The 55,041-nt window shown below is 61.8% G+C and carries 57 protein-coding genes (2 of these 57 only partly in view); 16 read left to right on the plus strand and 41 right to left on the minus strand.

What is annotated here, in order from left to right:
* A protein-coding gene (gene dnaA / locus ACEN84_RS10740; protein WP_413711292.1) for a chromosomal replication initiator protein DnaA crosses the window boundary here: on the plus strand, window positions 1-418 show its 3' portion. The gene continues 1,139 nt to the left of window position 1, outside the view; only the last 418 of its 1,557 coding nucleotides appear in the window; its start codon lies beyond the left edge, outside the window; its stop codon occupies window positions 416-418.
* A gap of 101 nt (window positions 419-519) precedes the next feature.
* On the opposite strand, the gene fhuF is transcribed toward dnaA, so the two are convergent.
* Both fhuF and gcvA read right to left on the minus strand, forming a co-directional pair.
* Window positions 520-1,278: a siderophore-iron reductase FhuF gene (gene fhuF, locus ACEN84_RS10745; RefSeq protein WP_413710848.1), complete on the minus strand. Its 759-nt coding sequence runs from the start codon at window positions 1,276-1,278 to the stop codon at window positions 520-522.
* Window positions 1,279-1,471: 193 nt separating this feature from the next.
* Window positions 1,472-2,359, minus strand: coding sequence for a transcriptional regulator GcvA (gene gcvA / locus ACEN84_RS10750; RefSeq protein WP_413710849.1), 888 nt, complete (start codon window positions 2,357-2,359; stop codon window positions 1,472-1,474).
* 198 nt (window positions 2,360-2,557) lie between these two features.
* On the opposite strand from gcvA, the gene ACEN84_RS10755 reads away from it, so the two are divergent.
* Window positions 2,558-3,478 carry a DMT family transporter gene (locus ACEN84_RS10755; protein ID WP_413711293.1) on the plus strand — a complete coding sequence of 307 codons (921 nt, stop codon included), beginning with the start codon at window positions 2,558-2,560 and terminating at the stop codon, window positions 3,476-3,478.
* Between the two features lie 3 nt (window positions 3,479-3,481).
* On the opposite strand, the gene hemW is transcribed toward ACEN84_RS10755, so the two are convergent.
* Genes hemW through rph form a run of 4 tightly spaced genes read right to left on the minus strand, consistent with a single transcriptional unit; the run spans window position 3,482 to window position 6,480 of the window.
* The gene (gene hemW / locus ACEN84_RS10760) at window positions 3,482-4,684 is read right to left on the minus strand and encodes a radical SAM family heme chaperone HemW (RefSeq protein WP_130279217.1); all 1,203 of its coding nucleotides are present in this window, start codon (window positions 4,682-4,684) and stop codon (window positions 3,482-3,484) included.
* A 9-nt stretch (window positions 4,685-4,693) separates the two neighbouring features.
* A complete protein-coding gene (rdgB, locus tag ACEN84_RS10765; protein ID WP_413710850.1) occupies window positions 4,694-5,338 on the minus strand; it encodes an RdgB/HAM1 family non-canonical purine NTP pyrophosphatase in 645 nt (214 codons plus the stop codon).
* 9 nt (window positions 5,339-5,347) lie between these two features.
* Entirely contained in the window at window positions 5,348-5,764 is a 417-nt protein-coding gene (locus ACEN84_RS10770) for a VOC family protein (RefSeq protein ID WP_112713767.1), read from the minus strand.
* A complete protein-coding gene (rph, locus tag ACEN84_RS10775) occupies window positions 5,761-6,480 on the minus strand; it encodes a ribonuclease PH (protein WP_130279215.1) in 720 nt (239 codons plus the stop codon). The genes ACEN84_RS10770 and rph overlap by 4 nt, the downstream gene beginning before the upstream one ends.
* A 180-nt stretch (window positions 6,481-6,660) precedes the next feature.
* Between rph and hrcA the strand changes: the two genes are divergently transcribed.
* Together hrcA and grpE are read left to right on the plus strand one after the other, a co-directional pair.
* Window positions 6,661-7,752, plus strand: coding sequence for a heat-inducible transcriptional repressor HrcA (hrcA, locus tag ACEN84_RS10780; RefSeq protein ID WP_413710851.1), 1,092 nt, complete (start codon window positions 6,661-6,663; stop codon window positions 7,750-7,752).
* Between the two features lie 101 nt (window positions 7,753-7,853).
* Window positions 7,854-8,486 (plus strand): nucleotide exchange factor GrpE, encoded by a 633-nt coding sequence (grpE, locus tag ACEN84_RS10785; protein ID WP_112713761.1) that lies wholly within the window; start codon window positions 7,854-7,856, stop codon window positions 8,484-8,486.
* A 50-nt stretch (window positions 8,487-8,536) separates the two neighbouring features.
* On the opposite strand, the gene ACEN84_RS10790 is transcribed toward grpE, so the two are convergent.
* Window positions 8,537-9,481, minus strand: coding sequence for a nucleoside hydrolase (locus tag ACEN84_RS10790; protein ID WP_413710852.1), 945 nt, complete (start codon window positions 9,479-9,481; stop codon window positions 8,537-8,539).
* Between the two features lie 274 nt (window positions 9,482-9,755).
* Between ACEN84_RS10790 and ACEN84_RS10795 the strand changes: the two genes are divergently transcribed.
* Together ACEN84_RS10795 and ACEN84_RS10800 are read left to right on the plus strand one after the other, a co-directional pair.
* Window positions 9,756-10,181: an Hsp20 family protein gene (locus tag ACEN84_RS10795; RefSeq protein ID WP_112713757.1), complete on the plus strand. Its 426-nt coding sequence runs from the start codon at window positions 9,756-9,758 to the stop codon at window positions 10,179-10,181.
* A 48-nt stretch (window positions 10,182-10,229) separates the two neighbouring features.
* Window positions 10,230-10,487, plus strand: coding sequence for a DUF1150 family protein (locus ACEN84_RS10800; RefSeq protein ID WP_413710853.1), 258 nt, complete (start codon window positions 10,230-10,232; stop codon window positions 10,485-10,487).
* Between the two features lie 31 nt (window positions 10,488-10,518).
* Here the strand turns inward: ACEN84_RS10800 and trmB are convergent, their stop codons facing one another.
* From trmB to ACEN84_RS10885, 17 genes are all read right to left on the minus strand, one after another.
* Window positions 10,519-11,220 (minus strand): tRNA (guanosine(46)-N7)-methyltransferase TrmB, encoded by a 702-nt coding sequence (gene trmB / locus ACEN84_RS10805; RefSeq protein ID WP_130279211.1) that lies wholly within the window; start codon window positions 11,218-11,220, stop codon window positions 10,519-10,521.
* Window positions 11,217-12,470 (minus strand): methionine adenosyltransferase, encoded by a 1,254-nt coding sequence (metK, locus tag ACEN84_RS10810; RefSeq protein ID WP_112713751.1) that lies wholly within the window; start codon window positions 12,468-12,470, stop codon window positions 11,217-11,219. The genes trmB and metK overlap by 4 nt, the downstream gene beginning before the upstream one ends.
* A gap of 181 nt (window positions 12,471-12,651) precedes the next feature.
* A complete protein-coding gene (locus ACEN84_RS10815) occupies window positions 12,652-13,071 on the minus strand; it encodes a helix-turn-helix domain-containing protein (RefSeq protein ID WP_112713749.1) in 420 nt (139 codons plus the stop codon).
* Window positions 13,072-13,221: 150 nt separating this feature from the next.
* A complete protein-coding gene (lnt, locus tag ACEN84_RS10820) occupies window positions 13,222-14,823 on the minus strand; it encodes an apolipoprotein N-acyltransferase (protein ID WP_413710854.1) in 1,602 nt (533 codons plus the stop codon).
* A gap of 80 nt (window positions 14,824-14,903) precedes the next feature.
* Complete coding sequence (locus ACEN84_RS10825) at window positions 14,904-16,043, minus strand: hemolysin family protein (protein WP_413710855.1); 1,140 nt, start codon at window positions 16,041-16,043, stop codon at window positions 14,904-14,906.
* The gene (ybeY, locus tag ACEN84_RS10830; RefSeq protein ID WP_413710856.1) at window positions 16,040-16,555 is read right to left on the minus strand and encodes an rRNA maturation RNase YbeY; all 516 of its coding nucleotides are present in this window, start codon (window positions 16,553-16,555) and stop codon (window positions 16,040-16,042) included. Before ybeY ends, ACEN84_RS10825 begins: the two co-directional genes overlap by 4 nt.
* Window positions 16,555-17,607 (minus strand): PhoH family protein, encoded by a 1,053-nt coding sequence (locus ACEN84_RS10835; RefSeq protein ID WP_112713741.1) that lies wholly within the window; start codon window positions 17,605-17,607, stop codon window positions 16,555-16,557. Before ACEN84_RS10835 ends, ybeY begins: the two co-directional genes overlap by 1 nt.
* 23 nt (window positions 17,608-17,630) lie before the next feature.
* Window positions 17,631-19,046, minus strand: coding sequence for a tRNA (N6-isopentenyl adenosine(37)-C2)-methylthiotransferase MiaB (gene miaB / locus ACEN84_RS10840; RefSeq protein WP_413710857.1), 1,416 nt, complete (start codon window positions 19,044-19,046; stop codon window positions 17,631-17,633).
* Between the two features lie 49 nt (window positions 19,047-19,095).
* Window positions 19,096-19,890: a lysophospholipid acyltransferase family protein gene (locus tag ACEN84_RS10845; protein ID WP_413710858.1), complete on the minus strand. Its 795-nt coding sequence runs from the start codon at window positions 19,888-19,890 to the stop codon at window positions 19,096-19,098.
* Window positions 19,891-19,920: 30 nt separating this feature from the next.
* On the minus strand, window positions 19,921-20,349 hold the full coding sequence (locus ACEN84_RS10850) for a Fur family transcriptional regulator (protein ID WP_112713735.1): 429 nt from the start codon (window positions 20,347-20,349) through the stop codon (window positions 19,921-19,923).
* Between the two features lie 38 nt (window positions 20,350-20,387).
* Entirely contained in the window at window positions 20,388-20,888 is a 501-nt protein-coding gene (locus ACEN84_RS10855; RefSeq protein WP_246777525.1) for a GNAT family N-acetyltransferase, read from the minus strand.
* Window positions 20,885-21,544, minus strand: coding sequence for a tRNA (adenosine(37)-N6)-threonylcarbamoyltransferase complex dimerization subunit type 1 TsaB (gene tsaB, locus ACEN84_RS10860; protein ID WP_112713731.1), 660 nt, complete (start codon window positions 21,542-21,544; stop codon window positions 20,885-20,887). Before tsaB ends, ACEN84_RS10855 begins: the two co-directional genes overlap by 4 nt.
* A 99-nt stretch (window positions 21,545-21,643) precedes the next feature.
* Window positions 21,644-22,210: a NifU family protein gene (locus ACEN84_RS10865; protein ID WP_112713729.1), complete on the minus strand. Its 567-nt coding sequence runs from the start codon at window positions 22,208-22,210 to the stop codon at window positions 21,644-21,646.
* A gap of 113 nt (window positions 22,211-22,323) precedes the next feature.
* Window positions 22,324-22,815, minus strand: a complete 492-nt coding sequence (locus ACEN84_RS10870; RefSeq protein WP_112713727.1) for a universal stress protein — start codon at window positions 22,813-22,815, stop codon at window positions 22,324-22,326.
* A gap of 60 nt (window positions 22,816-22,875) precedes the next feature.
* Window positions 22,876-23,835, minus strand: coding sequence for a hypothetical protein (locus ACEN84_RS10875; RefSeq protein WP_413710859.1), 960 nt, complete (start codon window positions 23,833-23,835; stop codon window positions 22,876-22,878).
* Window positions 23,836-23,950: 115 nt separating this feature from the next.
* The gene (gene trpS, locus ACEN84_RS10880) at window positions 23,951-25,015 is read right to left on the minus strand and encodes a tryptophan--tRNA ligase (RefSeq protein WP_112713723.1); all 1,065 of its coding nucleotides are present in this window, start codon (window positions 25,013-25,015) and stop codon (window positions 23,951-23,953) included.
* 91 nt (window positions 25,016-25,106) lie between these two features.
* Complete coding sequence (locus ACEN84_RS10885; RefSeq protein ID WP_413710860.1) at window positions 25,107-25,508, minus strand: VOC family protein; 402 nt, start codon at window positions 25,506-25,508, stop codon at window positions 25,107-25,109.
* Between the two features lie 332 nt (window positions 25,509-25,840).
* Between ACEN84_RS10885 and ACEN84_RS10890 the strand changes: the two genes are divergently transcribed.
* A complete protein-coding gene (locus ACEN84_RS10890; RefSeq protein ID WP_413710861.1) occupies window positions 25,841-26,269 on the plus strand; it encodes a YcbK family protein in 429 nt (142 codons plus the stop codon).
* A 3-nt stretch (window positions 26,270-26,272) separates the two neighbouring features.
* Here ACEN84_RS10890 and murJ read toward each other — a convergent pair whose 3' ends face one another.
* From murJ to mutS, 4 genes are all read right to left on the minus strand, one after another.
* Window positions 26,273-27,853 (minus strand): murein biosynthesis integral membrane protein MurJ, encoded by a 1,581-nt coding sequence (murJ, locus tag ACEN84_RS10895; RefSeq protein WP_112713717.1) that lies wholly within the window; start codon window positions 27,851-27,853, stop codon window positions 26,273-26,275.
* Window positions 27,850-30,744, minus strand: a complete 2,895-nt coding sequence (locus ACEN84_RS10900; protein WP_130279200.1) for a [protein-PII] uridylyltransferase — start codon at window positions 30,742-30,744, stop codon at window positions 27,850-27,852. The genes murJ and ACEN84_RS10900 overlap by 4 nt, the downstream gene beginning before the upstream one ends.
* Before the next feature lie 127 nt (window positions 30,745-30,871).
* Window positions 30,872-31,144, minus strand: coding sequence for a hypothetical protein (locus ACEN84_RS10905; protein WP_112713713.1), 273 nt, complete (start codon window positions 31,142-31,144; stop codon window positions 30,872-30,874).
* Between the two features lie 10 nt (window positions 31,145-31,154).
* On the minus strand, window positions 31,155-33,869 hold the full coding sequence (gene mutS / locus ACEN84_RS10910; RefSeq protein ID WP_413710862.1) for a DNA mismatch repair protein MutS: 2,715 nt from the start codon (window positions 33,867-33,869) through the stop codon (window positions 31,155-31,157).
* Window positions 33,870-34,174: 305 nt separating this feature from the next.
* Between mutS and ACEN84_RS10915 the strand changes: the two genes are divergently transcribed.
* Window positions 34,175-36,460, plus strand: a complete 2,286-nt coding sequence (locus ACEN84_RS10915) for an NADP-dependent malic enzyme (protein ID WP_413710863.1) — start codon at window positions 34,175-34,177, stop codon at window positions 36,458-36,460.
* Between the two features lie 36 nt (window positions 36,461-36,496).
* Here ACEN84_RS10915 and ACEN84_RS10920 read toward each other — a convergent pair whose 3' ends face one another.
* The 7 genes from ACEN84_RS10920 to ACEN84_RS10950 form a co-directional block, all read right to left on the minus strand.
* On the minus strand, window positions 36,497-36,787 hold the full coding sequence (locus ACEN84_RS10920; RefSeq protein ID WP_413710864.1) for a type II toxin-antitoxin system RelE/ParE family toxin: 291 nt from the start codon (window positions 36,785-36,787) through the stop codon (window positions 36,497-36,499).
* Window positions 36,784-37,089, minus strand: coding sequence for a type II toxin-antitoxin system RelB/DinJ family antitoxin (locus tag ACEN84_RS10925; protein ID WP_413710865.1), 306 nt, complete (start codon window positions 37,087-37,089; stop codon window positions 36,784-36,786). The genes ACEN84_RS10920 and ACEN84_RS10925 overlap by 4 nt, the downstream gene beginning before the upstream one ends.
* Before the next feature lie 53 nt (window positions 37,090-37,142).
* Window positions 37,143-38,018 (minus strand): GNAT family N-acetyltransferase, encoded by an 876-nt coding sequence (locus ACEN84_RS10930; protein WP_112713703.1) that lies wholly within the window; start codon window positions 38,016-38,018, stop codon window positions 37,143-37,145.
* A gap of 104 nt (window positions 38,019-38,122) precedes the next feature.
* Window positions 38,123-40,369 (minus strand): hybrid sensor histidine kinase/response regulator, encoded by a 2,247-nt coding sequence (locus ACEN84_RS10935; RefSeq protein ID WP_413710866.1) that lies wholly within the window; start codon window positions 40,367-40,369, stop codon window positions 38,123-38,125.
* A gap of 55 nt (window positions 40,370-40,424) precedes the next feature.
* Window positions 40,425-40,928: a signal peptidase II gene (gene lspA / locus ACEN84_RS10940; protein ID WP_413710867.1), complete on the minus strand. Its 504-nt coding sequence runs from the start codon at window positions 40,926-40,928 to the stop codon at window positions 40,425-40,427.
* Window positions 40,925-41,782, minus strand: a complete 858-nt coding sequence (locus ACEN84_RS10945; protein ID WP_413710868.1) for a TrmH family RNA methyltransferase — start codon at window positions 41,780-41,782, stop codon at window positions 40,925-40,927. The genes lspA and ACEN84_RS10945 overlap by 4 nt, the downstream gene beginning before the upstream one ends.
* Window positions 41,779-42,876: a class I SAM-dependent methyltransferase gene (locus ACEN84_RS10950; protein ID WP_413710869.1), complete on the minus strand. Its 1,098-nt coding sequence runs from the start codon at window positions 42,874-42,876 to the stop codon at window positions 41,779-41,781. Before ACEN84_RS10950 ends, ACEN84_RS10945 begins: the two co-directional genes overlap by 4 nt.
* Window positions 42,877-42,992: 116 nt before the next feature.
* Between ACEN84_RS10950 and ACEN84_RS10955 the strand changes: the two genes are divergently transcribed.
* Together ACEN84_RS10955 and ACEN84_RS10960 are read left to right on the plus strand one after the other, a co-directional pair.
* A complete protein-coding gene (locus tag ACEN84_RS10955) occupies window positions 42,993-43,445 on the plus strand; it encodes an SRPBCC family protein (RefSeq protein WP_112713693.1) in 453 nt (150 codons plus the stop codon).
* Between the two features lie 44 nt (window positions 43,446-43,489).
* Window positions 43,490-43,936, plus strand: a complete 447-nt coding sequence (locus tag ACEN84_RS10960; protein ID WP_413710870.1) for an N-acetyltransferase family protein — start codon at window positions 43,490-43,492, stop codon at window positions 43,934-43,936.
* Here ACEN84_RS10960 and ACEN84_RS10965 read toward each other — a convergent pair.
* From ACEN84_RS10965 to sppA, 3 genes are all read right to left on the minus strand, one after another.
* The gene (locus ACEN84_RS10965) at window positions 43,928-44,260 is read right to left on the minus strand and encodes a LapA family protein (RefSeq protein ID WP_413710871.1); all 333 of its coding nucleotides are present in this window, start codon (window positions 44,258-44,260) and stop codon (window positions 43,928-43,930) included. The two genes, ACEN84_RS10960 and ACEN84_RS10965, sit on opposite strands and share 9 nt — an antisense overlap.
* 111 nt (window positions 44,261-44,371) lie before the next feature.
* On the minus strand, window positions 44,372-44,671 hold the full coding sequence (locus ACEN84_RS10970) for an integration host factor subunit beta (protein WP_018898213.1): 300 nt from the start codon (window positions 44,669-44,671) through the stop codon (window positions 44,372-44,374).
* Window positions 44,672-44,700: 29 nt separating this feature from the next.
* Entirely contained in the window at window positions 44,701-45,651 is a 951-nt protein-coding gene (gene sppA / locus ACEN84_RS10975; protein WP_413710872.1) for a signal peptide peptidase SppA, read from the minus strand.
* 217 nt (window positions 45,652-45,868) lie between these two features.
* On the opposite strand from sppA, the gene lptC reads away from it, so the two are divergent.
* From lptC to ptsN, 6 genes are all read left to right on the plus strand, one after another.
* Window positions 45,869-46,534 (plus strand): LPS export ABC transporter periplasmic protein LptC, encoded by a 666-nt coding sequence (lptC, locus tag ACEN84_RS10980; RefSeq protein WP_112713685.1) that lies wholly within the window; start codon window positions 45,869-45,871, stop codon window positions 46,532-46,534.
* A 15-nt stretch (window positions 46,535-46,549) separates the two neighbouring features.
* Window positions 46,550-47,164 (plus strand): LptA/OstA family protein, encoded by a 615-nt coding sequence (locus ACEN84_RS10985; RefSeq protein WP_112713683.1) that lies wholly within the window; start codon window positions 46,550-46,552, stop codon window positions 47,162-47,164.
* 36 nt (window positions 47,165-47,200) lie between these two features.
* A complete protein-coding gene (gene lptB / locus ACEN84_RS10990; RefSeq protein WP_112713681.1) occupies window positions 47,201-47,983 on the plus strand; it encodes an LPS export ABC transporter ATP-binding protein in 783 nt (260 codons plus the stop codon).
* A 157-nt stretch (window positions 47,984-48,140) separates the two neighbouring features.
* On the plus strand, window positions 48,141-49,676 hold the full coding sequence (rpoN, locus tag ACEN84_RS10995) for an RNA polymerase factor sigma-54 (RefSeq protein ID WP_413710873.1): 1,536 nt from the start codon (window positions 48,141-48,143) through the stop codon (window positions 49,674-49,676).
* A 216-nt stretch (window positions 49,677-49,892) separates the two neighbouring features.
* Window positions 49,893-50,468: a ribosome hibernation-promoting factor, HPF/YfiA family gene (gene hpf / locus ACEN84_RS11000; protein WP_112713677.1), complete on the plus strand. Its 576-nt coding sequence runs from the start codon at window positions 49,893-49,895 to the stop codon at window positions 50,466-50,468.
* 70 nt (window positions 50,469-50,538) lie between these two features.
* Window positions 50,539-51,003 carry a PTS IIA-like nitrogen regulatory protein PtsN gene (ptsN, locus tag ACEN84_RS11005; RefSeq protein ID WP_130279189.1) on the plus strand — a complete coding sequence of 155 codons (465 nt, stop codon included), beginning with the start codon at window positions 50,539-50,541 and terminating at the stop codon, window positions 51,001-51,003.
* A 73-nt stretch (window positions 51,004-51,076) separates the two neighbouring features.
* Here the strand turns inward: ptsN and ACEN84_RS11010 are convergent, their stop codons facing one another.
* The 3 genes from ACEN84_RS11010 to ACEN84_RS11020 all read right to left on the minus strand — a co-directional run.
* Entirely contained in the window at window positions 51,077-53,404 is a 2,328-nt protein-coding gene (locus ACEN84_RS11010; RefSeq protein WP_413710874.1) for a methyl-accepting chemotaxis protein, read from the minus strand.
* 229 nt (window positions 53,405-53,633) lie between these two features.
* Window positions 53,634-54,533, minus strand: coding sequence for a ribokinase (locus ACEN84_RS11015; protein WP_413710875.1), 900 nt, complete (start codon window positions 54,531-54,533; stop codon window positions 53,634-53,636).
* 46 nt (window positions 54,534-54,579) lie between these two features.
* Window positions 54,580-55,041, minus strand: the end of a protein-coding gene (locus tag ACEN84_RS11020) for a DNA recombination protein RmuC (RefSeq protein ID WP_413710876.1). The gene runs 765 nt beyond the window's last position; the window shows 462 of its 1,227 coding nt (coding positions 766-1,227); its start codon lies off the right edge, out of view; it ends in the stop codon at window positions 54,580-54,582.

Here is a 55,041-nt window from a genome sequence, read left to right on the forward strand (position 1 = left end):
CACGGCCAGCGGCCGCGAACTGGAAGGCGCATTCAACCAGCTGATCTTCCGCCGCTCCTTCGAGCCGAACCTGTCGATCGAGCGCGTGGATGAGCTTCTGGCCCATCTCGTCGGCTCCGGCGAGCCCCGCCGCGTTCGCATCGAGGACATCCAGCGCATCGTCGCGCGCCACTACAATGTCTCGCGTCAGGAGCTGGTCTCGAACCGCCGCACGCGCGTCATCGTCAAGCCGCGCCAGATCGCCATGTATCTCTCGAAGACGCTGACGCCGCGCTCCTTCCCGGAAATCGGCCGCCGCTTCGGCGGGCGCGACCACACCACCGTGTTGCACGCCGTGCGCAAGATCGAAGAGCTGATTTCCGAGGACACCAAGCTGTCCCACGAGATCGAGCTGCTGAAGCGCCTGATCAACGAATAGTGCGCCACTTGGTGCTGAAATCCACGGCCGGGAGCGATCCCGGCCGTTTTCTTTTATCGGTATTTTGGGGTGAAGATGGCGCTTGGGCCGCCGCCTAAGGCCTATTGCTTGCGCTTTTCCGGGAGCGCGCAGAACTTGCCGCAGCTCGGGATGCCGGGCAGCATGTAGCGCAGGCAGCAGAGCTTGCGGCGGGCGATATACTCGCCTTCGTCCTCGACCTGTTTAACACTGCCCGAAAACGGATTGACCCCGCCATTCGGCAGGCAGCCGCGCACGAATAGCGGCAAGTCGGACCGGCAGGGCTCGGCGCCATCCGCCTCGGTCAGGCGCAGCGCGTAGTCGATATAGACGGCCGCATTGTTCCAGCAGAGTTTTGCGGAAATGCCGTTCTGCTTCAGGAGGTCGACGGCCTTGAAGAGATGGGTCTCCAAGAGCGGATCCACGGCCTCGAAGGAGTCGGTAGAAGGATTGCGATCCTCCCATCCCGCATGCGGCACCCCGAAGGCCCGCGGTAGGCCATCCTCGCCGACAGCAATCGTCATTTCGTCGAAGGAAACCGGCAGCAACCGGCGGCGCAGCTGCCGGGCGATCAGATAAGGGATCGTCAGGCCGGAGAAATAGTAGAGCGACCACATGGAGACGACCGCGCGGCGGTCTGCGCCGCCCGAGGCGGCGGTATAGCGATCGATCGCCGCGTTGAAGCTGCCATCGGCAAAGAAGGTCCGTAACGGCGTCCCGTCATCAAGATCACTGGAGAGCATCAGCTTTTGAGCCCACCAGGAATGCTCGCCGGCAAACAGGGCCGCCAGCGGCTCTGGCTGCATGATGTCCTTGATGGAGCGTTCGAGCGTTTCGGTCATCGTCAAAGCGCCACTGCCTGCGGCCGGCCAAGGCGGGCAGCATCATTGCTCGGTTGAACGAGCGGGTATGGTCGAAGGCGCTGGTTTCTCATGGCACCGGTCGGCTCGAATATCGGCAGTCGCTAACCTGATAATCACGCCTGAACGGAAAAGGAAAGAAAAAGATGACTGCTGTAGTCATCTTTTTGGATCTTCACTCTTTCGACTCGCTGAGCAGCCAGCGGCGGAAAGCGGCGGCCGCCGGGCGTTCAAGCGAGGCGCCGGGATAGACGAGGTGGAAGGCGAGGCGGCTGGCGACGCCGAGGGGGAAGGGGGCCGCCACGGTGCCTTCCTTCAGCTCGCCCTCGACGAAGGAGCGGCGCATCAACGCGATGCCGAGACCGGCCTTCATTGCGTCATAGGCGCCGTTGCCATGCATAAAGATCGGACCGCGGGAGGCGTCGACGGTAGTGGCTGCCCCCGCGGCCTCCAGCCACAGCTGCCAGTCGTGCCTGTAGACGTCGTGGATCAGCGTGAAGGGCGCCAGTGCGGCAGGCGAGGGATGGTCGCCGAGCTCTGCTGCGAGCTTGGGGATGCAGACTGGCACCAGTTCGTCATCCACCAGCCGCTCGCTGACAAGCCCCTCATAACCGCCGAGCCCGTGGCGGATGGCAAGGTCAATACCGTCGCGCTGGAAATCCAGCACGCGATGCGAGGCGCTGATGCGCACGTCGATATCGGGATGCAGCACCTCGAACCTGCCGAGCCGTGGCACCAGCCAATAGGTGGCGAACCCAGCCGTGCAGGTCACGTTGAGGATCGCACCGCGGCTGCGCGCCGTGATCGCCGCCGTCGCTTCCCGCACCAGCTGGAAGGCGGCCCGCAGCGTCGTGAAGTAATCGGCACCCTCGACGGTCAAGGCTAGCGCCCGCGGCTTGCGCTCGAAAAGCTGAACGCCGAGTGCCGCCTCAAGATCGCGAATCTGCAGACTGACGGCGCCGGGCGTCACGTTCAGCTCCTTTGCCGCCAGCGTCATGCTGAGATGCCGTGCTGCCGCTTCGAAGGCACGAAGTGCGGAAAGGGAGGGCAGATAATCGCTCATGATTTAGCTCAGCTAAAGTGTTGCGCGAGAAAGACTCGTTTGATCCATCTTAATTAGCGAAATAATATCAGCATCAAGATGTATCGCAACACCGATCCAATGCCGGTTTGTTGCGAGAATAAATCGAACATTTCGCTGCGCAGGAAACGGGTGGCGGAGCCATGAGTGGTATCCTATGCAGACAGGATCGAACGGAGGATGACGATGCAGAAGCAGATGGATTTGGCCGAATGGGGCATGATGCTGGTGCTGTCGCTGCTGTGGGGCGGCTCCTTCCTGTTCAACGGCATCCTGGTCAAGGCGCTGCCGCCCTTCACGATCGTCACCGGCCGCGTGTTGCTGGCGGCGATTGCGCTCAATCTGATCGTCCGGGTGATGGGCCATGCCATGCCGCGCGACGGCAAGAGCTGGGTCGCCTTCTTCGGCATGGGCGTCCTGAACAACATGATCCCCTTCTGCCTGATCGTCTGGGGCCAGACGCATATCGCCAGCGGCCTCGCCTCGATCCTCAATGCCACGACCCCGCTTTTCGCGGTCGTCGTTGCCCATCTGCTGACCGCGGATGAGAAGATGACCGCCAACAGGCTGATCGGCGTCGTCGTCGGCTTTGCTGGTGTCGCCTATATGATCGGCTTCGATGCCCTGCACGATCTCGGCTCGAATGTGCTGGCGCAGCTTGCGGTGCTGGGAGCGGCGATTTCCTATTCCTTCGCCGGGATCTGGGGCCGCCGCTTCCGCGCCATGGGTATGCCGCCGCTGTTGCCGGCGGCAGGCCAGGTCACGGCGTCAACCATTCTGATGATTCCGATTGCGCTGATAGCCGACCAGCCCTGGACGCTTCCCATGCCCGGCATGGAAACCTGGCTCGCTCTCGCCGGTCTCGCCATCCTGTCGACGGCGGTCGCCTACGTGCTGTTCTTCCGCATTCTGGCAACGGCAGGCGCGACCAATCTGATGCTTGTCACCTTCCTGATCCCGGTCAGCGCCATCCTGCTCGGCGCGTTGGTGCTCGGCGAGCAGCTGCAGGCCAAGCATCTGATCGGCATGGCAATGATCGCCATCGGCCTTGCGGCAATCGATGGTCGGCTCATGTCGATCGGGCGGAAGCGGGCGGTCTGAAGCTCAGCAGGCGAGATCGGCAACGACGGAATCGAGGATCAGCATGCCCGCAGGCGTGCAGCGCAGCCTCGAATTGCCGATCCGCTCGATGAAGCCGTGTTCCAGTAAAAACTCTTCGCGCGCAGGATCGGGATCGCGGCCGGAAAGCTGCTGCCAGCGGGCGAGATCGACGCCTTCCTTGAGCCTCAAGCCCATCAACAGCAGTTCGTCCGACTGCTCCTCGTAGCCGAGCCGTTCCTCGTCGAGAATACCGTGCCCGTCGCGCTCGACCATCTCAAGCCAGGCTTCCGGCTTGCGCTCGGTCGCCGTCGCGATTTTCTCCGGACCGCGGCTGAGGCGGCCATGGGCGCCGGGGCCGATGCCTGCATAGTCGCCATAGCGCCAGTAGGTCAGGTTATGACGGCTCTCGGCGCCGGGGCGGGCATGGTTCGAAACTTCGTAGGCGGGCATGCCTTCGCGCGCCGTGATCTCCTGCGTCGCCTCGTAGAGGGCCGCAGACTGGTCACCATCCGGAACGATCAGTTTGCCGGCCTTGTGAAGGCCGAAGAAGGGCGTGCCTTCCTCGATCGTCAGCTGGTAGAGCGACAGGTGATCGACGGCGTAGGAGATAGCCTGCTTCAGCTCACGCTCCCACTCGTCGACGGTCTGGTCGGGACGGGCATAGATCAGATCGAACGACATGCGCGGAAAGATGTCGCGGGCAAGCTTGATCGCCTTCAGCGCATCCGCAACGTCGTGCAGGCGGCCAAGGAATTTCAGATCGCGATCATTCAGCGCCTGGACGCCGAGCGAGACGCGATTGACGCCGGCCACCCGGTAGCCGCGGAAGCGCTCGGCCTCGACGCTGGAAGGATTGGCCTCCATGGTGATTTCGATGCCGGCAGGCACGTGCCATTCCTTGGCAATGCCGTTCAGGATCGCATCGACGGTCTCCGGCTTCATCAGCGACGGCGTGCCGCCGCCGAGGAAGACGCTGGTGACGGTCTTCGGTCCGCTCAACTGCCGGATCGTCGCCATCTCCTTCAGGAAGGCCGCAACATAGCGCTCCTGATCGACAGGCTGGTGCCGGACATGGCTGTTGAAGTCACAATAGGGGCATTTCGCGGCGCAGAAGGGCCAGTGCACATAGACGCCGAAACCGGGCTCCCCCGTATCCGGCAGAAGCTTGGCATCACGCAGCGAAGTCAGGTTGTTCAAATCATCCACTGGCGGATCTTACGCTTCCAGGCAGGCTTCGACAAAGACTTTGAAGGCGCGCGCGCGATGCGACAGCGCCTGCTCGTCGCCGGGCTTCCAGCCGTGTTTCTGTTCGGCGCTCATCTCGCCGAATGTGGTGTCGTAGCCCTGCGGCTGGAATACCGGGTCATAGCCGAAACCCTGCGTGCCGCGCGGCGGCCAGACGACCGTGCCTCCCACTTCGCCGCGGAAGAGCTCCGTATGACCATCGGGCCAGGCCAGGCAGAGAACGCTGACGAAGCGGGCCGTGCGCTGCTCGGGTTTGGCGGCTCCAGCCTTTTCAAGGGCCTTCTCCACCTTCTCCATCGCCATCGCAAAGTCGCGCGTGCCATCGGCGGTCTCGGCCCAGTTGGCCGTATAGACGCCGGGATCGCCACCGAGCGCATCGATCACCAGACCGGAATCGTCAGAGAGTGCCGGCATGTTGGCGGCGCTCGCAGAGGCAAGCGCCTTGATCCTGGCGTTTTCTTCGAAGGTCGTGCCGGTTTCATCCGGTTCGATGAAATTGAGCTCGGCAGCCGACTTGGCGGTGAAGCCCAGGGGGCCGATCAGGTCCTGGATTTCGCGGATCTTGCCGGCATTATGGCTGGCGACGACGATCGTCTTGGTATCGAGTTTGCGCATTCCGTTTTCCTATTCGATGCCCCAGATCCGAGCTTCCGCGCATTCCAGGCTGTTGCCGGCAGGGTCGCGGAAGTAGATCGAGCGGCCGCCATTCGGCCAGTGAACTTCGGATTCGATGGCGATGCCGGCGGCCTGCAGCTTGGCAGCCATGGCGTCGATATTCGCAGCCGAGACCCGGAAGCAGGCATGCCCGGCTCCCTCGGTACCATGCGGCGGAACCTGCAGGGAATCGGCGGCCGGTGGCTTTACCGTCTCGTCCGGATTGAAGATCAGCAGCACGCCCGGGCCGCAGCGAAAGAAGACATGCCGGTTCGCCGCACGCGTGATCTTCGCAAGGCCGAGAACACCTTCATAGAAAGCCTCGGCTTTATCGAGATCCTTTGCGTAGAGCGCCGTTTCCAGCATGCCTTCCAGCATGTCGTTCACCCGGCGATCGCCTGCTTCTGCAGGTCCACGAGTTCGGCGATACCGTTCTTGGCAAGGCTCATCAGCGATGCGAATTCGGCTTCGGAGAAGGGTGTGCCTTCAGCCGTTCCCTGGATCTCGACGATGCCGCCAGCGCCAGTCATGACGAAGTTGGCGTCGGTCTCGGCCGAGGAATCTTCCAGGTAATCGAGATCGATGACCGGCTGGTTTGCGAAGATACCGCAGGAGATCGCGGCGACGTGATCCTTGAGGACGCGGTCGACCTTGATCATGTTGCGGCTTTCCATCCACTTCAGGCAGTCATAAAGCGCGATCCAGCCGCCGGTGATCGAGGCCGTGCGCGTGCCGCCATCCGCCTGGATGACATCGCAGTCGATGGTGATCTGACGTTCGCCGAGTGCGGTCAGATCGACGACGGCGCGCAGCGAGCGGCCGATCAGGCGCTGGATTTCCTGCGTGCGTCCGCCCTGCTTGCCTGCAGCCGCCTCACGCTTCATGCGCTCGCCGGTGGCGCGCGGCAGCATGCCGTATTCGGCGGTGACCCAGCCCTTGCCGGTGTTGCGCAGCCACGGCGGCGTCTTCTCTTCCAGGCTCGCGGTGCAGAGCACATGCGTGTCGCCAAACTTCACCAGACAGGAGCCCTCGGCGTGCTTGGAAAAGTTGCGCTCGAAGCTGACCTTGCGCATCTGGTCGGTTTTTCTGCCTGACGGCCGCATTCTCTGTCTCCTGCTGCATGAGGCCTCGTGGCCGCGGCGGCGGCAGGGCGTAGTCATGCGTGTTTCTGATGCTGCCCCGCTTCTACGATTGGCTGCGGCCATTTGCAAATTCCCTTTTGCCACGCCCGCGAGATTGACTATATTTTCCGGAGTTTCATCAGCGTGGGTGTTTTAGGATTCATGGCCTTCAGGTCGTCGCCGGTTTCGGATGCCATTGCTGCGCTGGATGAGCGTTCCAAGGAAATCTTCCGCAGGATCGTCGAGGGCTATCTCGACAATGGCGAGCCGCTCGGCTCGCGCAATCTGTCGCGCATCCTGCCGATGTCGCTCTCGCCGGCCTCCGTCCGCAATGTCATGAGCGATCTCGAAGAGCTCGGCCTCATCTATTCGCCGCATGTCAGCGCCGGGCGCCTGCCGACCCAGGTGGGCCTGCGGTTCTTCGTCGACGCCTTCATGCAGGTCGGTGATCTCTCTGCCGAGGACCGCGCCAGCATCGATCGCCAGGTGCGCGCCGAAAGCCGCGACAACCCGGTGGAATCGATGATGAACGAGGCGAGCCGGATGCTGTCGGGCATTTCGCGCGGCGCCGGGCTTGTCATTACCGCCAAGAGCGATCCCATCCTCAAGCATGTCGAGTTCATCCGCCTGGAGCCGACCAAGGCTCTGGCGGTGCTGGTCGGCGAGCATGACCAGGTCGAAAATCGCATCATCGAGCTGCCGGCGGGCGTGACCTCCTCGCAGCTGACGGAAGCTGCGAACTTCCTCAATGCCCACATGACCGGCCAGACGCTGCCGGAACTGCGCAAGCAACTCGACAAGCTGAAGATCGATGTTCGCCATGAGCTCGACGCTCTCTCGCAGGACCTTGTCGAGCGCGGCATTGCCGTCTGGTCCGGCAGCCCTGACGAGGGCAAGCCGGCGCAGCTCATCATCCGCGGCCGCGCAAACCTGCTGGAAGGGCTCGCCGGTGCCGACGATCTCGATCGCCTGCGCATGCTCTTCGACGATCTCGAGAAGAAGGACAGCCTGATCGAGCTTCTGAACCTCGCCGAGAGCGGACCGGGGGTGCGCATCTTCATCGGCTCGGAAAACAAGCTCTTCTCGCTTTCCGGCTCCTCGCTGATCGTCGCTCCCTACCGCGATGACGACGACCGGATCGTCGGCGCGGTCGGCGTCATCGGCCCGACGCGGCTCAACTATTCGCGCATCGTGCCGATGGTCGATTACACCGCGCAGCTGATTTCCCGCCTTTCGCGCGGCGGCGCCCTCTGAAAAGCCCGATTTTCCGCTTCTTTGTCACGCAGACTTGATTTTTTGCGGTCAAAGCTCGATATCGGGCGCATCCCGAAAGAACCCTTTACCCGGAGACCGTCATGACTGACGAAACGACGAAAAACGGACCTGAGGCTGCCGCGGCCGACGCTGCTGCGGACGCAGCCGCAAACGTCGAGAATGAAGCGGCCGCTGAGGCATCGTCCCAGCCGGATCCGATGGAACTCGTGAAGGCCGAAAATGCCGAGCTGCGCGACCGCTACCTGCGTCTCGCTGCAGAGATGGACAACCTGCGCCGTCGCACCGAGCGTGATGTGAAGGACGCCAAGTCCTACTCGGTCGCCTCCTTCGCGCGCGACATGCTGGCTGTATCCGACAACCTGCGCCGCGCACTGGACTCGATCCCGGCCGAAGCCAAGGCTGCGGGCGAAGCCGGCCTGACGACGCTGATCGAAGGCGTCGAGATGACCGAGCGCTCCATGCTCTCGACGCTCGAGCGCCATGGCGTTCGCCAGCTCGATCCCGTCGGCCAGAAGTTCGACCCGAATTTCCATCAGGCGATGTTCGAAATTCCGAACACGGAAGTCCCGAACAACACCGTCGTCCAGGTGGTGCAGGCAGGCTTCACGATCGGCGAGCGCGTTCTGCGCCCGGCCATGGTCGGTGTCGCCAAGGGCGGTCCGAAGCCCGAGGCGGAAGCTGCCAATTCCTATCTGGATCAGAAGGACGCATAATGAAAAGGGCCGCTGAGAAGCGGCCCTTTTCTTTTCCGGTCTGCCGCCGCTCAGATGCGGGCGAAGCGCTCGATCAGAAGATCGAAGAAACCGTCGGCATCGACGAAGCGCATCACCTGGGCATTGCGCTTGCGGTCGGTCACATGCCACCAGTCGACGACGGTCATGCCGACCGTCAGCTCCGACTTCACCTCGATCTCGACATTGCACTCGCGGCCCTTGAATAGCTCCGGCTTCAGGAGATAGGCGACAACCGTCGGGTCGTGCAGCGGGCCGCCGTCGGAACCGTATTTCTCGATGTCGAAGCGCTCGAAGAATTCAAGCATCTCGACCATTGCCTGGGCGGGCGCCGTGCCGAGGTCGGCCATGCGCTTGACGCGGTCCTTGCGGGTCAGCAGCTGATGGGTCACGTCGAGCGGCATCATCACGATCGGCACACCCGAACGGAAGACGATGTCGGCCGCTTCAGGGTCGACATAGATGTTGAATTCGGCAGCCGGCGTGATGTTGCCGCCTTCGAAGAAGCCACCGCCCATCATCACCAGTTCGCGGACGCGTGCGACGATATCTGGCGCCTTCTGGAAGGCGAGGCCGATGTTGGTCAGCGGCCCGAGCGTGCAGAGCGTCACGCTGCCTTCAGGCTCGCGGCGCAGCGTCTCGATGATGAAGTCGACGGAATGCTGCGGCTGCAGCGGCATAGTCGGCTCGGCCAGCGTCGGGCCGTCGAGGCCGGTCTTGCCATGCACGTGCTCGGCGGTGACCAGCTTGCGGGCGATCGGCTTGTCGGCGCCGGCAAAGACCTTGATGTCGGTGCGCTTGCAGAGCTCGCAGATGATGCGCGCGTTGCGGCTGGTATAGGACAGCGGCACGTTGCCGGCGACCGTGGTGATACCGAGCACTTCGAGCTCTTCCGGGCTGCCGAAGGCGAGCATGATTGCTGCGGCATCGTCCTGGCCGGGATCGGTATCGATGATGATCTTTCTGGGATTTGCCATGTACGTCGGTCCCTCCTCAGGTGCACGTCGTTTTGGCAGGCACCATTTGTTTATGATTGCGTCGCAAATCGGCGCAGCCCTTGCGGGTGACGATTTGATGCGAGCCTGCATGCGCTTTGTCAAGCAAGGACAAAGCCGGCGTTTACCCTAAAATTTCCGGGTCCTTGCCCGGCGGCCGCAAAACCTTGCGCGACCGCGCGCCAATTCCCATATTAGCAAGACCCGGATGCTAGCTTAGGTCCGGAAAGGTCGCTTGCATCAAGGACTTGAAAACATGAGCCGTATCACTCCCTTCGCCAGCCCGCTGCTCCTGGGCTTCGATGCCATGGAAAAGACGCTTGAGCGGATTTCCAAGGCGAGCGACGGTTATCCTCCCTACAATATCGAGCGTATTGCTGCCGATCACGGTCAGCCGGAGCGCCTGCGGATTACCCTTGCCGTCGCCGGTTTCGGCGAGGATGAGCTCGATGTCACGACGGAGGAAAACCAGCTTCTCATCCGCGGCCGGCAGGTCGAGCAGGGCGAGCGCGAATATCTCTATCGCGGCATCGCCGCGCGTCAGTTCCAGCGCACTTTCGTGCTTGCCGATGGCATGCAGGTTCTCGGCGCCGGCCTCAAGAACGGTCTTCTCTCCGTCGATCTAATTCGCCCGGAGCCCGCACGCATGGTCAAGAAAATTAACATTTCGGTCTCACAGTAGGACAACGGTTCGATTGCGCCGTTGGTCCCTTCTCTTGGAGGTACAGGAATGTTGATGAAAGAAGCGAATTCTCACCTGACCAAGTCCGAACTTGCCGGTATCGGCAACGGCGAGGTCGCCTATATCCGCAAAATGCGTACTGAAGAAGTATCGAGGTGCTTCCCCGAAGCGCCCGATATCGACCCTGGCGTCGACCTCTGGGCCCTTTTCGGCGCTGACGGCACGCCGATCCTGCTCACGGACAACCGCTCCAGCACCTTTTTCAAGGCCGCTGAAGACGAGCTCAAGACGGTAAGCCTGCACTAAACGTGCGGGCTTATGTCACTTGCCTGCTGGCTTAGATCTTCTTGAAAGTCAGATAGGCGGACGAACGGCCTTCGCGCCGTGCCTTGGCCTCGTAGCGTGTGCTCGGCCAGCCCTCGTAGGGCGTCAGCCAATCCGCAGCATTGCTCGCCAGCCAGTCGAAGCCGCCGTGGTCGCGGCATTTCAGCAGCGTCCAGTTCACATAGGTATCGATATCTGAAGCGAAGCAGAACAGTCCGCCGGGCTTCAGCACGCGATGGAAACGCTTGAGGTTCGTCTGCGAGACGAAGCGGCGCTTCCAGTGCTTCCGTTTGGGCCAGGGATCGGGATAGAGCAGGTCGATCTGGTCGAGGCAGCCATCGGGCAGCCAGTCGAGCAGCTGCGTCGCATCGTCGTTATAGACGCGGACGTTTCTGGCGCCCTTGTCCTCGACGCTGGCAAGCAGCTTCTGCATGGAATTGATGAAGGGCTCGACGCCGATAAAGCCGGTGGAGGGCAGTTCCTGGGCGCGGTGGATCAAATGCTCGCCGCCGCCGAAGCCGATCTCCAGCCGCAGCTTTTCGACCGGAACCGGCCAAAGGTCTTTCAGCGGCTCGGGGGGAGCCGCTGAAATATCGATGAGGAATGCCGGGAGCAGAGTACTCAGCTTTTCCGCTTGCTGTCCGCGTAGAGCCTTTCCCTTGCGGCGACCGAAGAAGGCTTCGGTCGCGCGGCCGCGGCGTTCCATATCCGTCATGCTGCGGCCTTGAGCTTGATGGCTTCCTTGAGGCCCTTCACGAGGTCGGTGCGCTCCCAGGAGAACGAGCCGTCACGCCCGGCCTTGCGGCCGAAGTGACCGTAAGCCGAGGTCTTTGCGTAGATCGGCTTGTTGAGGTCGAGGTGGCGGCGGATGCCCGTCGGCGACAGGTCCATGTTCTTGCGGATCGCGGCTTCGACCTGGTCTTCGGTCACGCCCTTGCCGGTCTGGTGCAGGTCGACATAGATCGACAGCGGCTGTGCGACGCCGATGGCGTAGGACAGCTGGATCGTGCAGCGGTCGGCGAGACCGGCGGCAACGACATTCTTGGCGAGGTAGCGGGCAGCGTAAGCAGCCGAACGGTCGACCTTGGTCGTGTCCTTGCCGGAGAATGCGCCGCCGCCATGCGGAGCCGCACCGCCGTAGGTGTCGACGATGATCTTGCGGCCGGTCAGGCCAGCGTCACCATCCGGACCGCCGATGACGAACTTGCCGGTCGGGTTGATGTACCACTTGCAATCGCTGGCGATCGGCAGGTCGCCGAGAGCTTCGCGGATATAGGGCTCGACGACGGCGCGAACCTTCTTCGAATCCCACTTCTCGTCGAGATGCTGGGTCGAAAGAACGATCGAGGTGACTTCTGCCGGCTTGCCGTCGACGTAGCGAACGGTCACCTGGCTCTTGGCGTCAGGGCCGAGCTTGGCAACGTCGCCGTCGCCCTTCTTGCGGGCGGTGGCGAGCAGCTGCAGGATCTTGTGCGAGTAGTAGATCGGCGCCGGCATGAGGTCCGGCGTTTCCTTGCAGGCGTAGCCGAACATGATGCCCTGGTCGCCGGCACCTTCGTCACCCTGCTGGTCGGCAGCGTTGTCGACGCCCTGGGCGATGTCTGCGGACTGCGAGTGCAGGAGAACGTCGATCTTCGCCTTCTTCCAGTGGAAGCCGTCCTGCTCGTAGCCGATGTCCTTGATGGCGCGGCGTGCGGCAGCCTTGAACTTCGACGGGTTGATGACGTCCTTGCCGTCCTTGTCCTTCTTCATCAGGCTCGGCGGCAGGCGTACTTCACCAGCGATCACGACGCGGTTCGTAGTGGCCAGCGTTTCGCAGGCAATGCGCACGCCCCAGGGGTTTACGCCGGTCTTTGCCGCTTCGCGGTAGACCAAATCCACGATCTCGTCCGAGATACGGTCACACACCTTGTCCGGGTGACCTTCGGCAACAGACTCACTGGTGAAGAGGTAATTAGCGCGCATTCCGGGATTCCCCTCAAAGAATAAAGTTCGACGAATTGGTACTCAGTTCACGCTCGAAAAACAAGCGCAGAAGGACATAAATATATCTTTATATCTACGGCTAAATGACAAATTTTGCCTTAAAAACGCGAAAAAGGCGGCCTTTCGACCGCCTTCTGTCATTGGACGCTATTGGGAGCGCTTAGTCGGAGTCGGCTTCGGCGGCCAGCGCCTTGACGAGCTCGACGACCTTGCGGCGTACCTTCGGGTCGGAAATCTTCACGAAGGCGCGGTTCAGCTGCAGGCCTTCGGAGGAGGAGAGGAAGTCGACGACGTAGTTGGAGCTGGAGGCTTCAGCCATGCCGCTCATTGCGCCGGCGTGCTCGCCGGGTGCATCTTCGAAGAAGAAGGAAACCGGGACGTTCAGGATGCTCGAGATGTTCTGCAGGCGGCTGGCGCCGACGCGGTTCGTGCCCTTCTCGTACTTCTGAATCTGCTGGAATGTAATGCCAAGGCTTTCGCCAAGTTTTTCCTGGCTCATGCCAAGCATAGTGCGGCGAAGACGAATGCGACTGCCAACATGGATGTCGATCGGGTTCGGCTTCTTCTTGTTCTCAATCATGGTCGTGCCCTAACAAAAGATATTTCAACGAGTGAAACCGGCATTCCCTGAACCCATCCGTAACGCCACGTTGCATGAAGCGTTAACCCACCCTCAAGCATACGTTAACAACGCCGATCTGAACTACTATGCAATTTTAGGGGTTTTCGGTCAATTCTGCTTGAAAATAAAACCCATGCGAGAAATCAGCGCAATCATAAACAGCAACGTTTCAGTCAACCAAAAGTAGGTTTGATGTGGATAGCCTGCTGTTGAATCAGCCTTAAAGCTCTCAAGAGTTGCATCTATGAAACCGCTCTCATTGAGGCTAAGTCCACTAATAATCTCTCCGCGTGAATTCACCAGCGCTGAAATGCCGCTGTTGGCGTCGCGAATCAGCGGTAATCCTGTCTCAACTGCGCGGATTCTTGCCTGCTGAAAGTGCTGATAAGGTCCAGGCGTAGATCCAAACCAAGCATCGTTAGTAATGTTGAGAATAGCGTTGGCCTGATTGATGCCGGCCATCTCTCCAGGGAAAATGATCTCGTAGCAGATCAGCGGATAGAGCGAGAGGCCGCTCGGGAGATTGAGCATCTCGCGGCTTGCGGCGGCGGTGAAGCCGCCCGGCATTTCCACGACGTTCTGGATGCCGAAATCATCGAGGAAATTCTCGAACGGCACATATTCGCCGAAGGGAACGAGATGCACCTTGTCGGATGCTGCAATGATCTGCCCGCGGCCATCGATGACGTAGATCGAGTTGTAATAGCGCGGTGCGTTACCGGGGCCGGTTTCCTCGATGCGAACGGCGCCGGCGATCAGGACCTGGTTGTCGTCAAGCGTATCGGCAATCCGCGTCAGCGCGTCCTGGTTATCCGTTAGAATGAAGGGGATAGAGGTTTCCGGCCAAACGATGATATCGGGCTTCTTGCCGCCATCCTTCGGCGCTTCCGCAGAGAGCTTGAGATGTTTCTCGAAGATCGCCGAGCGGTCGGCATCGCTGTCGAGCTTGGCCGCCTGGTCGATCATCGGCTGTACCAGGCGCACGACCGGCTGCTTGTCGGCAGGCGCAGCCTCAGGCTTCGGCAGGTAATAGAGAACGTAGGCGCCATAGCCGACATGCGCCGCAAAGAGCAGGGTGGCGAGCGTCACGCCGATCTTCGCGCCCTGGCGCGTGCCGAGAAGGGCAGGGGCAGCGAAGACGAAGACGGAGAGGGCGGTGATCCCCATGACGCCGAGGATGTGCACGGACTGCATCATCAGCGGAACCGGCATCATCCCGTAGCCGATGGCGTTCCAGGGAAAGCCGGTAAATGCCACGCTTCGCAGCCACTCGAACAGGCCGAAGCTTGCGGCCAGTGCGGCAATCCGCCCCAGTCCCTCCGACCAGAAGATCCGCGCGGCGGCCGCCGCCAGCCCGTAGAAAATCGCCAGCACCGCCGGCAGGCCGAGAATGGCAAGCGGCAGAGCCCAGGCAAAGGCGTCGGAATCGATCAGCAGCGCATGCCCCAGCCACCAAAGGCCGGCAACGAAATAGCCGAAGCCGAAAAGCCAGCCGGTGAGGAAGGCTGGCCAAAGACGGCCGATGAAGCTTGCCTCAGGTGAGGCAGCCGCCCCGTCGATCAGCCAGACAAGCAGCGTGAAGGAAACGAACATCGCGGCAAAGAAGCCGATTGGGGGGAGCGCTATAACGCCGATGGCGCCGGCCAGGATCGCCAGCAGTGCCCTTTTGAAACCCCAGACCAGGATAACCCTGTCCGCAAGCCGCTCCATGCGCAGTCCCCATCAAGCCGCGAATCAACCCGGCTCGCAGTCTTTCAAAAAAGCAGCTGTTTGTCGTGCTTTGCGGGCACTCAGTTTGCCGCAGAAGATTCCGCGGGCCTGTCGTCGCCCTGCTCCGAGCCACCAACGCCGTCACCATCCGCCTTGACGCGGCGGCGGATTGCCTGGCGCTTGCGGGTGATGCGCACGCGCTTGATGCGCCGCGGATCGGCATCGAGGATGTGAAACTCGAAATCCGGCAGTGCCTGAACCACTTCGCCGCGCACCGGGATGCGTCCGAGCGCCGAGAAGATCAGGCCGCCCAACGTATCGACCTCGTCCACCTGTTCGGCAATGTCGAAATCCGGACCGATCGCCGCGGCGATCTCCTCCAGCTCGACGCGGGCGTCGGCAACGAACATGTCTTCGGAGACGCGCTTGAACATTACTTCGTCGTCGTCATGCTCGTCGTCGATGTCGCCGACGACCATTTCGACGATGTCCTCATGCGAGGCGAGACCATCGGTGCCGCCATACTCGTCGATGACAAGCGCCATCTGCGTGCGGTTGACCTGCATGCGGCGCAGCAGGTCCGATGCCAGCATCGACGGGGGCACGAACAGGATCTTGCGGATGATGCCGGCCTCGGAGAGCGTCTTCTGCAGGTCGACGCGCGCCAGATCGAAATTCGGTTTGGCGGCGCGGCTCGGCTTCTGGATGTTTTCGGGCGCGATCTCGACCAGCGGCTCGGCAGCCTTGGTCTTGGCGCCGGCGCGGCGCTTGTTGCGCGCCTGCTTGGCGACGTAGGAGAGAAGGTCGCGGATATGGACCATGCCGCGCGGATCGTCGAGCGTATCGGCATAGACGGGCATGCGCGAGCGGCCGGACTCTTCGAAGAGGATCATCAGCTCGCCGATCGTGATCGTCTGGTCGACGGCCTCGATATCGGCGCGTGGCACCATGACGTCGGCAACGCGGACTTCGCGGAAGCGCAGGATGTTATGAAGCATCGCCCGCTCGTCGGGCGAAAAGGCGTCATCGCCGGTATCGCTGGTCATCAGCGCGTCGGCAATGTCTTCGCGCAGGCGCGAGCCTTGTTGTGGCCGGAGGATGCGGGCCGCGCGTGCCCAGAAAGATCGTCCGGAGTGTCTATTACTTCCGCCCTCGTCGGAGGAGGAAGATTGGTCGGCATCCTTGGTGTCTGCCGCGGGTTTTGCTGTAAAGTCGCTCATGGTTCCAATTTAAGGTCTTGACCCTCGTATGGGTCAGATAGGCCGAGATCCGCCAAAATGCGAGTCTCCAACCCCTCCATAATTTCGGCTTCTGCATTATTCATATGGTCGTAGCCGAACAGATGCAAGAAACCATGCACCATCAGATGCGTCAGATGGTTATCGAAGGGCTTTTCGAGCTCGGCAGCCTCCCGTTCGACCGTTTCCTTGGCGATGATGATATCCCCAAGCATCGGCCCCGGCATCTTGCCCGGCGTGATCGGATAGGCCGGGAAAGACAGGACATTGGTCGCCTTGTCCTTCTGGCGCCACTCGGCATTGATCGCCCGGATGGATTCGTCGTCGGTGAAGACCAGAGACAGCTCCGTCGCCATCTTCGGAAACTTCTGCTTGGCGTGCGTCTTCAGGTGACCGGCGGCCGTCTCCAGCACGCGTTCGGCCAGAGGCTGCAGCTCATCCTCGGAAGGCCAGCCGCCTTCCTCCACACTGATCTGAATATCGAGCAGGGTCATCAGTCCTGATTGACCGCGTCTTCTTCGCGCGCCGTATAGGTCGCGTCATAGGCGCGCACGATGCGGCCGACCAGCGGATGGCGCACGACGTCTGCATCCTTGAAGCGGACGGTCGAGATGCCCTCGACCTCATTCAGGAGACGTAGAGCCTCGACAAGGCCAGACTTGACGCCGCGCGGCAGGTCGATCTGGCTCGGGTCGCCGGTAATCATCATCCGCGAGTTCTCGCCGAGACGCGTCAGGAACATCTTCATCTGCATGGATGTCGTGTTCTGCGCTTCGTCGAGAATGATCGCGGCGTTGGAGAGCGTGCGGCCACGCATGAAGGCGAGCGGGGCGATTTCGATGACGCCGGCAGTGATCGCCCGCTCCACCTTGTCGCCTGGGATCATGTCGTAGAGCGCGTCATAGAGCGGACGCAGATAGGGGTCGACCTTTTCTTTCATGTCGCCGGGCAGGAAGCCGAGGCGTTCGCCGGCTTCGACGGCCGGGCGGGTCAGGATGATCTTCTCGACGGCGCCGCGCTCCAGAAGCTGGGCTGCCTGGGCGACTGCGAGATAGGTCTTGCCGGTACCAGCCGGGCCGACACCGAAGACGAGCTCGTTGCGCTCCAGCGCACGCATATAAGCGTCCTGCGTCGGCGTGCGGGCGATGATCGTCTTCTTGCGCGTCGAAATCTGCGCCATGGTCAGCTTGGCTTTCTTTTCCATCGTCGGCAGGCTCAGCTGGTCGTCGGCGGCAACGGCCATGCGGATCGCACCTTCGACGTCAGATCGTTCCACGCTGCCACCTTTCTGAAGCTTTTCATAGAGATAATCGAGCGTGCGCCGCGCCTGGTTGGTGGCGATCACGTCTCCGGTGATGACGACGGAATTGCCTCTGGCGCGGGCGTCGATATGAAGCCGCTCTTCAAGCAGCTTCAGGTTCTGATCGAACTGACCAAAAAGTTCGCTGGCGAACCGGTTGTTCTCGAACGTCAGGACAAAGTGATTGGCGTCGCTCGCAATGCGTGGGTGGCGCGGTGAAGAAGAAACCAATTCTTGTCCGTTCAAGCGGTCGAGCTCCTTGTTGAACCTCAGCCCTCTGCAAATTCGGCAAACAGGCTGTTGGTTCCGGTTCCGGTGATTCGCACTTTAATAATGTCACCGATTTGCGATGCTTTTGCATCAACATTCACAGACTGAAGCCAGGGAGAACGCCCAATAAGCTGTCCTTCCATGCGACCGGGCTTTTCGAGCAACAGATCAATCGTTTTACCGACGCAGGATTCGGCAAATTCCTGCTGCTGCTTCAAGAGAAGCGCCTGCAGGCGTTCGAGCCTTTCTGCCTTGATCTCTTCGGGCACCTGGTCCTTCAAGTCAGCGCCGGGCGTACCCGGACGTGTCGAATATTTGAACGAGAAAGCCTGCGCATAGCGCACTTCCTCGACAAGCTTGAGTGTATCCTCAAAATCGGCCTCTGTCTCCCCCGGGAATCCGACGATGAAGTCACCCGAAAGAGCTATATCGGGCCGCGCGGTACGGATACGCTCGATCAGTGCCAGATATTCGGCAGCCGTATGACGTCGGTTCATGGCTTTCAGGATGCGGTCCGATCCGGCCTGAACCGGCAGATGCAGATAGGGCATCAGCGCCCGCAGATCGCGATGCGCCTCGATCAGCCGGTCGTCCATGTCGCGCGGATGGCTGGTCGTGTAGCGCAGGCGCGCCAGGCCGGGAATGTCGGAAAGGCGGTAAAGAAGGTCGCCGAGGCTCCATTCCTCGCCGTTCGGGCCGACGCCATGCCAGGCATTGACGTTCTGGCCAAGCAGCGTGATCTCGCGCACGCCACCTTCGACGAGCTGCTGCGCCTCTTCGACGATCTGCGCCACAGAACGCGAGACCTCAGAGCCGCGGGTATAGGGCACCACACAGAAGGTGCAGAACTTGTCGCAGCCTTCCTGCACAGTCAGGAACGAAGTGACGCCGCGCGAGCGGATCTTCTTCGTTTCGGCGATCGGCAGATGTTCGAACTTGTCCTCGAGCGCATATTCCGTATCGACGATCCGCTGGCCTTCCTTGGCCTTGCGCAGCGCTTCCGGCAGACGGTGATAGGTCTGCGGACCAATGACGACATCGACGGCCGGCGCGCGGCGCAGGATCTCTTCTCCTTCGGCCTGGGCGACGCAACCGGCAACGCCGATCATCATCTCCTTGCCGGCGGCAGCCTTCTTCTTTTTCATTTCCCGCAGGCGGCCGAGGGCGGAATAGACCTTCTCAGCTGCCTTCTCACGGATATGACAGGTATTGAGCAGGACGAGGTCGGCCTCTTCCATATCCTCTGTCGGTTCATAGCCGTCGCGGGCCAGAGCGTCGCTCATGCGCGTCGAGTCATAAACGTTCATCTGGCAGCCATAGGTCTTGATGAAGACCTTGCGGCTGTTGCTGCCATCGCGGAGGCTCTCGCTCGGGAGCTGCTCCGGGGCCTGAAGAAGGGCGCTGTCTTGGGTCATGGCGGGCTATTTAGTGGTTTTTTGCCCGCTAGAAAATCGAAATCTTGTCTCAGGCGATGTCGCGGCCGCGCAGGCTGCTGTTCAGCATCGCGCGGATGCGCTGGGCGATCGTCGCGCTGACATCCTTGCGCTTCGAATCCGCACGGTAATCGACCGGCTCGCCGAAGCTCACTTCGGCATCGAGCGCCCCCATTCTGAGAACATCGAGGAGATGCGGCATTAGTTCGACATCACCCGGCCAGCCCGCCAGCGGGCGATGATAGCGGCCCATCGCGATGCCATGAACACCAGTATAGGCGATAGCAACAGGCTGGACGAAAACCGAGCCGTTCGGGGAGTGCGGCACGGCCATCGCGGCGGCGCCGAAGAGAGAGGACTTCACCTCGAGCAGGCGGTTGCCGTCGGAGGTCGTGCCTTCAGGAAAGAGCACGATGATCTCGCCATCGGCCATGCGCCCGGCGATCTCGTTCGCCTGGTTGCCGGTGTTGCGCTTTTCCTCGCGGACGATGAAGACGCTCTTCTGCAGCTTGGCGAGATGGCCGAATACCGGCCAGCTGCTGACTTCGATCTTGGCGATGAAGGCGACGTCGGCCACCGACGACATCACCATGATGTCCATCCAGGAGGCGTGGTTGACGCAGAGCATCAGCGGGCGGCGGGTTTCAAGGCTACCCTTGACCCTGACCCGGATCCCCAGAGCGTGGCAGGCGAACTTGTGCCAGAGACGCGGCAGCGTGCGGCGGAGCTTCCAGTTGAATTTGAGCGCCAGCAGCTGGAAAGGCATCAGCAGGATGCTCGCCAGCGCAATGACGACGGCGGCATAGATCATGCGCACCCACACCATCAGCGGAGGCCTTCTGCTGCGGTCATCGGATCAGCGTTCGTCTTTCTTCAGCGGGATGCCATAGAGCTCCAGCCGGTGATCGACCAGCTTGAAGCCATGCTCGCGGGCGATCCGTTCCTGCAGCGCCTCGATCTCCGGCGAGCGGAACTCGATGACGACGCCGTTCTTCAGGTCGATCAGGTGATCGTGATGCTCTTCCGGCACCGTCTCATAGCGCGAGCGGCCGTCGCGGAAGTCGTGACGGGCAATGATGCCGGCGTCCTCGAACAGCTTGACGGTGCGGTAAACCGTCGAGATCGAGATCTTGGCATCGACTTTCACGGAGCGGCGGTAGAGCTCTTCAACGTCGGGATGATCCGCAGATTCTTCGAGAATGCGGGCAATGACGCGGCGCTGCTCGGTCATCCGCATGCCGCGTTCGGCGCATAGCTCCTCAAGGGTCTTGGCTACGTCGGTCATTGGCGGCCTTCACAACAGATTCCAGTTCCGCAAGGGAACTAGCGAAGAACGCGCTTCATGACAAGCGCCGTGGAAACCGCACCCTTGTCGTCCTTGTAATAGCCGCGGCGCTCGCCGACCTTCTCGAAGCCGAGCTTGCGGTAGAGACCGAGCGCCGGTGCGTTGCCCGCATCGACTTCGAGGAACAGGCTTTCGCCGCCGCGCGCATGGGCTTCTCGCATCGCAGCCTGCATCAGCCGCCAGCCGAGACCGGAACGCGCGGCCTTGGCCTGCACGGCGACCGTCAGGATTTCGGCCTCTCCGGCAACCTGGCGGGCGAGCACAAAACCGGGCAGCGGCTTCTTGAGGAAGGCATTGGTCTGGCGCGCCACAAAGCCGAAGACGTTGTCCTGGCTGAGCAGGCTGTGAAATTCGCCATCGCCCCAAGGGCGGGCAAAGCGTTCGCCATGCAGCACGGCAACGGCGTGGCAGTCGTCGCCGTCCATGGGGACAATCTCGAATTCCGGCTTAAGCGTCAGATAGGCTTCCAGCATTGTCATACTCGCGCAATCGCAAACCCCGCCTGTGGCTTGGCGTCAGGTCCACGCAGATAAAGGGGCTTCGGCTTTCCGGAAGACGGGTCGGCGGCAGCGCCGAGGCGCGCCACGAACGAGATGGGGAAGGAATTGGCGTAGTCGCCAGTCAGTTCGGGGCGCAGCAGTGGTGCTGCGGAACCGGTGATCTCGCCATCGAAGGTCGAGGCGAAGGCTTGCGCTTCCTCGATGGTGACGGCGCGGGGATCGTCGAGAGGTTCGCCCTCGGCCGAAAAGCTCTGCAGATAGATTTCACCGCGCTTGGCATCCATCGCTGCGAGTACGGCGCGGCCGGGCGTTTTAACCCGCTGGGCTGCGGCCATGGTTTCGAGCGTGGTGATGCCAACGGTCGGGATATTCAGGGCGAGGGCAAAGCCGCGCGCTGCGGCAACACCGACGCGGATACCGGTAAACGAGCCTGGACCGATCGTGACGGCGATGCGTTCGACCATCGCGAGCTTCTTTCCCGCCTGCGCCAGCACGCGGTCGACGATGCCCATCAGATGTTCTGCATGCCCCTTTCCGATCATGTCCGATGCCTCCCCCAGCATCGTATCACTACCGCTGTCATAAACAGCGGCAGCGCAATCCACACCTGCCGTGTCGAGCGCCAGAACAATCATGCCATCAATTTCCGAATAAATTCTTCCGCGCGCAGAATAAATTCATCCGGCCGTGCTGCAATAGCCCGGCCGGGTGAATTCATGCGCAAATACTGTTGTTTAGGCCGCGACCACTTCCTGCACTTCGGGAACGAAGTGGCGAAGCAGGTTCTGAACACCATGCTTCAGCGTCGCGGTGGAGGAAGGGCAACCCGAGCAGGAGCCCTTCATGTTGAGATAGACCTTGCCGTCCTTGAAGCCACGGAAGGTGATGTCGCCGCCATCCTGCGCAACGGCCGGACGCACGCGGGTATCGAGCAGTTCCTTGATCGTCAGGACGATCGACTCGTCGCCGGCATCGAAGAACTCGTCGCCGGCATCGGCATCTTCGGAGAGAATGGAGGCGTCGCCCATGACCGGCTTTCCGGACATGAAGTGTTCCATGATCGAGCCGAGGATCGCCGGCTTCAGGTGCTGCCACTCGGCATTGTCCTTGGAGACGGAGATGAAATCATAGCCGAAATAGACGCCGGTTACGCCCGGGATTTCGAAGAGGCGCGCGGCGAGCGGCGAAGCCTGGGCTTCTTCCGCGCTGCGGAATTCGGCCGTGCCGTTCTCCATCACCACCTTGCCCGGCAGAAACTTCTGCGTGGCGGGGTTCGGGGTGGCTTCGGTCTGAATGAACATTTCGCTCTCCATGCGGGCCAAGCCGTCGCTCGGTGCCGTCTTTAGAATTCTTCAAAAGAAAATAGGCCGTTTGGACGCGCCATTCAAGAGATAATGACTCCAGAATTGCTGGTTTAGGCCAGCGCGTCCAACTCTTCGTTGGTCAATGTATCGGGCAGCACCGTTACCGGGATCGGAAAGGCCGCGCCCTTGCCGGCGACGGAGGATACGAGCGGTCCCGGTCCCTCTTTTGCAGAGCTCGCCGCAAGCACCAGGATCGCGATGTCCCGGTCTTCCTCGATTACCATGTTGATCTGCTCGGCAGCGCTGCCTTCGCGAATGACGATTTCCGGTTCGATACCGATCGTCTCGCGCACGACCTGCGCCGATTTGGCGACCACGGCTTCCGCCTCTTCGCGCGCCTCGGCACGCATGATCTCCTCGACCCCCAGCCACTGCTGGAAATCGCCTTCCGGGATCACATAAACGAGAACGAGGCCGCCATTCGAATTCTTGGCGCGCCGGCCGGCATAGTGGACGGCACGCTGGCATTCGGGTGTACCGTCAATGACCGCCATGAATTTGCGGCGATGACCTTCGAGACGTGAGAGTCGCTTTGATACCATGGCGCGGACTCTGACACCCTAACCCGAAAATTTGCAAGCCCCGGCCTGTGAACTCAATGTTCAGGGTCCCGTCACGTTGGGCAGCCAGTTCGGCGGGTCGTCGGCGTGAAGTGCCAGCACCGACCGCGAGGTGATCGCGAGCCGCGCCTGCTTCCAGGCCTCGATGCGAACAGGATGGTTGCTGGCGAGCGCCTCGTTCTTTTCATGGAAAAGCTTGGAAAGCACCGGTCCCAGCCGATGGCCGAATTTTCGGTCGAAATCCTCAGGCTGAGGTTTGAACGTCGCGACTTTCAGTCCCTCGGCGCTCGCGGTCTGCACATAGAGGCCGAGCAGGCGTTCGATCACGAATGGCCGCATTCCGGCGCCTCTGTCACGGGCATAATTGGCGACGCCGCGATAGGCGAGGCCTGCCGGACGGCCCATGCCGGCTTCCTGATCGAGGCCGTAGAGAACGGCTTCGCAATAGGAGAAGTAACCACGCCAGAAGCGCTCGTTGCCGCAGACGTAGTTGCACAGAAAGAACGTATCCTGCCCCTGCGGCTGAACGACAGGGTAGCCTTTGTTGCCGAGATACTCGCAGATCCTGTCCAGGCCGGTATGGCCGGTCGCTATGCCTTGCTCCCATACATTGATGTAGATCGCGGCATTCGCGAGCATGGGATTGTAGATATAGCAATCGAATCCGGCGTCCTTGGCCTTCGCTGCTTCCGATGCGAAATGCGAAAATGACGTCGCAGCCTTCAGCTCGAATTTGCTTGAGACCAGACCCCAGAACGCCTCCCGATCAAGACCGATAGCCTTGTGGTGGTCGTAGAGGGTGCGGAAAAGCTCGTACTCGCGGGTATTGGCATCCGTATTGAACGAGATGTCAAAGGCGATCGCGTCAGGATGGAGAGACGCCCGCTGGTCGCTGTTGAGGTAGGGCTGGTAGACCAGGCATCCGCTCTGCGACGCCTTTACGGCAACCGTCGCGGCATCGGGCAGATACGTAGCGGCCTGCATAGCGGCAAACGGGGTCATCGATATTCCCTATAGCATGTGATTGCTGGACTGCGGCTGCGGCACCGCAGCGGTCTGTCTCATACCATAGGCGGGAGAGCTTGAGCCGGGCTTGCAAAGCCCGGCTCGCTATCTGCTAGTAGAGGAAGCCGATGATGTCGCGGACGTCCTTCATCGTTGCCTCGGCGCGGGCGCGGGCGCGTTCGCCGCCATTGCGCAGGATCGCGTCGATATGGCTCGTATCGTCCATCAGGCGGCGCATTTCGGCCGTGATCGGCGAAAGCACCTGAACCGAGAGATCGATCAGCGCCGGCTTGAAGACGGAGAACTGCTGGCCGCCGAATTCGGCAAGAACCTGCGCCTTCGTCTTGTCAGCAAGCGCCGCATAGATGCCGACGAGATTGTCGGCTTCAGGGCGGCCCTTCAGGCCTTCGAGTTCGCTCGGCAAACCATCCGGATCGGTCTTGGCCTTGCGGATTTTCTTCGAGATCGCGTCCTCGTCGTCCATCAGGTTGATGCGCGACAGATCCGACGGATCGGACTTCGACATCTTCTTGGTACCGTCGCGTAGCGACATGACGCGCGGCGCCGGGCCATCGATCAGCGGCTCGACCATCGGGAAATAGGCGTGCACGGGCTCGTCGCCGACGGTGATGTCGGTGCCGTGACCGGCGCGCCGGATATGATCCTGATAATCGAGGTTAAACTTCATGGCGATGTCACGCGCCAGCTCGAGGTGCTGCTTCTGGTCGTCGCCGACAGGAACATGCGTGCCGCGATAGACGAGGATGTCGGCAGCCATCAGGCTCGGATAGGCGAGCAGACCGAGCGAGGCATTCTCGCGGTCCTTGCCGGCCTTGTCCTTGAACTGCGTCATGCGGTTCATCCAGCCGATGCGGGCGACGCAATTGAAGATCCAGGCGAGCTCGGCATGCTGCGGCACGGCCGACTGGTTGAAAACGATGTGCTTCTCGGGGTCGATGCCGGATGCGATGAACGCGGCGGCGATCGAGCGGATCTGGCCGCGAAGATCCTCATGCACCAGCTGTGCGGTGATCGAGTGCAGATCGACGACGCAATAGATGCAGTCATTGCCGTCCTGCAGCGCCACGAATTTGCGGATCGCGCCGAGGTAATTGCCGAGATGCAGATTGCCGGTCGGCTGAACGCCGGAGAAAACGAGCTTCTTGAATTCGCCCATGATGATGTCCTCGATTAGGCTGGTGGAGGGCCCCAGGGCTAGACGCCCATGTTGCTAACGGGCGCGCTTATGCACGCGCCAAGGGCGGCAATCAAGAGGCTGCGGGTGCGGCGTGTTGGATGAGGTCGAAGGTGTTGCCGTAAGGATCCGAAAACACCGCGACGGTGCCGTAAACCTCGTGCCGCGGCTCCTCCAGAAAGCGGACACCGGCGCTGGTCATTGCCGCGTGATCGCGCGCGAAATCATCGGTCTTCAGGAAGAAGCCGACGCGTCCGCCGGTCTGGTTGCCGATCGCAGCCTTCTGCCTGTCGTCCGCTGCCTGTGCCAGCAGGAACGCAGCGCCATCACCGTCATGCGGCTTCACCACCACCCATCGCTTGCCATCCGGCATTGCCTCGTCCTGCTGGCAGTCGAAGCCGAGCGCACCGCAGTAGAAAGCTTTGGCGCGATCGTAATCATCGACGACAAGCGTGACGAGAAACAGCGATTGCATCGGTCAGGGCTCCTGGTTCGAGGCATTTCAACGGGTTGAAGATCACTCTCTTAAACTTTTTTGAGCCGCCACACCGCATTTTTCGCGCGTCTTCCGCGATTTCGAACGGGCTATGCACGCCGCCTTCAACGCATTGATTCCGTTTTGGGTGTCGGGAGTATTTTATACTCACAAATAGCTATGTTGAAAACGGTGATATCCTATAAATGAGGGATTTTCACATTTTGAATTAGTAGAAAATTTCACAAAATGGTCACAATTCAAACCAACGTTCCTCCCGCCATCCGGCCGGGCAGCGCCCCTTCAGCCCGGCCCTTTGCGGAGGGACGTCGATGCATACCATTCTATCCCTGGCGCTCGCCGGCCTGTTCGCCGTGTCCTGTTGCCTCAGCGCCAATGCCCAGACAGCCAAGAAGCCATCCGTCAGACTGCTGAAGAACAGCGCCAATTCCGCCTATACGGTGCAGACCGTCAGCGTCCGTGTCGGCTGTTTCCCGCCGCGGCTGAGAGGAATTCTCGCGCATATCGCCGCCAAGACCGGGCGCCGGCCGATGGTGACATCGGGCTTCCGGCCGCATTCCGGCCGCTCGCACTCACAGCACCGGCATTGCAATGCCGCCGATATCCGAGTGCCCGGCGTTTCCGAGCGCGTGGTCATTGCCGCCGCTCAGAGTGCACCGGGTATTGGCGGTATCGGCCGCTATTGCAACGGTATCGTTCATGTCGACACCGGGCCGAAGCGGCGCTGGACCTATTGTTGAGCCTCAGCCTTCGGTCGAGGGTGCGGGCTTGCGGTTGAGGTTGCGGCGGATCATGCCGAGATCGGCGCCGCCGATCAGGAATGCTGTCGCGAAATAGACGATCATGGAAATGCCGATCAGCAGGCCGAGCGTGCCGACCTTGGTCGTCAGATGCGCGTCCGATGCGAGCGACGGCGCCCAGCGATGCTGCAGATAGATGATGACGGCACCCATGACGGCGGCCGAGACGACGAGCAGAGCGGCCCGCCGCGCCAGTGCCCATTCCCAGGCCAGATGCCCGCGGCGCAGCAGCGTCACGAAGAGCAGGACCGTGCTGATCCACCCCGCCGTCGCCTCGGCGACCGCGATGCCGGGGGCGCCGAGATAGGGGAACAGCGTCAGCGCCGTCGCGCAGTTGACGCCGACCGCGATCGCCGAGAAGCGCATCGGCGTCTTGGTGTCCTCGCGGGCGTAGAAGCCGGGCTGCAGCGCCTTGATCAGCACGAAAGCCGGGAGGCCGATGCCGTAGATCGCCAGGATGGAGCCGACGATCAGGGTGTTTTCCTGATGGAAAGCGCCGCGCTCGTAGAGCACGCGGATGATCTCGTCCGAGAGAATCCAGAGCGCGAAGGCAGCCGGGATCGTCAGGAACAGGACGAATTCGATCGAGCGGTTCTGCAGGTTGCCAGCCTCGCGCAGATTGCCGCCCTTCAGCGCCCGCGCCAGTTCCGGCAGCAGCACCACGCCAACGGCGACACCGACGACGCCGAGCGGAAGCTGGTAGATGCGGTCGGCATACTGAAGCGCCGCGATTGCGCCCTCGCGAGACGAGGCGATCGCCTGGCCGATCATCTGGTTGATCTGGGTGATGCCGCCGGTGACGGCTGCGGGCACCGCAAGGATCAGCAGCCGCTTGACGTTTGGCGTCATACGCGGGCGGCGAAGGCCTATGCTCATGCCGGCATGGATGACGCCGAGATAGACGACGGCGAGCTGCAGGATACCGGCCGCGAGAACGCCCCACGAGAGATACCAGGCCGTCTGCAGCGGCTCCGAGCCGGTATAGAGGGCGTAGAACAGCGCGCCGATCATCACGACGTTCAAGAAGACGGGCGCGACCGCGGCGGCAAAGAAGTGATGCAGCGAGTTCAGCATCCCACTCATCATCGCCGTCAGCGACATACACATCAGATAGGGGAACATCACGGCCGCCATGCGGACCGTGATCGAGAACTTGTCAGGATCGTCGGTAAAGCCGGGCGCGATGATGAAGCGTACCAGAAGCGGCATGCAGAGCTCCATCACGATGGTGATGAGCAGCAGTACCGAGAAGAGTACGCCGAAGACTTCTTCGGAGAAGCGCTTGGCGCCGTCGGTGCCGTTCGCCTCGATCTCCTTGGCAAACAGCGGCACGAAGGCGGCGTTGAACGCGCCTTCGGCAAACAGGCGCCGGAAGAGGTTCGGAAAGCGGAAGGCGGCGTAGAACACGTCGGCCATCGGGCCGGTACCGAGGGCTGCGGCCATCAGCGTTTCACGGGCAAAACCGAAGATGCGGCTGCCCAGCGTGGCGCCGCCGACGGTGGCAAATTTCTTGACGAGGCTCATGCGGGGGAACCGGCTTTCTTGTCGCTCGGCTGCGAAGAGCGTGCCGTGGCAGCGGGCGCGATGATGCCGGACGGCATGCGTTCGCGCAGCTCGTCCTCTTCACCGGCCATGACGGCCTTCAGCCGGGCGGTGATGTTGGAGCGCTTGCTGTCGCTGGTGATCTTCTGGCCGACGAGGTCGGTGACGTAGAAGGTGTCAATCACCTTCTCGCCGAAGGTGGTGATACGGGCGGATTGAATGTCGAGCGAGAGGTCGGACAGCACGGCGGTGATTTCCGACAGCAGACCGGCGCGGTCGAGGCACTCGACCTCGATGACGGTGAACTTGTTCGACAGGTTGTTGGTGATGTTGACCGACGGCGGGATGACGAAGGCCTTGCTCTTCTTGCGGTTCTTCGTCCGCGTGGCGATGACCTCGGGCAGCCGCTTGCGGCCGGAAAGCACGTCCTCGATCATCCGGCCGATCGTTGCGGCACGGCGAAGCTCGTCCTCGTCATTGGGAAATTCGCGGCTGACATGGATCGTGTCCAGCGCGCGTCCGTCCGAGGTCGTGAAGATCTGCGCATCGACGATGTTGGCACCCGCTGCCGCGCAGGCGCCGGCGATGACGGCGAGCAGGCGCGGATGGTCGGGCGAGAGCACGGTGATTTCGGTGATCGCATGGAAGCTGTCGGTCCGCACCGTCGTTGCCAGCGCCTGGCCGGCCTTGTCGGCCTGGCGGATGAAATGCGCGTGGCGCACTTGGTCTTCCAGCGGCACCGAGAGCAGATAGGGCTGGTAGTGCAGCTTCGTATAGGTCTTGCGGTCCTTCTGCGTCCATTCCGAGAGCGCGTTGAACAGCGCCTCGGCGGCAAAGCCGGCGCGTTCCTTGCGCGACACTTCCGAGAAGCCACCTGCGAGCAGAAGCTCGGTTTCGTAATAAAGCGTGCGCAGCAGCTGGCCCTTCCAGCCGTTCCAGACACCCGGGCCGACGGCGCGGATATCGCAGATGGTCAGGATCAGCAGCATTTTCAGCCGGTCGAGCGACTGCACGCGATCGGCAAAATCGGTGATCGTCTTGCGGTCGGTCAGGTCGCGGGTTTGCGCGACCATAGACATCGTCAGATGCTCCTCGATCAGCCAGACGACCATCTCCGTCTGCTTCTGCGACAGGCCGAAGCGGGCGCAGAGCTTGCGGGCGACGCGGGCACCGGCGATCGAGTGATCTTCCTGGCGGCCCTTGGCAATGTCGTGCAGCAGCACCGCGACATAGAGCGAGTCGCGATCCTCGATATGCGGCATCAACTTGTTGGAGAGCGGATGCAGCTCTTCCGCCTTGCCCTTGTCGATCTCCGAGAGCACGTCGACGCTGCGGATCAGATGCTCGTCCACCGTATAGTGGTGGTACATGTTGAACTGCATCATCGCGACGATCTTGCCGAATTCGGGAATGAAGCGTCCGAGCACGCCGGCCTCGTTCATCCGCCGCAGGATCAGGGCGGGGTCGCGATGCGAGGTGAGGATGGACAGGAAGAGGCGGTTTGCTTCCTCGTTGTCGCGCAGGTCATTGTCGATCAGCCCGAGCGAGCGGCTGACGCGCTTCAAGGCATCCGGGTGGAACTCAAGCCCGTTCAGATCGGCGACATGAAAGAGCCGGATTATGGCAACCGGGTCGCGCTTGAAGACATCGGGGTCGGCCAGCGTGATACGGCCGCGATCCTCCACGAACTCGACGCTGCCGGCGATCTTGCGGGTGCGGTGGGTAAAGCGGCTGAGCACGCCTGTCAGGCCCGGGATCGACTTCGCCTGCTGGTCCTCAAGCGCCGCGCAGAGAATGCGCGTCAGGTCGCCGACGTCCTTTGCGACGAGGAAGTAGTGTTTCATGAACCGCTCGACGGCCGATAGGCCGGGGCGGGCGTGGTAGCCGAGCGCCTCGGCGATCTCGCGCTGGATGTCGAAGGAAAGCCGCTCTTCCGCCTTGTTGGTCAGGAAATGCATGTGGCAACGCACCGCCCAGAGGAAATCCTCGGCGCGCATCAGCAGCCGGTATTCCTGCTTGGAAAGAACCCCGAGCTTGATCAGCTCGGCAGGATCGCGGACGTGATAATAATATTTCGAGATCCAGAAGAGCGTGTGCAGGTCGCGCAGGCCGCCTTTGCCTTCCTTGACGTTCGGCTCGACCAGATAGCGCGTGTCGCCCGCCTTGCGGTGGCGCTCGTCGCGTTCGGCAAGCTTGGCGGCGATGAATTCCGGGCCGGTGCCGGTGACGATTTCCTTGTCAAAGCGGGCTTCGAGATCGGTTTCCAATGACTGCAAGCCGCAGATATAGCGCATCTCGAGGATCGCCGTGCGGATCGTCATGTCGGACTTCGACAGCGCGATGCATTCCTCGACGGTGCGCGTCGCATGGCCGACCTTGAAGCCCATGTCCCACAGGATGTAGAGCATGAACTCGACGGCCTTGTGCGTCTCCTCACCGGGCTTCGGCAGGAAGAGGAACAGCAGGTCGATATCCGAACCCGGCGCCAGCGTGTCGCGCCCGTAGCCGCCGACGGCGGTGACCGAGAACTTGTCCTTCTGCTTCGGGAAGATATGCGTGACGGTGAAATGATAGAGGACCGTGATGATCTGGTCCTGAAGCCAGGAGATACGGTAGGCGCAATGCAGGCCGCCGCCATCTTCCGAGAGCAGCTCGCGGGCCTTCTGGCGGCCCTCGTTGCTGGCCTTTTTCAGGAGTGCAAGCAGATCCGAGCGCAGAAGGTCCGGGCGGTTCTTGTTGGCTTCGGCCACGGCATCGCACTGGCTCTGCAGATAGGCCGTATCGAGGATGCCGGAAAAGTCGATGTCTTGCTTCGCCATGCTGTGTTCGCGCGGCGCGGCTTGCTCAGTCTGCGCCTCTCGTTTCGTCTGCATGCGATATAGCCTCTCTACCCGGCTGATGACACCGGCTTCATACCTCAAGAACCTTTAATTTTGGCGAAAAGGTGTTGCGAGCCGCCGGGGCGGGGCGCTTTGCCGCAAGTTGTCGGATTGCCGGCGGTCAGACCGTCTGGGCCTGAACCGAGTAGAGCACCTGGCGGGCTTCCTGAGTAATCGCCTCCAGCGTCGGCCGGTCGCATTCGCGGTAACCCGCCTTGGCGATCATCGAGGCGAGCTCGCAGATCAGCGTGCAGCAGCGGGTAACCTCAAGCAGGCCGTAGGGCGATTTCCAGCCGCGCGGATTGCCGTGCTCGTCGGCGCGGCGAAGCGCTTCGAGGATCGTGAACATATCGGAGAGCCGCTGTGTCTCACGAACGAGGCTGCGCATGAACATCGGACGGCTCCTACTTCACTTGTTTCTTCAATGCGTAAAGCGCATCCAGCGCCTCACGCGGCGTCATGTCGTCAAGGCTCATGCCCTTCAGCGTTTCCTCGACCTTGGACGGACCGCGATTTGTATCCTCGCGGCGCACCGCCACCTGGAAGAGCGGCAGGTCGTCGATCAGCTGGCTCGCCGGGTTCTTTCTGTCGGCATCTTCAAGCCGCGTCAACACATCGCGTGCACGGGCAACGACGGAAGCCGGCAGACCGGCCAACCGGGCAACCTGAATACCATAGGAGCGATCGGCCGCGCCCGGGCCGACTTCATGCAGGAAAATGACGTCGCCGTCCCATTCCTTCACCCGCATCGTCGCGTTCGATAGCCGGGCAAGCTTTTCAGAAAGCACGGTCAATTCGTGAAAGTGCGTCGCAAAAAGCCCGCGGCAGCGGTTCGCTTCATGCAGATGTTCGACGGCCGCCCAGGCGATCGAAAGACCATCGAAAGTCGCGGTGCCGCGGCCGATTTCGTCGAGAATGACGAGCGAGCGGTCGGTGGCCTGGTTGAGGATAGCCGCGGTCTCCACCATCTCGACCATGAAGGTCGAACGGCCGCGCGCCAGATCGTCCGATGCGCCGACGCGGGAGAAGAGACGGTCGACGATGCCGATATGCGCCGACGTCGCCGGAACGAAGCAGCCCATCTGCGCCAGGATCGCGATCAGCGCGTTCTGGCGCAGGAAGGTCGATTTACCGCCCATGTTCGGGCCGGTCAGCAGCCAGATCGCGCCGTCCTTGCCGTCGGCGACCGGCGACAGGTCGCAATTATTAGCAACGAAGGGGCCGGAGGACTGGCGGCGCAGCGCCTGCTCGACGACAGGGTGACGCCCACCCTCGATCGCAAACATCTTCGAGCCGTCGACGAGCGGGCGGCAATAAGCTTGCTCTTCCGCCAGAAGCGCCAGTGCTGCGGCAACGTCGATCACGGCAAGTGCCCGGGCGCCGGCCTTGATCGCCTCGGCTTCGGCAACGACAGCAGCCGTCATCCGGTCGAAGGCGGCAAGCTCGATCTGCAGCGCCCTGTCGGCGGCGTTGGCAATGCGGCTTTCGAGATCGGCAAGCTCCGTCGTCGTGAAGCGCATGGCGTTGGCCATCGTCTGGCGATGAATGAAACGGGCCTTGGCCTCCGCGGTGTCGGTCATCGGACCGGCATTGCCGGCCGTGACTTCGATGAAGTATCCGAGAACGTTGTTGTGCTTAATCTTCAGCGACTTGATGCCGGTTTCGTCGGCATATTGCAGCTGTAGGCCGGCAATCACCCGGCGCGACTGATCGCGCAGCGCCCGGACTTCGTCGAGCTCGGCGTTGGCGCCATCGCGCAGAAAGCCGCCGTCGCGCTTCAGCAGCGGCAATTCATCGGCCAGCGTTTCGCCGAGCAGGGCTTCCAGCTGGGAGGGAAGGGCTCGCAACCCATCGAGGGCCGCATCGAGTTCGACCGGCAGCAGGGCGCCGTCAAGCTGGCCGACCAGTTCGCTGGCAGCACCCAGTCCTTGGCGGATCGACCAGAGATCGCGCGGGCCGCCACGATCGAGCGCCAGCCGCGAAAGTGCGCGCGGCATGTCGGGCACAAGCTTCAGGGCATCGCGCAGGTCGCCACAGAGCGACGGCTCCTCGATCAGGAAGCCGATGGAATCGAGACGTTCGTTGATCCTCGCCGGATCTGTCAGCGGCGACATCAGCCGCTCGGCAAGTAGACGGGCGCCGCCACCGGTGATGGTACGGTCAATCGCCTTCAGCAGCGCGCCGTTGCGATCTCCGGACAGCGTCTTCGCCAGCTCGAGATTGGCGCGCGTGGCAGGATCGATGAACAGTGTCGAGGCGCCGCTTTCCCGCTCGGGCTTTCCGAGCGGCGGGCGCTCGGCGATCTGGGTCTTCTCGACATAGGCGATCGCCGCTGCCGCTGCGGCGAGTTCGGCACGAGAAAATGTCCCGAAGCCGTCCAGCGTCGAAACCCCGAAATAGCGCGTGATGCGGCCCTCTGCCGTCGCGCTGTCGAACAGCACGCCCGGCTGCGGCACGGCCACCCGGCCAAGCACGTCGAAGACGGGCTTCAGTTCCGGGTCGTAGAACATCGTATCCGGCACGATCAGCTCGCGCGGTTCGATGCGCAGGATGTCGGCCAGCAGGCGGGAAGTCTCTGTTTCTGCGAGACGGAAAACACCGGTCGAAATGTCGATCCAGGCAAGCGCCATCAGCGGTTCGGACGCGCCGCGGATACGGGTGAGCGCCATCAGGTAGTTGGATTCGGACGGCGAAAGCAGCTTTTCTTCGGTGATCGTGCCGGGCGTGACGAGACGGATGACGTCACGCTTGACGACCGACTTCGAGCCGCGCTTCTTCGCTTCCGCCGGGTCTTCCACCTGCTCGCAGACAGCGACGCGGAAGCCGAGACCGATCAGCCGCTGCAGATAGTCGTCGGCCGCATGAACCGGCACACCGCACATCGGGATATCCTGGCCCATGTGCTGGCCGCGTTTCGTCAGCGTGATGCCGAGCGCGCGCGACGCATCGAGCGCGTCCTCGAAGAACAGCTCGTAGAAATCGCCCATGCGATAGAAGAGCAGCGAATCCGGATTGTTCGCCTTGATCTCGATGAACTGCTCCATCATCGGTGTCGCCGAAGCGCGGCTTTCCTCAGTCGCGAGTTCGGCAGCCGAAAAGGCTTCGTGTCGAGGATCCATTCTGTCGTTCACGTCGGTAGGCTTTTCCCTAAAAAATCAGGTGCCACCCTATCGAAGCACGGCTATAGAAGACAACAGCTATCGGGAAACGGGAGCCGTTAGCCCACAGGAGGATTGAGGGAGGTATTCGCTGAACCGCGCGGTCAGGAAGCCCTTGAAGGGCACCTGCCAGTTCCAACGGATATTTTAATCGATTGTAGCCGTACGGCTTTTTCGCAAGGCGTCGTGTCAGCCCCTATAGCCCTGTCTATAGATTGGGGAAACGGTGCAATCGAAAGCCGATTGCCAGGAGATTTGGAGGAGATATGCCCGACATGAACAGCAAGCAGCGCCCCGCCAACGGCATCACCGACAAGGAAGCACTCGACTTCCACTCAATGGGGCGGCCGGGCAAGCTTGAGGTCAACCCGACCAAGCCGATGGCGACGCAGCGCGATCTCTCGCTTGCCTATTCGCCGGGCGTCGCCGTTCCCGTCAAGGCCATCGCCGCCGATCCCGCCACCGCCTATGATTATACCTCGCGCGGCAACATGGTGGCCGTCATCTCCAACGGCACGGCCATTCTCGGCCTCGGCAATCTCGGCGCGCTGGCGTCGAAGCCGGTCATGGAAGGCAAGTCCGTTCTCTTCAAGCGTTTCGCCGATGTCGATTCCATCGACCTGGAAGTCGATACGGAAAATGTCGACGAGTTCATCAATTGCGTCCGCTTCCTCGGCCCCTCCTTCGGCGGCATCAATCTCGAAGATATCAAGGCTCCCGACTGTTTCATCATCGAGCAGCGCCTGCGCGAGCTCATGGATATCCCTGTTTTCCATGACGACCAGCACGGCACGGCAATCATCGCCGCCGCCGGCCTGATCAACGCGCTGGAACTGACCGGCCGCGACCTGAAGACGACGAAGCTTGTCTGCAACGGCGCCGGTGCCGCGGCAATCGCTTGCGTCGAGCTCATCAAGTCGATGGGCTTTGCCGCCGAGAATATCGTTCTGTGCGATACCAAGGGCGTTATCTATCAGGGCCGCACCGAGGGCATGAACCAGTGGAAGTCGGCGCATGCCGTCAAGACCAAGGCCCGTACGCTCGACGATGCCATGAAGGGCGCCGACGTCGTCTTCGGCCTGTCGCAGAAGGGTGCCTTCTCCGAGGATATGATCCGCTCGATGGCCGACCGGCCGATCATCTTCGCGATGGCCAACCCGGATCCGGAAATCACGCCTGAGGAAGTCGCCCGCATTCGCGATGACGCGATCATGGCGACCGGCCGCTCCGACTATCCGAACCAGGTCAACAACGTCCTCGGTTTCCCCTATATCTTCCGCGGCGCGCTCGATGTCCGCGCCACGACCATCAACGACGACATGAAGATTGCTGCCGTGAAGGCGCTGGCCAGCCTCGCCCGCGAAGACGTTCCTGACGATGTTGTTGCCGCCTATCAGGGCAACCGCCCACGCTTCGGTGCGCAGTACATCATCCCTGTTCCCTTCGATCCGCGTCTCATCTCGGCCATTCCGGCCGCCGTCGCCGAGGCCGCGATCGAAAGCGGCGTTGCCCGCAAGGTCATCACCGACATGGAAGGCTATCGCCGCGAGCTCTCGGCCCGCCGCGATCCGATCGCCTCGACGCTCGCCAGCCTTTACGAGCGGGTTCGCCGCCGCCCGAAGCGCGTCGTCTTCGCCGAGGCCGAAGAAGAGCAGGTGATGCGCGCTGCTCTCTCCTATGCCAACCAGCAGCTCGGTACCGCGATCCTTCTCGGCCGCGAGGATCTGATCAAGGCAACCGCCGAGCGTGCCGGCATCGACCTCAACCGTCCAGGCCTCGAAATTGTCAACGCCCGCATTTCCAACCGGGTCGATGCCTATATCGATTATCTCTATGCGCGCCTGCAGCGGAAGGGCTACCTGCACCGCGATGCACAGCGCCTGATCCACAACGACCGCAACCACTTCGCGGCAACTATGGTGGCGCTCGGCGATGCCGACGGCATGGTGACGGGCATCACCCGCAATTACTCGACGGCGCTGGAAGACGTCCGCCGCTGCATCGATGAAAAGCCTGGCCACCGGGTCATCGGCGTGTCGCTGGTGCTCGCCCGCGGCCGCACCGTCTTCGTTGCCGATACCGCGGTCCACGATATGCCGACGGCGGAAGAGCTGGCGGATATCGCCGAAGAGGCCGCCGGCCTCGCACGCCGCATGGGTTACCAGCCGCGCGTCGCGATGCTCGCTTACTCCACCTTCGGCCATCCGTCGGGAGAGCGCTCGGAGCGCGTCCGCGAAGCGGTGAAGATCCTCGACAAGCGCCGTGTCGATTTCGAATACGACGGTGAAATGTCGGCAGATGTGGCGCTGAACCGCAAGGCGATGGAGCAATACCCGTTCTGCCGCCTCTCGGGCCCGGCAAACGTGCTTGTCATGCCCGCCTTCCACTCGGCCTCGATCAGCACCAAGATGCTCCAGGAACTCGGCGGCTCCACCGTCATCGGCCCGATCCTCGTCGGCCTCGACAAGGCCGTCCAGATCACCTCGATGGGCGCCAAGGACAGCGACATCGTCAACATGGCCGCAATCGCGGCTTACGCGGCGGGGTCGTAAAGACAACGCCCTATCGCGATATCGCGCGGTAGGGCGTTATTCCGGAAATTTGCCCGGCCACAGGCGCGCGCCGTGAAGAACGCGCAGTACTCGCACCCGATCCGGCAAGGCGATGTAAGCGATGATATAAGGCGTGCGCGGCACAGTGAGTTCGCGCGTCCCTTCGATCCGGCCGGCTCTGCCGCTTTGCGGAAACGCGGTCAGGCGCTGGGCAGCGGCCGCAATCTGCCCGTCGATCAGCACCGCGGCCTGCGGATTTTCCGTCTGGATGAAGGAGAAGATGTCGTCTCGGTCTGAAAGCGCATAGCGGGTCCAGACAAGCTTCACTGGCCGCCCCCCGCATTGCGCAAGGCGTCGGCGCGTCTCTTTGCGAAATGCGCTGCCACCTCATCGTCGTCTATATCTGCCGATGTATCCGCGAGCGCCTCCAGCACTTTCGCCTTGAACCAGGCGTCATGCGCCTCGCTACTGCTCACCAGTTCGAGTGGTAGAGCGCCTTCGTTCGCCGTCCTCGTCAGTAGGATCCGGACAGCATCGGAAACGGTCAGGCCCATCGTCTCAAGAACGGCTGCCGCGCGTTCCTTGATCTCAGGATCGATTCTCGTTTGAACAAGAGTGGTCGAAGACATTGGTCACCTCCGTCAGGAGATGACTGTACTTCATTTGAATGACAAGTGCCAGCTTAGCTCGAGAACCGGCCGGCGTCGGCGCCGTAGTAGTTCAGGTAACGGTCCGAGATGCTGGAGATCGGCAGAACGATCAGCACGTCGGTCGTATTGAAGGCGTGGTCGACCACGGCGGTGGAGCCGACCATTGCGCCCAAGCGCAGGTAGCCCTTGATCAGCGGCGGCAGTGCCATCAGCGCCTTCTTCGGGTTGACGGCCTCGGGCGGCATCAGGTCCATCGGACGGGCCAGATGCGGCAGGGCGTTGACTGCCCATTCGTTCTTGGCCTGGACCGTGTGGTGCAGGAAAGAGAGGGCCAGTGCATGGCTTTCCGGGTGGATGCCCGGGAAGGAGGCACAGCCGAACATGGCGCTCATGCCGTGCTTCAGAGCATAGGCCCAGTTGCCCTGCCAGAGCAGTTCGACCGTGCGCTTCGTGCGGTATTCCGGCAGCACGCAGGAGCGGCCGAGCTCCATGAATTTCTTGTCGGGATGGCGGGCAAGCAGCTCGCCGATCGCGAATTCGGAAGCCGAGTAAAAGCCGCCATTCGCCATCGCGACATCCTGACGCAACAGGCGGTAGGTGCCGACGATCTGGTCTTCGCTGTCGCCTTCCAGCGATCGGTCGAGCACCAGCAGGTGATCGCAGAAAGCGTCATAGGCGTCGAAATCCCGCTCGCGGCGCATGGCTTCGGCCGGAAGCTGTGCTTTCATCTCCTCGACGAAGACGCGGTAGCGCACATGCTGTGCGGCATCGATTTCGCTGGCGCTGCGGGCCAGCCGGGTCTCGAGATTACCGATACGGCCGAGAACGTCGCCTTCCTTCGGCGCAACAGTCGCCGAAGACCGGCTGGTCTCCGCAATCGTCTCGCGTTTCAAGGTGTCGATATCCATTGAAGATTCTCCCGTTGCCGGCTCATGAGCTGCCATAAAACACTTATGTGCGACAGGAAAGTGACATGAACGTTACGGAGAAATTGGGGCAATGTCACCCCGCTTTATAGCGCTTCCGCCCGCCGCGCCGAGAGCGCGGCCACGGCCTGAACCTCGGTCAATAGCCGGATCGGATCGACCGGCTTGATCATCACCCGGTTGGCACCGGCCAGCAGAACGGCACGACGGGACTCGTCGCGCTTGTCTGCCGTCAGCACGATGACAGGCACCGGCACCAGATCGAGACGCCGCTCATGACCGCGCAAGCGGCCGATCATGTCGACGCCTTCGCCGCCCGGCATGGTGAGATCGCTGATGACGATATCGGGGCGGCTGCCATTCTCTGAAAGTGCGCCGTCAAGCAGGCTATCGAAGTCCTCGACATGGCGAACCGCATGGCCACCCTTCTCCAGCATGGCACGCACCAGCATGGCATTGATCGGGTCGTCCTCGCCAAGCAGGATGTTGAGACCGCGCTGCAGGCTGGCTTCGGGAATGGAGGCGCTGAAGCCCGGCTGATTGTCGTTCAGCGCATCCCGCTTCTCCATGCCACGCATCCGTCCACGCAACACGTCGATCAGCGACTGTTCGCGCAGCGGCCGGATCAGCCAGGCATCGAAGAGATCGAGTGCGTGAGCGTTCCGTTCTTCCGGGTTGACGAGCAGGATCTTGCGCAGGCCAAGCGCCGCAATGTCGGTGCGGTCGGCGAGATGGCTGGCGAACTCGGCCGAAAGACGGTGGTCGATGATGATGTCGGTCGGGCGCTGGCCGCGGCCGGCCATATAGAGCAGCGTCTCGCGGGCGGTCTCGCCATCCTCGACGAGATGGCAGGCGCCGCCGAGCGCGGTGACCGTTTCGGCAATTGCCGCCCGCGCAGCACCCGCAGGCGCGAGCAGCACGACGGTATTGCCGGCCAGCAGACCCTTGCGGCGGCCGCGGCCCTCTTCAGTGATGCCCGCCGGAAAGCGGATAGTGAATTCGCTGCCCTTGCCCTTCTCACTGGCAACCGTAAGCGAGCCGCCGAATTCGCGCATGATGCGCGCCGAGATGGTCAGGCCGAGACCGGTGCCGCCGCTCTTTTCGACCATGGTTCCTCCCTGTTCGAATTCACCGAAGATTCGGGACTGCTCCTCCGCAGTCATGCCCGGGCCGGTGTCGGTGACGGTAATGACGAGGTCTTCGTCAGACAGTGTGGCGCGAATGAAGACGCCGCCGGCCTGCGTGAACTTCACGGCATTGCCGATCACGTTGAAAAGCACCTGGCGCAGCCGCGCCGGGTCGAAGCTCATGAATTCCGGCACATCGGACGAGACCGTGGCGCCGATCTCGATGTCCTTCTCGTGCGCCCGGTGCGCCAGCATTTCCACGACGCTTTCGAGAAGCTGCCGCAACGACTCCGATCGCGGGCGCAGCTGGAAGCGGCCGACCTCGATCGTCGAGAAATCGAGAAGGTCTTCGACTAGCTGGGTCAGGGCGTGGCCGGATTGGCGGATGCCGCCGAGATAGTTCTGCTGTTCCTGCGTCATCTGCGCCTGGGCGAGCAGATGGGTCATGCCGAGAATGCCGGAGAGCGGCGTGCGGATTTCATGGCTGACGGTCGCAAGCAGCCGCGACTTGGCGGCGCTGTTGTATTCGGCTTTCTGGCGTGCCTCTTCGCGCGCCTGCGCCGTCAGCCGCTCGTTGGTGACGTCGCGGGCAATGCTCTGGATCAGCAGATTGCCGTTTGCCGGATCGCGGGTGACGACATCGTGCCAGACGAAAATGCGCTGCCCTTCCAGCGTCGAGATCTCGACATCGAAGCGGTGCGGCTCGGCACCCGGGCGAAAGGCGATGCCGATCTCCTCGCATGTCTGACCCTCGGGCTTCAGGCGGCCGGTCAGGCGCCGGAACGTGGCATTGGCGCCGATGATGCGCCGGTCGATGCTGCGGGTAACGGTGATGTCGCCGAGAACGTCATGCACATTGGCGAAGAGCTCGGCAGCTTCGCTCGTTGCAACGCCGCCGGTCTGCTTCTTCGGCAGTGCCTTCGCCTTGTGCCTGGAAACCACGACATAGGTAATGAGGGCAATGGCAATTGCAGCAAGCCCAATCGAAAAGAGCAGCGGGCCGCCGGCCTGACCGAGGATGAGGAGCAGGGCCGCGGCAAGAATGCCGGCGCCGCCGAGCCAAAGCGAGACCAGTGACTTCTTGCGCTGTATCGTTCTCGGACCAGCCACCGGTTGCAGGGAATCCTCGGCCGTCCGCACGTCCTGCGGTTTGGCGGGGCCGAAAGCAGCGGCCAGTCTTTCCTGCAGTTGAGCCAAGCTTTGCATGACTGCTGGCTAACATAGGCGCTCTTCCGAATGCCTTCAGGAAAAGACTAAGATTTTAGCTTTCGCTCTTTTTCGGTTGCAGCAACTCGTCAAGAATCACGCATCCCGCGCCGATCGTGATGAAACTATCGGCAAGATTGAAAACTGCGAACGACCATGTCTCCGTATGAAACAGGATGTAGTCGATCACGTGCCCGTAGAGAAACCGGTCGATAAGGTTGCCGAGCGCGCCTGCGATGATCAGCGCAAAGCCGGTATGGGCAATCCAGCGGTCCTTGCCGGTCCGGTGCCACATCCAGATAACGAAGGCGACGATCACAAGGCGCATGCCGACGATGAACCAGCCGTCCATCCCTGACAGCATCGAGAAGGCGACGCCGAGGTTGTAGGTACGGTAGAGCGCCAGCATCGGAATGACCGGAACGGCTTCCTGCAGCGGCAGGTAATGATCGACGGCGATCTTGACGATCTGGTCGAGGATCACCGCCACGATGATGAAGAGCAGGATCGGCAGCGGGCGCGAAAAGAGGGCCGGGCGCGGAAGCGTCTGTTCGGTCATTTTGCCTCTGACAGTGAGAGAAGGTGGCGGCGTGCCTCGAAGAGCATGACGGCGCTCGCAACGGCAAGATTGAGCGAGTCGGCGCGGCCCTGCTGCGGAATGCGCGCCAGGGCGTCGGCTTCCTTGGCGAGCTGCTCCGGAATGCCGGATTGCTCGTTGCCCATCAGGAGCACGACAGGCTTCTTCTTGTAATCGATAGTGCGGTAATCGACGGAGCCGGCCAGATGCGTGGCAACGACCTGCACGCCTGCCGTCTTCTTCCAGGCGATGAACTCGTCCATTGATGCCCGGGCGACCGGCACGGCGAAGACCGAACCCATTGTTGCCCGCACGGTCTCGAGCGAAAAGGGATCAGTTGCCTCGCCGACGAGGATGACGCCGGAGGCGCCGGCTGCGTCGGCAGTGCGGATGATCGTGCCGAGATTGCCGGGGTCGCGCACGCGATCGAGCGCAATCCAGGTCTCGCCCTGTTGCGGGCGGATGTCGCGCAGCGGCTTCCAGCGGGTCTCGAAAATGCCGACAACCATCTGCGGATTGTCGCGCCGCGTGACCGAGGAGAGCACCTTCTCACTGACTTCAAGCACCAGCCCGCCGGAGGCGACCGTTTTCGCCGCCATCTGCTCGACCAGCGGCTTGCCCTTGGCGGCCTTGGCATAGACGAGCGTGCGGATCGTCCAGCCGAGCTCGATCGCGTCGATGACGAGCTTCAGGCCTTCGGCCATGAAGGTGCCGCTCTGCTCGCGGGTCTTCTTGTCGCTGAGCGCCTTGATGTCCTTGATGATGGGGTTGGCAAGCGAGGTGACTTCCTTCACCTGGCCGACCCGGCGCGGTCCGCGGTCGTGGAATTCGTTCATTTCGGCACCCAGCGCGAAAAGAGGGATGTGGAGAGGGCGCGGCCCGGCGTCTTGCCGTCAAGCCCGCCTTCGCGGATGACCAGCTCGCCCGACTCGACGGCGCCACCGGCGCCACGCATGATTTCGCGCATCAGCTCGTGGATCGAATAGAAGCTCGCCCGGATCGAATAGGCGGTCAGTACCAGGCCGACAGCCTTCGGCGAGAGGATTTCCCGGCAGATATCGAGCATCAGCGGCAGATGCTCGAACAGATGCCAGACCTCACCGTTCGGGCCACGACCGAATTTCGGCGGATCGGTCAGGATGATGTCATAGGTATTGCCGCGGCGTTCCTCGCGCAGGATGAACTTCATCGCGTCTTCGCAGATCCAGCGGATCGGCAGCTTTTCCATGCGGCCGAGCGCCTGGTTTTCGCGCGCCCAGCCGATCGCCTTCTTGGATGCATCGACATGGGTGACCTCAGCGCCGGCAGCGGCGGCCACCAGCGAGGCGACGCCGGTATAGCCGAAGAGATTGAGCACCTTCAGCGGCCTGCCTGCCTTCTCCACCTGCTCCTTCATCCAGCTCCAGTGGACGATCTGCTCAGGGAAGACACCGACGTGACGGAACGAGGTGAAGCGGCCGAAGAAATCGACGCCGAGCAGGTGCAGCGGCCAGGTTTCGCCGAGCGCTTCCTTCGGGAAGCGCCAGCGGCCGGTACCTTCTTCGTCGACATCGCCGGTAAAAACGGCATCGACCTTGTCCCAGACCGGCTGGGAAAGGGTCGGCTGCCACAGCGCCTGTCCCTCCGGCCGCACGATGCGATAGGGGCCGTATTGTTCGAGCTTCTGGCCGTTGCCGCTGTCGATCAGGTGGAAGTCGCCGGCGCCGAGCGATTCAAGGATGACGGGCACGCGCTCAATCGGGCGGTCACCCGCGCGCGTCTTCAGCGGTCGCTCGGCGGCAACGGGCACGGCGGCCTCGCGCACCGCCTCGCGGGGCGCTGCGGGTTTGGCAGCCGGCTTGGCCGGGCGGTTCGGACGGTCGTCGCTGCGGCGAGGGCCGGAGGAGCCGGAAGGCGTCTTTGCGCCCGGCCGGCGGTCTTTTTGTCTCAACGTGGTTTTCCGCGTCTTCAATTCGATGGAGCCCGTGCAAATAGCATTCCGTTTCACCTTGGCAAAGCGCTTTCCCGCTGTGATAAGTTTAGCAATCCGAAATGGGAGGATTTCGAATGGATATGACCGGCGAAGAACGCATTACCGCACCGCGCGATGCCGTATGGGCAGCGCTCAACGATCCCGAAGTCCTCAAGCGTTGCATTCCGGGCTGTCAGACGCTGGAGATGAAGTCGCCGACCGAGCTCGCCGCCTCCGTCAAGATCAAGATCGGCCCCGTCTCGGCAACCTTCAACGGTGAGGTGACCCTCTCCAACATCAATGCGCCGGAAAGCTACACGATCTCGGGCGAGGGCAAGGGCGGCATCGCCGGCTTTGCCAAGGGCGGCGCCGATGTCGTGTTGAAAGAAGACGGCGCGGAGACCGTGCTGCAATATAACGCCAAGGCCCAGGTCGGCGGCAAGATCGCTCAGCTCGGCGCCCGGCTCGTCGATTCCACCTCGCAGAAGCTGGCGCAGCAATTCTTTGCCGATTTCAACGCCGCCGTTTCGGAAAAGGCGGGTACGTGATCCCGGCCATTGGCGGCTGTCCGTTCATCGGCTAATTCTTGATCATGGATTTGCTGATCAGGACGCCGCGGCCGTCGGACCGCGAGGAGCTTGCCGATATCTATCTCGCGGTCCGCCGCCAGACCTTCACCTGGGTCGATCCGTCGCGCTTCAAGCACGAGGATTTCTTTTCCCATACGCAAGGTGAGCTCGTCTGGCTTGCCGAGGCGGCGGATGGCGCCATTGCCGGCTTCATGACGCTCTGGGTGGCCGACGATTTCATTCACATGCTCTATATCCGCAAGGAATGGCAGGGCAGGGGCGTCGGAACGGCGCTGCTGGGCGCACTCCCCGATTGGCCGCGCCACAGATACCGGCTGAAATGCCTGGTCAACAATGTGGGCGCCAAGGCCTTCTATCTCGCGAAGGGTTTTGCCGTGACCGGCACCGGGAGTTCGGCCGAGGGTGAATACGAAGAGCTGACCTTCGATCCGTCGCGCCAATCAGCGTGAGGGCAGCTGCCCGGCGATCTCTTCCGCACGCGCCTTGTGGCGGCCGGCTTCGCCCTGCCAGCGGATCGCTTCCTTGGCTTCGACGCGCGCGCGCTTACGATGCTTGCCCTGGCTGAACCAAGTGACGGCAGAGCCGGCAAGCATGCCGATGATCAGCGCGATGAACAGGAAGACGAAGAACGGTGCCGAGAGCGACAGGACCTGATCTTCCGGGCGGAACGGGTTGAAGGCGAGCGTCACGCTCCGCCGGTTGGCCACGCAAAAGATGATCAGAATGATGCCGAGCGGCAGCAAAATCAAAAGGTTGGTGATCTTCTTCGCCATGGATGGCCTCCGCGCATATGGCGCCGTCGTTGAAACGGCGCTTCTCAAGCTAAGAGCAGAATAGGAATCCGGCGGCGAACTTCAAGCGCGGTTTCGCCGCAGGTGAAAGGCTCAATCGTCCTGATCGGCCTGGCCGGGGTTCAGCCGCTCGCGCAGTTCCTTGCCGGTCTTGAAGAAGGGAACCCACTTTTCCTCGACGAAAACGGTATCGCCGGTGCGGGGGTTGCGGCCGGAGCGCGATGGACGGTTCTTGACGGAAAACGCGCCGAAGCCGCGCAGCTCGACGCGGTTGCCCGCCGCCAGTGCATCGGTGATCTCGTCGAGGACGGCATTGACGATATTCTCGACGTCGCGGTGATAGAGATGCGGGTTGCGCGCGGCAACTATCTGCACCAGTTCCGACTTGATCACGGTCGCCCCCTTAAATTATTGATTTCTTATCAATCGCGGCCAAACTGCCAAACTGAAACGAGCCCGTCAAGGAGCAACTTTTGTGGCAGAATGCCCTCAAGGTCCTGGGCTTTGAAGAGGTCGCCGTAGCCGAGAAGTGTGGCGACCTTCGAAACCGCGCCGGCGAGCAGGAAGGGCGTGTTGCTCTTCTTGTCCCAATCGACCACCGGCAGGTCCTTGCTGATGTCCCGCTTGGCCAGATAGTCGCGGATTTCAGGGTCACCGCCGAGCTGGTCGATCAGCTTCACTTTCAGCGCCTGGCGGCCGGTATAGATCGTCCCGTCAGCGATCTTAAGTACTTCATCGCGCGGCAGTTTTCGGCGATCGGCGACGAGATCCACGAACCAGGCATAGCTGTCCTGGACCATATTGTTGATCATCGCTTTGGCCTCTTCGCTGGTATTGTGGAAGGGCGAGGGCTCGGCCTTCAGCGGCGAAGACTTGATCTCCTGCAGCGATACGCCGAGCTTTTCGAGCAGCGGCTGGATCTGCGGATACTGGAAGATGACACCGATCGAACCGGTGATCGAGCTGTCTCCGGCAATGATCGTGTCGCCGGCGGTGGCGATCATATAGCCGGCGGAGGCGGCGAGCGTGCGCACGTCGGAAACGACGGGCTTCTTGGCCGAGATCGCCCGGATCGCCTTGAAGATCTTCTCGCCGCCGTAGGTCGTGCCGCCGGGCGAGGAGATCGAGACGATCACGGCCTTCACCTGATTGTTCTCTTCGATCTTCTTCAGCCGCTCAAGCAGCTCGTCGTCATCGGTGATCAGGCCGGAGATCGTCACATGGGCAATCTGCGGACGGCTCTGCTCGATATCACTGCGGAAAAACAGGTAGAGCGAGAGGCCGAGCGCTACCAGAAGCACCGCTGCTGCGATCCGCCAGAAGCCCAGTCGCCGGCGAAGTCTGCGGCGGTCGGCGATCGTCGAGCTGTCCATAAGTCCTCCAGGGCCTGAGACGGCCACAATTCACAGCGATATCAGATAAGGCGGCATGCTGTTGTGAAAATGCCGGTTTGCCGCGTTTTCTTGCCTTTGTTGCTTGTTGCAGAAAAAAATCCATATTGGCAAGGTAATGTAATAATGCGAAACGATCTGTGATCGGCCGAAGTAGTTCCTATATAGGAATGCCGATCGACAGACACGGACAGACTTAATGCTCGATACGATCAACAGCGGCGGGAAGGCTGCCTTTGCCCGACCCGCGCGCACTGCCTATGGCGCTGCGCTCAGTCATTCGGGGCGCGTGCGTCGTCTGAAGGTGCTGCTTCCGGTCGCCGCCGTCGTCGTTTCTCTGGCCTTCATCGCCGTCTCCATGGTCCGCGCCTATCTGCCGGAAAACCTGAAGATCGAGGGCGCCAAGATCGAGAATGGCAAGGTCGTCATGGCCAAGCCCGCGATCGCCGGTCGCAATTCCGATGGCATCAATTATTCGATGCTCGCCGAGCGCGCCCTGCAGGACATCAAGAATCCGAGCCTCATCACGCTGGAGACGATCAAGGCGGCCGTCCCTGTTAACGACGATCTGATCGCTCGCGTCGAGGCGCAATCGGCCGATTACGACCGCTCGACCGACAAGCTCGCACTTACCTCGCCATTCACCGTTCTCCTGAGCAACGGTCTGACCGCCGATTTCAAGTCTGCCAAGCTCGATATCAAGGGTGGCAGCATGAGCACGGACGACCCCGTAACCATTACCAAAGAGGGAACTTCGGTTGTTGCGAACTCCCTCAAGATGACGGATAAGGGTCGCGTGATCACGTTCGAGGGGAAAGTTCGTATGAACGTCGATCCATCCGCCATCCGCAAACAGGGCACCTAACAGCCGGGTTCTTTAATGACAAAAGATTGTCACTCTCCAATTCGTAAGCTTGGCGCAGCAGCAACCGGCGGCGCTCTGGCGCTTCTGATGATTGCAGGAGCTGCATTCGCGCAGGCAACGACCAGCCAGATGGACGGCCTCAAGCTCGACAAGAACGAGCCGATCCAGATCGAGAGCGACAAGCTCGAAATCCACGACCAGGAACACAAGGCCGACTTTACCGGCAACGTGAAGGTCGTTCAGGGCAAGACGACGCTGCAGGCTGGCCACATGACGGTCTTCTACAAGCCGAAGGCAAATGCCGACGGTCAGGCGACGGATGCGAATGCCAAGCCGGATGCCGGCGCTGCATCGATCTCGTCCGGCAACGCCGATATCGACCACATCGTGGTCACCGACAAGGTTTTCCTGAGCTCCGGCACACAGACGGCAACCGCCGATAACGGCGCCTTCGACATGGCGGCGCAGACATTCATCCTGAAGGGCGACAAGGTTGTGCTCTCGGATGGCCCGAATGTCTTCACCGGCTGCCAGCTCACGGTCCACATGCAAACCGGACAGGCACAACTGGACAGCTGCGGGGGCCGCGTCCAGATCCAGCTCGATCCGAAGTCCCAGAAGAAGAACTGACCCGGCCCTCTCGTGAAACTTCTCTCGCTTCCCAAAATGTTCGGCAAGTCCGCGCCGCAGGCCGCGGACGCATCTGCCGGAGACAAAAGCCGTTACCAGGGCACGCTGATTGCGCGCGGTCTGACGAAGACCTACAGCACCCGGCGTGTCGTCAATGGCGTGTCGCTGGTCGTCCGGCGCGGCGAAGCGGTAGGGCTTCTCGGGCCGAACGGCGCCGGCAAGACCACCTGTTTCTACATGATCACCGGTCTCGTGCCGGTCGATGAAGGCACGATCGAGATCGACGGCAACGACGTCACGACCATGCCGATGTATCGCCGCTCGCGCCTCGGCGTCGGTTACCTGCCGCAGGAAGCCTCGATCTTTCGCGGCCTGACGGTCGAAGAAAACATTCGCGCCGTTCTCGAAGTTCACGAGAAGGACAAGGCGGCACGCGAGAAGAAGCTCGACGAGCTGCTCGAAGAGTTCCACATCTCGAAGCTCCGCAAGGCGGCAGCCGTATCGCTGTCGGGCGGTGAGCGCCGGCGTCTGGAAATCGCCCGCGCGCTGGCGACCGATCCGACCTTCATGCTGCTCGACGAGCCCTTCGCCGGCGTCGATCCGATTTCGGTCTCCGATATCCAGAATCTCGTGCACCATCTGACGGCACGCGGCATCGGCGTTCTGATCACCGACCACAATGTCCGCGAGACCCTGGGTCTGATCGACCGCGCCTATATCATCCATGCCGGTGAAGTTCTGACGCATGGCCGGGCCAACGATATCGTCAACAACCCTGAGGTTCGCCGCCTCTATCTTGGCGACAATTTCAGCCTTTGATACGGTCGAAGGCGACGGAAATTCACCTTCCCGTCACACTTGAGCTTGACCAAATAGAATAAAAAAGCAATTTTTGGGCCAACTGGATTTCCGTGGCCTGAAATACTTGTTCGGACGCGGCTTCCCGAAGGAAATGAACGGGAGTTTCGCGTCCGCCATGGCCCTGTCTGCCAATCTTTTCCTGCGACAGAACCAATCCCTCGTCATGACGCCGCAGCTGATGCAGTCCATCCAGCTGCTGCAGATGACGCATTTCGAACTCGTTCAATTCATCTCCCAGGAAGTCGAAAAGAACCCGCTGCTGGAATTTCCGTCAAATGACGCGGAAACGGGCAGCGAGCGTGACGGCGAAGATGAACCCCACGCCCACCAGCAGGATGACGACGAGCGCACCGATGCGCTCTCCGGCGACTGGTACGACAATGGCAGCGAAGGCAGCGTCAGCCACCTGAGCGAAGAGCTCGATTCCAACTATTCGAATGTCTTCCAGGACGACGGGGCGCCGCAGCGGGCCGATGCGCCGGAGCTGATGAGCCAGTGGAAGTCGATGCCCGGCAGCGCCGAGGGCGAGGCTTATGATCTCGATGACTTTGTCGCCGGCCAGGTTTCGCTGCGCGACCATATCGTCCAGCAGGTGCCTTTCGTCCTTCCTGACATGGCCGACCGGCTGATCGGCCAGCACCTGCTCGATCAGCTCGATGAGGCCGGCTATTTCCAGGGGGATATCGCCGAAGCCGCCGAACGTCTCGGCGCCACGACGGTCGATGTGGAGCGTGTGCTCGGCGCGCTGCAGACCCTCGATCCGCCCGGCGTCTTTGCCCGCAACCTCGCGGAATGTCTGGCGATCCAGCTACGCCAGAAAGATCGTTTCGATCCGGCGATGCAGGCCTTTGTCGCCAATCTTGAACTCTTGGCGCGCCGCGATTTCTCGACGCTGAAGCGCCTCTGTGGTGTCGACGAGGAAGATCTCCTCGACATGCTGACGGAGCTTCGCCAGCTCAATCCGAAGCCCGGCAGTGGTTTCGAGGCCGGCGTCTCCGAAGCGATCATGCCGGATGTCGTCGTGCGGCCGTCGAGCGACGGCAGCTGGCTGGTGGAGCTCAATCCCGACACGCTGCCCCGCGTGCTGGTCAATCAGTCCTATTTCGCCAATGTCACGAAGAATGGCGAGGAGCACGCCTTCCTCTCCGAATGCCTGCAGAATGCCAACTGGCTGACGCGCAGCCTCGACCAGCGCGCCAAGACGATCATGAAGGTGGCGACCGAGATCGTCCGCCAGCAGGATGCGTTCCTGCTGCACGGTGTCGATCATCTGCGCCCGCTCAATCTGAAGACCGTTGCCGACGCCATCAAGATGCATGAATCGACCGTCAGCCGTGTCACCTCGAACAAATACATGCTGACGCCGCGCGGGCTCTTCGAGCTCAAATACTTCTTCACCGTGTCCATCAGCGCCGTCGAAGGCGGCGATGGACACTCTGCGGAGGCCGTCCGCCACAAGATCCGCATGCTGATCATGCAGGAAAGCCCGGAAGCCGTGCTGTCGGATGACGACATCGTCGACATGCTGAAAACGGGCGGGATCGATCTCGCCCGCCGCACCGTCGCCAAATACCGGGAAGCGATGAACATCGCCTCTTCGGTGCAGCGCCGCCGCGAAAAGCGGGCGCTCGCCAAGGTCGCCGGCTTCTGAGGCTCTGACGGCCGGGCGTTGACTTTTTGGTAACCTCCGTTTATTAGCCCGCCGCAATTGGCGCTGTGAACAGCGTTCAGACTTATCCCCATCATCCTCAGGGCGCTTGAAGCACGAGACTTAAGCCGATCTTGCTTGAGTTTGCGTGAAGTGCTTGGATGAGAAGTAGGCTTGGCGTAAACTGGTACCGCAAACCACTATAAGAAGGGAAACTCCATGAGTGTGCGTGTATCCGGTAAACATATGGAAATTGGTGACTCGTTCCGTCAAAAGATCGAGGACCAAGTGGCCATGGCCGTCACGAAATACTTCGACGGGGGATATTCTGGTCAAGTGATCGTTGAGAAGTCGAGCTCGCGCTTCTCGGCCGATTGCAAGCTCCACCTCGATAGCGGGGTCGTGCTGCATGCGGCTGGTGAGGCGATGGATCCGCAGGTGGCTTTCGATGCCGCTTCGGAGCGTATCGAGAAGCGTCTGCGCCGCTACAAGCGGAAGCTCAAGGATCATCATGCCGGAAATCATCTGAACGGTTTTGCGGAAGTCGCCTATACGGTCATGGACGCAGTGCCTGACCACGAAGAAGAGGTTCCCGACGATTTCGCCCCGGCCATCGTGGCCGAGAGCACGAAGCAGCTGAAGACCATGTCCGTCGCAACCGCCGTGATGGCGCTCGACATGACGGATGAGCCGCTGCTCCTGTTCCGCAGCCCGGGCAAGGAACATTTGAACATCGTTTACCGCAGGCATGACGGTAATATTGGCTGGATCGACGCAGCCAATATCAAGAGCTGAGATCGGGCGATGAGCGGCGCCAAGCGCCGCTCTTCCAATCACCCGGCTTCGGCCACAGAAGGAAAAAGAAATGGCATTGGCAGATCTGCTGCATCAAGATGCGATTATCCCCGCCCTCAAGGTAAATTCCAAGAAACAGCTGCTTCAGGAATTGGCGGCAAAGGCCTCGAAAATCACGGGCCTGTCTGAGCGGGAAATCTTCGACGTCGTGCTGCAGCGTGAACGTCTGGGTTCGACCGGCGTCGGCAATGGCATCGCAATTCCGCATGGCAAGCTCGCCAGCGTCCGCTCGATCGTCGGCGTCTTCGCACGTCTCGAGAGCCCGGTCGATTTCGAGGCCCTGGACGATCAGCCCGTCGATCTCGTTTTCCTGCTGCTCGCTCCCGAAGGGGCGGGCGCCGATCATCTCAAGGCCCTGTCGCGCATCGCGCGCGTGCTGCGCGACCAGGATCTGGTCGCCAAGCTGCGCGCCACCGACTCCGCCTCGGCGATCTATGCCTTCCTCAACGAAGAGCAGACCTCGAACGCCGCCTGAGATTTTCAATCGCAGAAATGAAAGAGGCGCCCGGTCATCCCGGGCGCCTCTTTTCGTTTGAGATCGTTAATTCTCAGAACTCTTCCCAATTGTCCTGCGCGACTGCGGCCGAGCCGTGCGCGACGGCAGCCCGGCGCGGTGCCGGAGCCCGGTATGCGGGTGCGGCGACGGGCGCGCGCATATGCTCGGCGGTTGCCCGCAGCGCCGCACTGTTTGCCTGGCCGGAAACCCGGAAGCGCAGCACGAGCGCCTTCAGCGTCTGCGCCTCGTCGTTCAGCGTCACACTGGCCGCCGTTGCCTCTTCCACCATCGCGGCGTTCTGCTGCGTCACCTGGTCCATCTGGTTCATGGCCTGGTTGATTTCCTTCAGCCCGATCGCCTGCTCGCTGGCGGACGCGGAGATCTGACGGATCAGGCCGTTGATGCCCATGACCTGCTCGGCGATCTTGTGCAGCGTACCGCCGGCGCGGCCGACGAGATCGACGCCTTCCTTGACCTGGACGGCCGAGGTGTTGATCAGCGTCTTGATCTCCTTTGCTGCACTTGCAGAGCGCTGTGCGAGCTCACGGACTTCCTGTGCGACGACGGCGAAGCCCTTGCCTGCCTCACCGGCACGCGCGGCTTCGACACCGGCGTTGAGGGCGAGCAGGTTGGTCTGGAACGCGATCTCGTCGATGACGCCGATGATGCGCGACACTTCCGTGGACGACTGCTCGATGCCGTGCATCGAAGCGATCGCCTTCTGCACGACCTCACCGGACTTCTCGGCATCCTCGCAGGCGAGGTTGACGTTATCAGCTGCGGTGCGGGCGTTCTCGGCGCTCGAATTGACCTGGGCGGTCAGCTCGTTCAGCGCTGCAGCGGTCTCCTCGAGGCTTGCAGCCTGCTGTTCCGTGCGCTTGGCAAGGTCGGAGGCGCTGTTGCTGATCTCGCTGGTACCGGAGCCGATGTTCACGACGCTCGTGTTCATCGTATGGACGGTCTCTTCGAGGCTGGCGAGCGCGGCGTTGAAGTCCTGCTTCAGCTTCGCGTATTCGCCCGGGAAATCCTCGTTGATGCGGTGGCCGAGATTGCCTTGCGACAGTTCGGAAAGACCGGCACCGACGATCGAGACGATCTGGCGCTGCAGGGCGACCGACTGCTGACGCTCGCTCTCCGAGCGGCTGCGCTCGGATTCAGCTGCGCTGCGCTGGTTGTTTGCTTCGGCTTCGAGGCGGCGCGTATCGGCAAGAGCGAAACGGAAGCCTTCGAGAGCCTTGGCGACCGAGCCGATTTCGTCGGCACGATCCTGACCGGCAACCGGCTGATCATAGGCGCCGTCGCTCAGCTTCTTGACGCCGGCGACCAGCTGGCCGAGCGGCTTCTGGACGAAGGAGCGCACAGCGAAGTAGAGGGCCAGCATGACGGCGCCGAGGACGAGAATGCCGCCGACGATCATCATAAAGGTCTGATCCTGAACCGGGGCATTGATCGCGGTGTGCGGTACGTCGACGAGGACGACCCATGTCGCGTTGAGATCCGGGACGGCGAACGGATAGACGACGCGGTCGAAGGGCTCGTAACCATCGAAGGTCAGGTTGCGGACAACGGTCGGCGCCATCGACGCGCGGGCGTTCTTGATCTCGGTCGAGCCGTCGCCTTCATAAGGCTTCGACATCAGTTCCTTGGTCGGCGCGACGATCCAGTTGCCGTTCTGGGCAACGAGCGTGACGCGGCCGGAGCCGAACGGATGCAGGGCCTGCAGCTTGTCGGTCAGCGACTTCAGAGAGATGTCGACGCCTTCGACGCCGATCATCTTGCCACCCGAGACAACCGGGTAGGCGATCGAGGTCAGGAGGGTCGGAACGTCGGTGCCTTCAGCGAGGTAGGGCGACGTGATCGCGCCCTTGCCGCTCTCGGCGGCAAGCTTCCACCACTCGGCGGTATAATCGTTATCGAAGGTCGAGAACTGGATGGCGCCATCCTTGGTCTTCGACCAGTAGGGGGTGAAGGCGCCAGCCTTGTTGGTGCCCTGATCGAGCTTGTCGGCAATCTCGGTGGTCTTGCCGTCGAAGGCGCCGAGCTGCTCGCAGAACCAGCTGCCGAAGGCGAAGGGGTTCTTTTCGAGATTGGCCTTCAGGACGTTGATGATGCCCTTGCGGTCGAAATTGCCGCCCTCGTGGCCGCGGCCGACGACACCGGACATGGAGCGCGCTGCGCTGGCGAGTTCGCCGACATTGGCGGCGATTTCGTTGGCAATGGCTTTGGCTTCAAGATTGGCCTGATCCATCGTCAGGGTCTGCACGCGGCTGCGCGTCTGATCGATCAGGAAAAAGTTAGAAACGAAAAGAACGAGCGCGATTGCAACGCCCGTGATGACAATAAGCTTTGCGGCAAGCGACTTCATGCGAAAGATGAACATGGTGCCTCGGCGGGGCGACTTGCCGGACGAACATTTCCGGCAAAGGCGAGGTGAGCCGCTTCGTCATGGAGCGGCCGTGGGGCTAAACCGGGCACCCTCTGAGGAGGCCTGGCGATCGCCGAAAAGATCGCCAGAAATCTCTTAAATTTGAGTGAAATTGTATGAAAGCGGACCGTTAGTAGTCTGAACACCTTCACTTTTTGCTTGCGTCTATCGGAAACAGAAAAGTCTATAGCTTGTTTGCGACTTCGGCACTCAGCGGGATCGACGGCTGGGCTCCGGCCTTGAGGCAGGCAAGCGATCCGGCAACGGCTGCGCGGCGCAGCGCGGCCTCGAAATCGAGCCCCTCATCGAGGCTGGCAGCGAGGTAGCCGCAGAAGGTATCGCCGGCGCCGACCGTATCGACCGGCTCGATCTTCAGACCCTTTGCACGCACCAGCTGGCCGTCGCGGATGGCGATCACGCCATCGGCTCCGAGCGTCACGATCAGCGTCTGGCCGGTCTCGCCATGCAGGCGCTGAAGCGCGGCCTCGCGGTCGCCCGCTGTCATGTTTTCCTGGCCGGCAAGCAGCTCGAATTCCGTCTCGTTGGCGATGACGATATCGGCGAGGCGCCCGAGGCGTGCGGCATCGGCAATCAGCGGCGCGAGATTGAGCACGGTGCGAACGCCCTTCTTGCGGGCGGCTTCGAGCGCACGCTCCACCGCAGGGGCGGGAACCTCGAGCTGCAGCATCAGGATATCGCTGGCATCCATCGCTGCGATCGCAGCATCGGCATCCGCCGCGCTGACCGTACCATTGGCGCCGGGCACAACGGCGATCATGTTCTCACCATCGCCGCCGACGAGGATCAGCGCAGTGCCGGTCGGGCCTTCGACGCGCTTGACCGTTGCGAGGTCGGTTCCGGCGTCATCGAGCAGCGCCAGCGCCGGCGCCGCGAATTCGTCTTTGCCGACGGCGCCCGCCATCCGCACCGTGCGTCCGGCGCGCCGGGCCGCCAGCGCCTGATTGGCGCCCTTGCCACCCGCCGCAGTCGCAAAGCCGTTTCCGGCGACCGTTTCACCGGGCTTCGGCAGGCGTGCAGTGGTGGCGATGAGGTCCATATTGATGGAGCCGAACACAGTGATCATGTGAATGTCCCGTCCTTTGATTTTGGCGCGACACTGCCCGAAGGCCTCACTCTTCGTCAACCACCCTGAGCTTGAGAAGACCGGTGCGGCTCTCGACGGATTTCGCGGCCGGCTGCGCGTCGCGCTCCGGCTTCGCGCCGTCAGCGGTCGCCTCGAATTCCAGCGCTTCGATCTTGGAGCCGCGCTTGGTCAGCTTGTCGGCAGAGGTGACGATCATGTCGACATCCTTCTGCGCCATGGCGAAATGACCCTGCAGCTTGCGCACACGCTCGTCGAGACGTCCGAGGTCGTCCATCAGGTTTGCGACCTCGCCCTGGATCACATGCGCCTGCGCGCGCATGCGCTGATCCTTGAGGACGGCCTGCATCACCTGGATCGACAGCATCAGCAGCGACGGCGAGACGATGACGATCCGTGACCGGTGCGCCTTCTGGACGATCGGCTCGAAATTCTCGTGGATCTCGGCAAAGATCGATTCCGACGGCACGAACATGAAGGCCGTGTCCTG

Origin of the sequence: Rhizobium sp. Rhizsp82, from assembly GCF_047325115.1 — a bacterium.
Classification (GTDB): domain Bacteria; phylum Pseudomonadota; class Alphaproteobacteria; order Rhizobiales; family Rhizobiaceae; genus Rhizobium.

Bases quoted from the DNA above. Each gene is read 5' to 3' on its own strand.
- fhuF (WP_413710848.1), bottom strand. From the start codon at position 1,278: ATGACCGAAACGCTCGAACGCTCCATCAAGGACATCATGCAGCCAGAG.
- gcvA (WP_413710849.1), bottom strand. From the start codon at position 2,359: ATGAGCGATTATCTGCCCTCCCTTTCCGCACTTCGTGCCTTCGAAGCG.
- ACEN84_RS10755 (WP_413711293.1), top strand. From the start codon at position 2,558: ATGACGATGCAGAAGCAGATGGATTTGGCCGAATGGGGCATGATGCTG.
- rdgB (WP_413710850.1), bottom strand. From the start codon at position 5,338: ATGCGCAAACTCGATACCAAGACGATCGTCGTCGCCAGCCATAATGCC.
- rph (WP_130279215.1), bottom strand. From the start codon at position 6,480: ATGCGGCCGTCAGGCAGAAAAACCGACCAGATGCGCAAGGTCAGCTTC.
- hrcA (WP_413710851.1), top strand. From the start codon at position 6,661: ATGGCCTTCAGGTCGTCGCCGGTTTCGGATGCCATTGCTGCGCTGGAT.
- grpE (WP_112713761.1), top strand. From the start codon at position 7,854: ATGACTGACGAAACGACGAAAAACGGACCTGAGGCTGCCGCGGCCGAC.
- ACEN84_RS10790 (WP_413710852.1), bottom strand. From the start codon at position 9,481: ATGGCAAATCCCAGAAAGATCATCATCGATACCGATCCCGGCCAGGAC.
- ACEN84_RS10795 (WP_112713757.1), top strand. From the start codon at position 9,756: ATGAGCCGTATCACTCCCTTCGCCAGCCCGCTGCTCCTGGGCTTCGAT.
- ACEN84_RS10800 (WP_413710853.1), top strand. From the start codon at position 10,230: ATGTTGATGAAAGAAGCGAATTCTCACCTGACCAAGTCCGAACTTGCC.
- trmB (WP_130279211.1), bottom strand. From the start codon at position 11,220: ATGACGGATATGGAACGCCGCGGCCGCGCGACCGAAGCCTTCTTCGGT.
- metK (WP_112713751.1), bottom strand. From the start codon at position 12,470: ATGCGCGCTAATTACCTCTTCACCAGTGAGTCTGTTGCCGAAGGTCAC.
- ACEN84_RS10815 (WP_112713749.1), bottom strand. From the start codon at position 13,071: ATGATTGAGAACAAGAAGAAGCCGAACCCGATCGACATCCATGTTGGC.
- lnt (WP_413710854.1), bottom strand. From the start codon at position 14,823: ATGGAGCGGCTTGCGGACAGGGTTATCCTGGTCTGGGGTTTCAAAAGG.
- ACEN84_RS10825 (WP_413710855.1), bottom strand. From the start codon at position 16,043: ATGAGCGACTTTACAGCAAAACCCGCGGCAGACACCAAGGATGCCGAC.
- ybeY (WP_413710856.1), bottom strand. From the start codon at position 16,555: ATGACCCTGCTCGATATTCAGATCAGTGTGGAGGAAGGCGGCTGGCCT.
- miaB (WP_413710857.1), bottom strand. From the start codon at position 19,046: ATGACCCAAGACAGCGCCCTTCTTCAGGCCCCGGAGCAGCTCCCGAGC.
- ACEN84_RS10845 (WP_413710858.1), bottom strand. From the start codon at position 19,890: ATGGTGTGGGTGCGCATGATCTATGCCGCCGTCGTCATTGCGCTGGCG.
- ACEN84_RS10850 (WP_112713735.1), bottom strand. From the start codon at position 20,349: ATGACCGACGTAGCCAAGACCCTTGAGGAGCTATGCGCCGAACGCGGC.
- ACEN84_RS10855 (WP_246777525.1), bottom strand. From the start codon at position 20,888: ATGACAATGCTGGAAGCCTATCTGACGCTTAAGCCGGAATTCGAGATT.
- tsaB (WP_112713731.1), bottom strand. From the start codon at position 21,544: ATGATTGTTCTGGCGCTCGACACGGCAGGTGTGGATTGCGCTGCCGCT.
- ACEN84_RS10865 (WP_112713729.1), bottom strand. From the start codon at position 22,210: ATGTTCATTCAGACCGAAGCCACCCCGAACCCCGCCACGCAGAAGTTT.
- ACEN84_RS10870 (WP_112713727.1), bottom strand. From the start codon at position 22,815: ATGGTATCAAAGCGACTCTCACGTCTCGAAGGTCATCGCCGCAAATTC.
- ACEN84_RS10875 (WP_413710859.1), bottom strand. From the start codon at position 23,835: ATGACCCCGTTTGCCGCTATGCAGGCCGCTACGTATCTGCCCGATGCC.
- trpS (WP_112713723.1), bottom strand. From the start codon at position 25,015: ATGGGCGAATTCAAGAAGCTCGTTTTCTCCGGCGTTCAGCCGACCGGC.
- ACEN84_RS10885 (WP_413710860.1), bottom strand. From the start codon at position 25,508: ATGCAATCGCTGTTTCTCGTCACGCTTGTCGTCGATGATTACGATCGC.
- ACEN84_RS10890 (WP_413710861.1), top strand. From the start codon at position 25,841: ATGCATACCATTCTATCCCTGGCGCTCGCCGGCCTGTTCGCCGTGTCC.
- murJ (WP_112713717.1), bottom strand. From the start codon at position 27,853: ATGAGCCTCGTCAAGAAATTTGCCACCGTCGGCGGCGCCACGCTGGGC.
- ACEN84_RS10900 (WP_130279200.1), bottom strand. From the start codon at position 30,744: ATGCAGACGAAACGAGAGGCGCAGACTGAGCAAGCCGCGCCGCGCGAA.
- ACEN84_RS10905 (WP_112713713.1), bottom strand. From the start codon at position 31,144: ATGTTCATGCGCAGCCTCGTTCGTGAGACACAGCGGCTCTCCGATATG.
- mutS (WP_413710862.1), bottom strand. From the start codon at position 33,869: ATGGATCCTCGACACGAAGCCTTTTCGGCTGCCGAACTCGCGACTGAG.
- ACEN84_RS10915 (WP_413710863.1), top strand. From the start codon at position 34,175: ATGCCCGACATGAACAGCAAGCAGCGCCCCGCCAACGGCATCACCGAC.
- ACEN84_RS10925 (WP_413710865.1), bottom strand. From the start codon at position 37,089: ATGTCTTCGACCACTCTTGTTCAAACGAGAATCGATCCTGAGATCAAG.
- ACEN84_RS10930 (WP_112713703.1), bottom strand. From the start codon at position 38,018: ATGGATATCGACACCTTGAAACGCGAGACGATTGCGGAGACCAGCCGG.
- ACEN84_RS10935 (WP_413710866.1), bottom strand. From the start codon at position 40,369: ATGCAAAGCTTGGCTCAACTGCAGGAAAGACTGGCCGCTGCTTTCGGC.
- lspA (WP_413710867.1), bottom strand. From the start codon at position 40,928: ATGACCGAACAGACGCTTCCGCGCCCGGCCCTCTTTTCGCGCCCGCTG.
- ACEN84_RS10945 (WP_413710868.1), bottom strand. From the start codon at position 41,782: ATGAACGAATTCCACGACCGCGGACCGCGCCGGGTCGGCCAGGTGAAG.
- ACEN84_RS10955 (WP_112713693.1), top strand. From the start codon at position 42,993: ATGGATATGACCGGCGAAGAACGCATTACCGCACCGCGCGATGCCGTA.
- ACEN84_RS10960 (WP_413710870.1), top strand. From the start codon at position 43,490: ATGGATTTGCTGATCAGGACGCCGCGGCCGTCGGACCGCGAGGAGCTT.
- ACEN84_RS10965 (WP_413710871.1), bottom strand. From the start codon at position 44,260: ATGGCGAAGAAGATCACCAACCTTTTGATTTTGCTGCCGCTCGGCATC.
- sppA (WP_413710872.1), bottom strand. From the start codon at position 45,651: ATGGACAGCTCGACGATCGCCGACCGCCGCAGACTTCGCCGGCGACTG.
- lptC (WP_112713685.1), top strand. From the start codon at position 45,869: ATGCTCGATACGATCAACAGCGGCGGGAAGGCTGCCTTTGCCCGACCC.
- ACEN84_RS10985 (WP_112713683.1), top strand. From the start codon at position 46,550: ATGACAAAAGATTGTCACTCTCCAATTCGTAAGCTTGGCGCAGCAGCA.
- lptB (WP_112713681.1), top strand. From the start codon at position 47,201: ATGTTCGGCAAGTCCGCGCCGCAGGCCGCGGACGCATCTGCCGGAGAC.
- rpoN (WP_413710873.1), top strand. From the start codon at position 48,141: ATGGCCCTGTCTGCCAATCTTTTCCTGCGACAGAACCAATCCCTCGTC.
- hpf (WP_112713677.1), top strand. From the start codon at position 49,893: ATGAGTGTGCGTGTATCCGGTAAACATATGGAAATTGGTGACTCGTTC.
- ptsN (WP_130279189.1), top strand. From the start codon at position 50,539: ATGGCATTGGCAGATCTGCTGCATCAAGATGCGATTATCCCCGCCCTC.
- ACEN84_RS11010 (WP_413710874.1), bottom strand. From the start codon at position 53,404: ATGTTCATCTTTCGCATGAAGTCGCTTGCCGCAAAGCTTATTGTCATC.
- ACEN84_RS11015 (WP_413710875.1), bottom strand. From the start codon at position 54,533: ATGATCACTGTGTTCGGCTCCATCAATATGGACCTCATCGCCACCACT.